Source organism: Halodesulfovibrio sp. (assembly GCF_015482765.1).
Lineage (GTDB): Bacteria > Desulfobacterota > Desulfovibrionia > Desulfovibrionales > Desulfovibrionaceae > Halodesulfovibrio.
Genome location: NZ_JADMLB010000017.1, coordinates 57672 through 115342, shown reverse-complemented (window position 1 = coordinate 115342; position 57671 = coordinate 57672). Strand labels below are relative to the sequence as shown.

The following is a 57671-nucleotide window of genomic DNA, read 5'->3' as shown; positions in this document are numbered from 1 at the left end:
TCGCGAAAAGACCCTTGGTCAGATTCTTGATGAAACAGTTGCAGCGTATCCGGACAATGATGCCGTTGTATACGTAGACCGTGACTACCGTCAGACTTACAAAGAATTTGGCAAGGTGGTTGATGATCTGGCGCAAGGGCTTATGGCTCTTGGTGTCCAGCGGGGCGAAAAAGTTGCCGTATGGGCAACAAACGTTCCTTATTGGGTTGCACTACAGTTTGCCACAGCAAAAATTGGTGCCATCCTTCTAACTGTGAATACCAACTACCGTAAAAGCGAACTAGAATACCTGCTATCTCAGTCTGAATGCGAAAACCTGTTCATTATGGACGGCTACCGCGACCACGACTTTGTTCAGACTATTTACGATATGATTCCGGAATTACGCACACAGTCCCGCGGCAAGCTCAATGTAGACAAGCTTCCGTCCCTGAAGCGTGTCATGTTCCTTGGTGTGGAAAAACACCGCGGTATGTACTCTATTCCGGAAATCATGGCGATGAAAGCAATGGTATCTGATGAAGAGTATAAAGAACGGCAGGACACCCTATCTCCATACGATGTTGTGAACATGCAGTACACTTCCGGTACTACAGGGTTCCCTAAAGGGGTTATGCTTACTCACGTCGGTATCGGGCTTAACGGATACTGGATCGGTAAAAACCAGAACTTTACAAACAAAGACAGATTATGTCTGCCTGTACCGCTGTTCCACTGCTTTGGTTGCGTACTCGGCGTCCTTGCCGCCGTAAACCATGGTGCAGCACTTGTTATTCTGGAAAACTTCTCTCCTGTTCATATCATGGCTTCAGTGGATCAGGAGCGTTGTACAGCGTTGTACGGCGTACCGACTATGTTCCTTGCTGTGCTTGAGCATAAAATGTTCAGCAAATTTGACTACTCTTCATTACGCACCGGCATCATGGCTGGTTCCATTTGTCCGGAGCCACTTATGAAACGTGTTATTGAAGATATGAACATGACTGAAGTTACAATCTGCTACGGCCTCACCGAAGGCTCTCCGGTAATGACTCAGACATTGCCGCACGACAGTTTCGAACGTCGCACGCAGAGTGTCGGCAAAAAAATGCCGGGTATTGAAGTACGTATTCTTGATCCTGAAACCGGCGAAGAATGCCCGCGTGGCACTCAGGGTGAAGTTGTCTGCCGTGGCTACAACGTCATGAAAGGCTACTACGCAATGCCGGAAGCTACCGCAGCTGCCATTGATGAAGAAAAATGGCTGCACTCCGGTGACCTTGGTGTCATGGATGAAGACGGCTATGTTGTCATCACCGGCCGCATCAAAGATATGATCATCCGCGGTGGTGAGAACATTTACCCGCGTGAAATTGAAGAATTCCTGTACGGAATGGACGGCGTTCATGATGTACAGGTTGTGGGTGTTCCAAGCCGCAAATACGGTGAAGAAGTTGCTGCCTTTATTATCAATAAAGAAGGATACGACCTTGCACCGGAAGATGTACGTGACTACTGCCGCGGTAAAATTGCATGGCACAAAGTTCCACGTTACATCGCCTTTGTAGAAGAATATCCAATGACAGCCTCTGGTAAAATCCAGAAATTCAAACTTCGTGACGATTACGAAAAGTACTTCGAAGTTCGCTAAGACTACATAAGAAAAGGGAGGAGCAAATGCTCCTCCCTTTTTATTTATTTTCAGAAATCATTACCCACCAAGTCGGCGGCAGCAAACACTTTAGCTTTCGTCAGCAGCGACAGCATCGCGAGTACGGCATACACCGCAAATACCAGCTGATGTCGGGTACCCACACCGTTCACAAGGAACAGGTTTTGTTCCTTCAGCTTGTTCAAACTGACGGAAAGGTTCACGCCCATGTGCCAGAAATGCTGTATAGAATGCGAGCTTACGACCAGGCATTTCTTCTTCCAGCTGGTTCCACAACTTTTTGTACGCGGTGGAAGTAGCTCCCGGAGAATACGGACACGGTGCGTAATGGTATTCCAGCCCGTTCAAAAATGCGTAGTTCGCATTTTCAAATTCTGTAAGACGATACAGTGGACGGACTTTGCGTGAAAAGCCGTTATCAGCTTCAAGAAGCGGTCCCTGATCACTCAGGTGAGGGATATCCCAACGCAATGTATTTGAAAAAAGACGTGCAATTTCGTCATCAAGGTTGTGCCCTGTTGCAAGCGCAGTAAACCCTTCATCCATTGCAACTTTGTTGAAGAAGTAGCGCTTAATACGACCACATGCGGAACATACGGAACGGGAAAGCACTTTCTTTACGCGCGGAATCTGAAGTCCCTCTTCTTCCATCTCTTTCACAATCAACGGAATATCGTGGGCAGCACAAAAGCGTTCAACAACACCGCGTGCAGCGGCTGAACTTTCTGGAATTGCTAAATCGATATGCAAACCGTGCACTTTGTAGCCAAGCTTTTTAAGTACAAGCGCACAGGCCAGAGAATCCTTGCCACCTGAAAGTGCAACAAGAATCTTATCTTCAAATGTAAACAGCTTTTGACGACGAATACTGCGCTCAACAGAACGCTCATAAAATGCCATGAAACAGTCAGAGCAAAAGCCGGTATTATGACTTGGGAGTGAGACAACGGCAGTTGCCTTACATACTTTACATTTCATTCTGAGTTTTCCTTATCGATAGATGCGGCGCCTTGGATAGTCGACACCGGAGCATAACATCAAAAAATCCGGTACAAAGGTACCGATGAGACTCGTTAACCGCTTGAAACAACAGTGCGAACGATAATTTCATCGCCATGCGATAATTTTCTGTCTGAGGTAAGTAATTCGTTGTTACGAATCACGAGCACTGTTGTCGGGCTTGCTTTGACAATGTTCAAAAGCTGACGCACTGAGCGAGCCTTTACTGTACGAGTTTCATTTTGCGGCTGGAGCGTAACAGTAACTCCGTACGGTCTCGTATAAACAACCTTTTCTTCTGGCATTTTGTATATCCAACTCTATAAATTATTGAAAAGCTACTGTCTCTTTTGAGCCGAGGCAGTAGTTTGCATCATACCTACGGGGGTCGTGCAACCGTCACCGTAATCGCTACAGTTGTGCAACACAGTTACTCGACAGCCCGTGCATACTTTACTCATTTTTTACAGCATGACAAGAAACAGAAAAGTAAATGGTCGCTAATCTATAGGTGCAAGACCACAAACAATACATACTCTATAATATCGGGTAATTAATCGGTAAACAGTGATCACATCTATTTTCAGCAAAAAACATGCGTTATTGCCAAGCTTGTACATTCTAATGAAGGGGTTACGAATGTCGTTGCATTTGTTTTCAGTGTATGCCAAGTATACGCGGTATTATTTGAAGGAACGCTTTTTCATTTTCAACATCTGTATATAACCAACCCCGCAATGTTTTAATCATTGCGCAATCAGCCTCTACGCGAGATTACCTTGTAGAGAATTGTTCTTTTTTTCCGTTTTGGGGGAGAATGATATGGCTGATAAAAAAGTACTGATTGTGGATGATGAAGAGAATATCCGGCTGTTATATAAAGACGCGTTCGAAGAGGACGGGTACGCCGTGGCACTTTCTGACGGGACTGAACCTATTCTGGAAGTTCTCAGTAAAGAGAAACCTGATGTGGTAATACTCGATATCCGGCTGAATCAAAAACTGACCGGTTTGGATCTGCTACAAGATATCCGCACCATGAATTCAACGTTACCTGTTATATTAAGTACAGCGTACGACAGCTTTCAACATGATATGAAGTCAATTGCCGCAGACTATTACGTCGTTAAATCGGTGGATTTGACAGAATTGAAAGCGAAGGTTGCAAGTTTTTTCGAATAGCATTATTTTTTCTTTTCGAACTAAAAAGGACACGCCCTAGAGCGTGCCCTTTTTGAGATATTGTCTCTTGAAGGGGGTCATCCTTCAGGGACTTGCTGAAAGAGCTGGTCACTCTTCAGCATCAGGATAATGTGTGTAGCGGCCCTGTTTTTTAAGCGGAATGGGGCCGCCGCATGTCCGGAGTCGAATCCAAACGTATCTCCCTGAGCATATGGATGGCTGATTTTCCCGAGGGGTAGTTTCAGGTTTCTACCAACCCGCCAATATGCTTTCTTTTTTCCTACCACATCGTCGACAGACCTCAAGTCCTTTTAGCGTTATTTCATGAAAAATAATCAATCTAAGCCTATCTAACGCGTTCTAATTACAATATAATTTAATTCTAACATTTTGACTTACTCTAAATAGAGTTCCACTTCACCCTGCATTGCTGTCGTCATTGTTTGTATACCTCTTCGGTGCAACTCATCCATAACAACCGGTGAAGGAAACTTAAATTTATTCAAAAATCCGCACGACGCCACGGCAATTTTCGGCGTAACTGCATCATAAAGTTCCGGAGAAAAACTTGATGCAGATCCATGGTGCGGGAGAATAAGCACATCCGCCTTCAACTCTGCATTTGACCGGAGCAACTCCTCTATCCCCTTCACTTCAATATCGCCTGTAAGAAGTGCCAATCCTTTTCTTTTTTTGCCATCAACGTGAACAAGGCGAAGCACGAGCGATTTGTTGTTTCCAGCAAGTTGAGATTGTTTGGGTGGATGCAGTACCTCCACTTCAAGGGAATCAGAAATAATGAGTACATCTCCGGCAACCAAAATCTGTTTCTCTAATCCGGCTTTTTTCAGTGCGGCAGCAAGCTGTGTTTTATTCCAGCCATGAGGCTCAGCATCTGTTGCAAAATACCCTTTCACGTCCGCATATGCGAGTGGATGAAACAACCCACGAATATGATCGGTATCAGGATGCGTTGCCATAACCCATTGTACAGAAGCGTCATGTTGTCGTGTAAGGCACGGAACAACCAGCGCACGGCCGACATCAAAAGAACGAGATGAAAACCCGCCACCGTCAATAAGCATGCGTTTATCGTCAGGGAACGTAAGTAGCAAAGACTGTCCCTGTCCCACATCCAACACATTCAGCGTAGTTCGCTGCTCCAGGTGGTATGCGTGCAGTGCATCAGGCAAAAACAACAACAAAACAAAACCGGAAAGAGCAAGGCGGGCAGCCCAATGCGCCCAATGCGAAAGACCGCATCGTTTATCACAAGCTGCAAAAGCACTCCCCCCACTCCCTTGTGCTTTTTGAGACTCCATCTCACGCAGCACAACGGATGACGCCGGCTCAGTTTCTCGCTCTATGTCACTCCCTACTAAAGGCAGTCCAACAGCAGTAAACAGCTTATTTTCCCATGTAGGAGCACCTTCACTCAGTGAGGAGTACATCAGCGTTAAAACAGCTTTTCCTTCAATGCTCCACCAAACCAATGCAGACACAATACAACCGTACCATGCGAAAATCTCAACCCAATGCGGGCGCTCCATTATGAGAGGGGTTAAAAAACCTGCCTTATCCATATCGTCCAAAAAAGCGAATAATGCCGCAATAGGTGTAGCGGCTACAGTGAATATAGCTTCTGTAACTGGCAAGAATACTGGGAGTGCCATTGTAAGACATCCTGCAGCTAACCCGCACAACAACAGCGGCATAATAACCATACCGAGCAGCGGAAGCCAGATCACATTCAGAATGTTCCATAAGGATAATTCGTTAAAGTTCCAGACAGTGACTGGATACAAGACAAGCTGAATAGAAATTGAGATAAACAGAATATCAAAAGCTGAACGCTTAATTCTCTGGAAAAAAGTATCCTTCTCAGGCAACAACGCCTCTCTCGCAACGCTAAGCAACGGTAAGGCAACGATCATAGCGACAATGGCCAAAGCAGAAAGCTGAAGGCGCAAATCAAAAACAATAAGCGGGTCAACAACAGTCATGATTGCAAGTGCCCAGAACAAGCCGTCCATAAAGACCCGCGGCCTGTTAAAGAGCATCAGCACACACCAGCACGCAAGCATTATAAAAGCCCGTTCAAGGGAAGGCGAACCACCGCCAATCCAGACATACAGCCCTGCGGCAGGAAGGACTGTCAGCGCAATAAGCTTTGACCGACTCAGGTGTTCAAAAATCCGTCCGTTACGGACGCAGAGCGAACATAAGACTGAGATAAGTAACGAAACAATCGCCAAATGCATGCCCGAAAGAGCAAAAGAATGGGACAATGACGCACGAGAAAGCTGTCCATAGCGCTTGCTTGAAAAGCTATATTTATCCCCGAAAACTAACGCAGGAATAACCCTGAAGGCATCGCTTGTGGCTTTTTTTCCAAAAACAGCGGCAAGAGAATGAAACACCTCTGAGTGCGCTAACTCGTCCACCTGCTGCGAAACAGAAAAACGGATCTTCTCACGCCACAGTGTCCAAAAGGCTACATCCCCTGAACGCGAAGGAATTGCTTTATCCCCCCATGTGTACATTCGCCAAAAGACACCTCTGTTTTGCCAGTAATCGCCGCTGTTCCATAAACTTTTATTACGAAAACCCACAATCGGCACCAGCTTGGCTCGAAGAGTAATGGTTTCTCCGACCATTGGGCGCAGACGTGAAATATTCGAAACCGAAGGCTCCTCAGAATTCAGCCCTCCCGTTTCATCTTCAGAAGCACGTTTCTGCTGCTTTTTCCATGCATCCTTCCTGTTAGCCCAAGTCCAGACAACATCGCCTGAAACAGGTGTTTTCACTCCATCATACGTGTAGCTTGCATCTGAAAGAATAAACTTAATCCGCCTGTCCGGTGAAGTCTGCACTTCACGTATGGTACCGGTGACCTGTGTGTACTCTTTTTCCAACACAAATTGCGGTAAGGTTTCAGACTTTGTTATATCAAACGGACGATCAGAGAGTGCTGTTGACCCGACCTGTAATCCGAGCACAAAGACAGCAAAAACAACACAAAGTCTCACAACACCCTGTGTTGCTGAAATGATTGGTGAAGAGACCCCTTCTTCTGGAATTTGACGGGCAAGAAGACGTGTAAGTACGTAGAAAAAGACAATTGCCCCGAGAGCAGCAAGAGAGGGAAGGAAATAACGTGCTCCCCATAATCCGGCAGCCCAGGCAATAAAATACCAATGCCATACGAGTAAGGAGGGATATGAGACTGAGTCGTGTGGTGCAGTACCTTCCATTTTCCGAAAATCCCCCATCAAGAGCAGCTCTGAAGATTAATTACAAAATTGTGATTAACGGTAATTCAAATAAACGTACTTTACAACAGACTGTTCTTGTCCACATACAATTGAAGATAGTACAGAAAAGAAAAAACAACGTGCGGCCTTCTCAGCATAGAGTTTTGCCACAGTATATCACAATAAAAAAAGACTGCCCCCAAAGGGACAGCCTCTTATTTTTATCAAAAGGACAGAACAGTTCGCCAAGCTTCAACAAACTCAGCTGTCATACTCGTATCCTACTTGCTCTGAAGACCTAATTTACCGGCGATAGTCTTAGCTGCTGCTTCTGTGAAAGCTTCAGGAGCCAACTCTGCTTTTGCAGATTCTTCGATAACCAGCTCAGGAGCATTAGCAAGAGAAGTATCCGGATTAACTCCGAACTCCGCAGGGAAGCTGTTACTGAAGTACATATCCTGAAAACCGGAGAACTTCAGTGCGTGTGCTGTTGCATCAAGGATTGCAAATTCATCGTCAGCAATAAGTCCGAGTTCTTTTGCACGCTTGAGACCTGCGTAACACTCACCGCCCTGAGTACAAGCGATGTGTCCGTTCATGTTTGCTTCAATCATAGAATCCATGATGGACTGTTCTGTTACCTGAAGCACCTGGAAAGCACCCTTGCCGCCAATTGCTTCGAACTGCTCTGCAAAGTGCTTAACACGTGGGAACGACACCGGGTTACCAATCATTGCAGCCTGTGCAACAGACGGTGTTACCGCAACCGGCTTGTATTCACGTTTAGCAGGATCTTCCACGCTGTAGTACTGGTACACAGGGTCTGCATGATGAGACTGCACACCGAACACGCGAGGAAGTTCGTTGATAATGCCAAGACGATGCAACTTAAGGAAACCACCCATAACAGCAGTAATGTTGCCCGCGTTACCGACAGGTACGAAGACACATTTGCCCTTGAGATCCCAGTCACACCACTGCGCAATTTCAAATGCGTAGGATTCCTGACCAAGAATACGCCAGCTGTTTTTAGAGTTCAGCAACGCAACACGGTAGTTTTCTGCAAGGTTTTCTACAACCTTCATGCAGTCATCAAAAACGCCCGGAATTTCCATTACAGTCGCACCGGAGCCCAAAGGCTGTGACAACTGCTGCGGAGTTACTTTGCCATGCGGCAACAACACCACAGACTTAAGTGGAGAACCGATATGGGAGGCGTACAAAGCTGCTGCCGCGGATGTGTCACCCGTGGAAGCACAGACAGTCAGTACTTCATCCCAACCATGTTTACGTACGAGCGCTTTAAGATAGGCAAACGCACATGCCATGCCGCGGTCTTTAAAAGACGCACTCGGGTTCTGACCGTCGTTTTTGAACGCAAAACGAATGCCTGTCTTTTCAGCAAGGTGATCGTTCGCTTCAACAATCGGGGTATTACCTTCGCCAAGGTAAACAATATCTTCTTCTTCAAGAACAGGAGCCATCAACTCGTAAAAACGGAAGATGCCGCGAAGCGCGGTGTTCTTGGAAGCAGCACGGGTGTCGAACAGTTCACGCCATTCTTCACCGGTACGTTCGGAAAGTTTGTCGAAATCAAGGTTGTCGAGCAGGAATACGCCGCCACACTCAGGGCAAGTGTACAGCAGTTCTTCAATGCCGAATCGTTTTCCACAACCAAGACAGTAGTATTCCATCTCTCCCCGATATTCGGGGAACACTGATGCGTTTTTCATTATGCTTGTTCCTCGTGCTTCTTCTTAAGCCACGATTTTTCTTCACCGCGTGCAAGGCGGCCGATGTTTTCTCTATGAGTCCAGAATACGAGTGCAAGCACTACGAGAGCCAGAGGAATAAATGACCAATGGCCGGACAGGAACAGGAATATAGGCAGGGTTACCACAAGTGTGAGTGACCCCATAGACACATAACCGGAGCGCCAGATAACAAACGCACTGGCGATGCAGCTAAAAAGCATAGGGAAAAATGCCAGCGGTACGAATACGCCAACGGTTGTTGCAACAGCTTTGCCGCCCTCAAAACCGAGGAAACAGGAACGGACGTGTCCCATAAGCGCAGCAAGTGCAACCAGACTTAAAAATAACCAGTTGTGGCTGATGGTAAACGCAATTGCTACCGGAATAGCGCCTTTAAGAAGGTCACATGCCAATGTTGCAACGCCGTATTTAAAGCCACACAGACGCGCTACGTTGGTTGCACCAACGTTTTTACTGCCGTCGAGACGTGGATCAATTCCGCAGGTAGCTTTAGCGATAAGCAGACCAAACGGAACGGAACCCATAACATACGCCATACCAAGCCAGAGAAGTTTTGCCAGCATGTTCACTCTCCTTGCGATAGCTCATCAAAACCCGCTTGCGGTATCTACAGTTGTGCGTAACCGCAAAGCAAGATGTTAACTTTCCATAGCATCCAGAATTTGGATTTCGTTATTCAAAGGGTGAACCTTACCGATGCGAACCATAAAATGTTGCCCCGGATTCACCTTATCGCCAAATGACTTACGTCTGCCACGTACAAAAATTTGCTCATTCGGTAAAGAAACCGTTACGAATGCATCGTTTTCTTCCGTAACAATAGCTTCACGCCAAACTTTGTCCCCCTGCTGCTTAAAGTACAGCAGCTTCCAATAGCGCGGGCGGAAACGCTGAATCTGCCCTACAGAGTCAAGACGGGCGTTAAGCAAAGGAAGCATTGTCGTTACTTCTTCGCTGGACCACTGCGCCTCACCTGTAGCAGTATAGTGTATTACTTGAGCTACGTTGACAAGGTCAGGGTATCGTCTGAGCGGTGAAGTAATCGGACTGTATGCATCCACCCCGATACCTCTATGCGGGCGCGGGGTGATCTCCAGAATAGCAGAAGACAGCGCTTTAACAACACGTGCAATGTCATGCGGAGCGCTCCAAATCCCTACATACTCTTTAGGTACAGCCACATCCTGCGTTCTATGAAGCAGTGTTACGCCATGTTCTTTAGCCCACAACGCGATACCTGAGTTCGCAAGAATCATCATCTCGCTCACAAGTTTCATAGCCTTTGGTGTATCTTCTGCAGGATGAATCTCTACCTTGGTATCGCTTCCTTCTCCGGAAAGTTTAACCTTTGGATCATTCCGCTCGATTATGACAGCACCATTGGCAATACGCTGTTCTTGAAGTTTGTCACTTAATTCTGCACCAAGGGTAATCTGCTCTGCAAATGCAGCAGCAGGAGTTCCCTCTCCGCCGCCATTAATCACGGCTTCTGAGTCGATATAAGTCAAGTTCGCTGCAAGGTTTACCCATACAGGAACAGGCGTGCAGCGTTCCAATTCGCCGGTGCTGCTGCATTCCATATCAAGAATAAGTGACGGGCGGTCTTCATTTGCATGAAGACTGAAGAAATCTGTTCCCAATGCCGTCGGCATCATGTGGCAGTCACCTTCCGGCAAGTAGACACTGGTAGCGCGACGTAATACATGCTTATCGAAACGACTGCCGAACGGCCATGCGACCGCCGGACATGCAAGGGAAATACGTAAACGATACCCGCCATCACCACGACGCTCTATGTTAAAGGCATCATCAATATCTTTGGTAGTAGCGGAATCAATAGAAATATAGGTTCGGTCTTCCGGTTCCTGACGTACAGACAAGCATTTGTCTTTAATATCCTGCACGTCGCCGGCAAATTCATCTGCCCAGCTATTTGAGCAATCATAATCTGCGCGGTCTAACCAGAAGTTATGATGAGGCGGCACAAGTCCCCATGCCTGAGCAAGGTGCAATGCCATATGCTGATCTTCAGGAAGCCCTTTTGCAAGCTGCTTCCACACCTGCTCAATCTCATGGCTGTCAGGATCACTCATCCGTCCGAGAATGATATGTTTAAGCTGCTCAGCAACTCCTTCATCAGGCTCTTTACCCAATGCCCGCCCTTTGGAGTGCTTCTCCCAAAGGCTGCGGAAAAAGCCGACACCCTGTGTAACAAGCGCTTCACGTTCTAAACGCTTTCTGTCCTCTTCAAGGCGCTTTTCCACTTTTTCTGCCGGATAAATTTCAAACTCTGGTGGCTGAAATTTAAAATGCGTTTTGCAGGCAAGCATTGCGCTGCCAAGAGCAGCAAGCTGGTCAATAGTCGGTTCTTCCCACAACAGTTCTGCAAACCACTGAATGGTCTCTTTATCCACCTCACCCTGCGCAAAATCCCACAGTTCGAGCGCGTCAATTTCCGCACTCATGGCATCACGCTTTGCACGGTGTTCTTCTAACAATACACCGATTTCCTGACGTGAACGTTCGCCGCTGTAAGAAGGACCAGCCCAAGGAAGAACGCGTGAAGAAGCAAGCTTCATCTCGCGTTTATTGATAGTAAGAAGCCGTAGTTTTCCACCCTGTTCGTCAAGTACCCAGCCCTGCTGAGCCTTGTTACCGTGCATGAACTCTACAACACAGCCCGGTCCGGGATACCGAACCAGAGAAGAAGCACTCATATTACCTGCTTTATTTGGAACCGGCTTATGCCGATATTCATTCGTATCAATGCGGTGTGTCTCTCACCGTGTATTTTTCAGAAGCGTTTCCAATTACTGGAAAGCAAAATTTTCTTGTAACCATACAGGAACTTCCCGCAGGTGTATTTCCACCTGCGGGAAGTATCTTTTTTAATGCTTAAAGGAACGCTGTGCGGTGAAGACCATAGCTACCTGCGGTGACGCCTCGTTCACTGCTTCAATAACTTCATGGTCACGAATAGAGCCGCCCGGCTGTGCAATCGCACCAACGCCATGCGCAAGTGCAGCATCAACACCATCGCGGAACGGGAAGAATCCATCAGAAACCATTGCGGTTCCCATGAGTCCACCTTTTTCTGCGCGGGTACGGGCTTCAATGTCGTCCAGAATCGCCTGTGATTCTTTGTCTTTGAGCGCTTTCAATTTCAGCTCGTACAAAGAAATACCATGTTCCTTAAATGCCAGCATATCAGCAAATTTTGTGTATGCCTTATGGATAGTCAGCTCTACACAGCCAACTCTGTCCTGCTCGCCGGTACCGATAGATACGGTGGCACCATTACGTGCAAAGATAATAGAGTTGGAGGTAACACCTGCTTCAACAGCCCATGCGAAGAGAAGGTCGTCCGCTTCCTGTGCTGTCGGCTTACGTGCTGCCACTTCCACACCGTCTTTTTCCGCTGTAGCAGGGATAAAGTCGTCTGCTGTGAGGATACGGTTGCGGAAAGACTGCTGCATAACAATACCGCCGTCAATAAGGCTCTTGAAGTCAAGCATAGGTACGTTAACCAGCTCTTCAAGATGCGCCATACCCGGAATTTCGAGGATGCGCAGGTTCTTACGCTTTTTCAGCTCTTCAACAACACCGTCTTCAAATGCTGGTGCTGCCACAACCTCAAAGTACGCACTGTTAATAACCTTAGCGCACTCCATATCCATAGGACGGTTTACCACTACCGCGCCACCGAAGGCTGCGATGCGGTCACTCCAGAAGGCTTTATCAAGCGCATCTGCAACACCCTTGTCAGACCATGCGGCACCGCAAGGGTTGTTGTGTTTTAAGATGAGGGCAGCCGGTTTTGCAGTAAGGTACTGCAAAATGTTAATGGCGTTATCAACATCTGTCAGGTTGGTTTTACCAGGATGCTTGCCTGCCTGAATCATGTTTTCTTCAGTCAATGCAGAAACAAGTCCTTTGCCCGGTCCACGAAACTCCACACCACCAAGAGTAAGGGAGCCTTCAGCCAGCTCGTATACAGCTGCAGGCTGGTCAGGGTTCTCGCCGTAGCGCAGCCCTTTTTCTTCCCCGTCAATTTCCCACGTGCGCTTGCGATACACAAGCTCTTGATCGCCCAACTGAACTTTCATCTCGGAAGGAAATGGGTCTCCGAGAATGGTTTTGTACATATTCTTCAAGTCGCTCATGAGGTTTTGACTCCGCTTGTTATGTTAGTAGCCCAAATAAAACACAAACATGTGGTGCATCGCCGAGTTTGGTTGCCATCCCCCGGCAACAACACCCCTAGAGGCGCAAGAAAGTATCATACAGTAGCACGGGGGGCAATTTTCATTTGAAGCCTGTGGCAGATTGCAGTAGAGATTCGGTACCATCATTATTCACATGTAGAAAGGAGCAATTTACTGCTATGGAACGCGCCCTTCGAAAATTAGCTGCACAGCTAAATGGATACGACGAAGCATCCCTCATGGATTTGTGGGAAAAGTACGCAACAAAGACAGAATCTTTTGAACCGAGCAGGGAATGGGAAGAATCTGCGTTGATTTTTTCACTGATTCAGGCTGTACGCTGGAAAAACCAGCTCTTCAACCATCACTGGGCAGAATCAGAGCAGGGTCATGTTCGCAATCTGCCGCCGCAGGCAGCCTTTGACATGGTGAAACGCGAAGCAGAAAACGACGCACCATCAAGCGTCGGGGGTAGCAACACCAACGCTGCTCCTAAGCTTGCCAAGGTGCTCGCCTTCAGGCCGAGAAAGAACGACTAGCCCGTTAATCAGGTAGTAGTAATACCGGATATTTTCCACATAGGTTACGGCTTCATAGCCGCGACAGTAGCCGTGTCTGGTCTGAGAAAAATACCGCTTCCAGGCCAGCAACGGCAGAATTTCTTTCAACTCCTGCCATGTTTTGCCCGTGCCGCCTCGTTTCTGAGAAAGCTTGATAGCGTCGGTAACATGTCCATACCCCTGATTATATGCAGCAAGGGTAAAGAACCACCTATCCCATTTCTTCAAATTAAGATCTTCAAACCGATCCCATAATTTTCGCAGATACATTGCTCCCCCCATAATGGACTGGTGAGGGTCAAGCCTATTGATTCCAAGCTCTTTGGCAGTAGTCTGTGTAATCTGCATCAACCCGCGAACGCCGGTTCGACTACGGGCATTGTTGTTGAAATGAGATTCCTGAAAAATAACAGCAGCAAGCAATAACGGATCAACATCGTACTTCTTGCTCGCTTTTTCCATTGTCTTAATATATTTCGGCATCTTACGTCGTAATGCTTTTTTCAGCTTACCGACGACATAGTAATTCAAATCTTCAGGGAAGAACCCATAGTGCTTTTCTTTAAGCACCGCGACAATGTTCTGAGCGTTAACTTCATCCCAGAACTCAGCAAGGTCCTTTTGCAACCCAACTCCAGCAAAAAATTTGTTTCGCCAGAACCAGCGATAAGAGTCGCCGTCGTGCACCTGAGACTTTGGAACGACATCAAGGAAGAAAGGTTGCAGCATGGTAAAGTTACGCACATCAATTTGTGCCGTTCCACCTTCGCTGCTGTCGAATGACATGAGATGATACATGTGGAAGCGGTCAAAATCCACACAGTCGACGTTTTCAAGAGCATCCTGCTGCACTTCTGCTACTGTGGCGGGCGGCGTTCTACGCTCTTTTTTATCTTCATCAAGGGCTGGAGTTGTTGCTCCGAGCGTCTCTTTTGCATACGGTGTTTGACCTGAAGGCTCACTGCCTTCACGAGGAGAGACAACTTCCGGCAATGCCTCGGCAAGCGAAGAAAGGAAGTTAGCATTTTCCCGATACACCTCTTCATCTACGCCCTCAGGAACTGTATCCAGAAGACTGCTGCAAAGAGCCTGTAATTCTTCGTTATCTGCCTGCTTAGTATCTTTGATTATGACAGATTGGTAATCATCATACGCAGGACCGGCAGTAATTTTCTTTGCAAAGTCCTCCGGCACTTCGCCGCCGAACCCTACAAGCAAGTCAGCTTTATCTTTTGAGATAAGCTCCCATGCCTCTTCATCGCTTTTTACGCGAATAATGCTGATTGTGTAGCCTTTTTCTTTAGCAAAACTACTCAGCAATTCCCCGTCAACGCCCAGTCCGTATGGTGAAACAAGGGAGGAGAACTGAGAAACGTTGGGCACAACAACGCGAACCGGAGGAATGCGGTAAAGGTAGGTTACAATTTCTTGCCCTACCATAAGCGCTGCCTGCGCTGTTATCAGCAGGAGTAGTAAAACTACTTCCCACGAGGTGAAAAAACGTCTCTTCATAGAATCTCCGAAGCAGGTAACAAACTGTACCTGTAACTTTTTTCATCGTAGCGGCATTATAACAGGAATCTAATACGCCGCTAGTGAATTTTTCTCCTTGAATCAATTGACGGGTACGCAAAGAGTGTATTAAGAGAAGATGCATTTTTTGCGTTCCTTGGATAGCCAAGGTTGCGAAAAAGCAGTTTCATTCCAGAAGGAGAGGCTAATGTCAAACGTAATCGTGATGGGCGCTCAGTGGGGAGACGAAGGCAAAGGTAAAATTGTTGACCTCCTTACCCGCGACATCGACGTAATCGTCCGCTTTCAGGGCGGAAATAACGCCGGTCATACTGTAATCGTAGGTGACAAGGAATACATCCTTCATCTCATCCCTTCCGGCATCCTGCACGAGGGCAAAAAGTGTCTCATTGGCAACGGTGTAGTGCTTGACCCGGGCGTATTTTGGAAAGAGATTGAAGGCCTTCGCGCAAAAGGACTTGATGTAAGTCCTGAACGCCTGAAAATCAGCAAAAAGACTCACCTCATCATGCCGTACCATTGTGCGCTTGATGGTGCTCGTGAGGATCACAAATCAGACGATAACAAGATCGGTACTACCGGTCGCGGTATCGGTCCATGCTACGAAGATAAAGCAGCCCGTATCGGCATCCGTGCCGGCGATCTTGCTGACCACGATCTGCTTCGCACTAAAATCGAAGCCGCTCTGGTTGAAAAGAACGCTCTGTTCACTGCTCTTTATGGTCGTGAAGCTGTTTCCGTTGACGCAGTATTCGAAGAAGTTGTGGCAGCAGGTGACTGTCTTGTGCCATATCTTGCCGATGTTACTGGTGAAATCTGGGAAGCATTCGACTCTGGTAAGAACGTGATGTTTGAAGGTGCTCAGGGTATCCACCTTGACATCGACCACGGCACTTACCCGTTCGTAACCTCTTCCAATACTGTTGCAGGTAACGCATCTGCCGGTGCCGGCATTCCGGCTACCCGCCTTGATCGTATCATTGCAATCGTTAAAGCGTACACAACCCGCGTAGGCGCAGGTCCGTTCCCGACTGAACTCTTCGACGAAGACGGTAGCTACCTGCAGGAAAAAGGCCACGAATTCGGTGCAACCACCGGTCGTCGTCGTCGCTGCGGTTGGCTCGACCTCGTAGTGCTCAGCGAGACTGCACGTCTCAACGGTCCTACTGACATTGCCCTTACTAAGCTTGACGTTCTCAGCGGTATGAAAGAAATTAAAATCTGCACCGCATACGAGTACAAAGGCGAACGTGTTACTGTCATCCCTCAGGAGCAGGGCGCTCTTGGCGAATGCACCCCGTTGTATGAATCCATGCCGGGCTGGGATGAAGACATCACCAAGGCAACCAAATGGGAAGATCTCCCAGAAAATTGTCAGAAGTACATTGAACGCATTGAAGACCTCACCGGCGTACGCGTAAGCATCATCTCCGTAGGTCCTGAACGCGATCAGACCATCATGCGCTAATTTTACCCGGAGGTAACGGTTTGGGTACGTCAAAAGACCAATCAACCCAGTCCGCTCTGGAGCCTCATGATATTATAGCCCCGTCTCTGGATGCTCGTCATGCCAGAGTGCGGGGCTTTATTGAGCAGCTCGCAGAAGACCCGCCACAAGTAATCCTGTTCGAAGGTGGAACCACCGATGAACGTGAAGCCGTGGCGCTCTATTGGGCTGCGCGCATAAACTGCCTCAACTCTCCAGCTCCCTGTCTGGAGTGCAGTGCCTGCAAACAGATGATTACCAAATCATCACGCGATCTCTTCTTTCTTGACGGACGCGCCGGATCTATTGGATTTGATGGAGAACCGAACAACACGGGAACCATCAAAATTGAGTGGATACGTGAACTGCGTTCCATCCTCGGCGAACCGCCACGTTCTGAAAAAAAACGTGTTGTCGTTCTTTTTGAAGCACAGTCTTTGAGCATCGCGTCAGCCAACGCACTCCTCAAATCTCTTGAGGAACCCCGCCCGAACACAAGCTTCCTTCTCCTTGCTCCGCAGCGCGAACGATTACTCCCTACACTGGTCTCCAGAAGTTGGGTTGTAACCCTTGCGTGGCCTACAGGCGAAGAGACTTCCGCCCATTCTGATGATGTTCGTGAATGGTCTGAACTGCTTGCGACATTCATGGTTGAAGGCACAGGGCTGCTTACCAAAACCGGAACTCGCGGTGCGCTTGACGCAACACTGGCTGCCCACCTGGTCGTACACTGCCAACATGAACTGGCTAAAGCGATCACCGGCAGAAAAGGCGGCGAGCTGGCAAGACTCTTTGCCCAACTTGATATGGGACGCCAACGCAAGCTCGACGAAGTTCTCAGCGAATGTCAGGACTCTCTCAATGCACTTGTAGCTCCTGCACTCGTTATCGACTGGCTCGGCACAAAGTTGTACCTGCTTGCTAAATTTGCCGCTAAAACCAGCGGCAGAACTATCCGCTAACCCTTACTGATCGACAGATACATACAGCGGGCACAGCTCAGCTGACTCTTTACACACGCCCTCAGCCTGACAACAAAGAGACCTCACTCTCTTTAAAGGTCATTCCTACCCTCTGCTTAAGTCACTTTTCCGTTAGCTTACGCACAAAAAAAGAGCTCCCCTGAAACAGAGAAGCTCTCATTCTATTCTACTAAGAGATCAAGGAGAGTCTACACTCTCTCAACCTACCAGCTCATACGCATTTTTGCACCCATGGCAGCCATCTGGCGTTTCAGCTCAGGGATGGTGTATTCGCCATAATGGACAATAGAAGCAATGAGCGCTGCTGTTGCACGACCTTCGGTCACGGCATCATACATATGCTGAGGGTTTCCCGCACCGCCGGAAGCGATGATCGGAATATTTACGGCATTAGCAATGGTGCTTGTAAGATTCAATTCATAGCCGTCTTTAGTACCGTCTGCATCAATAGAGTTAACGCAAATTTCACCGGCACCAAGCGCTTCAGCAGTTTTTGCCCATTCAATTGCATCCATATTCATATGCTTTCTGCCACCATGGATAACAATTTCATAGCCGGACGGAATCTCGGAAGTAACAGGAACCTGTTTAACATCCATACCGAGAACAATCGCCTGATTACCGAAGCGGGCAGCGCCTTCACTGATAATATCAGGATTCTTAACAGCACCGGAGTTCACGGAAACCTTTTCTGCACCGGCATTCAAGGCATCTCGCATATCCTGTACGGAATTAATACCGCCGCCGACAGAAAACGGAATGAAGATTGTTGAAGCTACTTTCTCAACAACATCAAGGAAAATCCCGCGACCTTCGTGCGATGCTGTAATATCGTAGAAAACAATCTCGTCAGCACCTTCATCGTAATATTTCTTGGCAGTTTCTACCGGATCACCGATATCCACGTTACCTTTAAATTTTACACCCTTGGTCAATCTTCCATCACGTACGTCAAGGCACGGAATAATACGTTTACTTAGCATTAGCGGCCTCCTCGCAGTAGTTGTAGAAGTTTTTGATCAAGCGAAGTCCTGCGCGTCCGCTCTTTTCCGGATGGAACTGAACAGCCCACAAACCGGGACCTCCATGAATGGAGCAGAATTCATAGCCGTACTGCGTTGTTGCAATAACATATTCAGGATCAGGCTCAGGGAAGTATGAATGAACAAAATAAAATTCATCGTCATCACTGATGCCTTTTAACAATTCACACGGCTTACGCTGTGTAATTTTGTTCCAGCCCATATGTGGAACACGAATCGGATCACCGTTCATGTCCTTCCATTCGTCATTAAAAAGATTACACTGTCCCGGAATAATACCAAGAGTCTTAGTGTTACCTTCCTGACTGTAATCGAGCATAATCTGACAACCAACACAAATACCGAGCAGCGGTTTCCCCTGTTCAATAGCATCACGAAGCACTGCTTCAAGACCGGAGGCGACTAATTCATCCATAGCCTGACCTGCGGCACCGACACCAGGGAAAATAATTCCATGAGCCGCCAACACTTCATCTGGGTTTGCTGTAATTTTATTTGGGATACCAAGGTGATCAAGCGCACGTTTCACGCTTGTCTGGTTCCCCGCTTTGTACTCAAGAATCGCGAGCATGTGAGCGGCCTCCTTATGTAGTGTTCTGTTCTACGCTGATCACTTTGTTGGATACAGCAGTAGTTTATAAAGATTCAGTTTGGGGAGTAACAGGCAGAATCGAGAAGAGCAAGTATTTAGGACGCCACTTGCATTACATTGCACGGCAGGATATATTTTGCCCAGTTTTCATTTTTTTGTTTGCTTTTTGATTTCCGCTAGCGTAAGACACGGAGATTTCTGGCGAGGGCTCGAGGTACAATCCGCTCCTTGTCTTACAGGTTGACGGTAATCTCGGATTCTTACGTCATTAATCTTGCGGGGAATTCTTTCCCGCTATTTTTGTGCCCGACAGTATTTTCTGTCTTCACCGAGAAGGTGCAACCTTTACAACCAGAGATTTTTGCCACCATGCCAAAAAGGACAGATTTAAAGCGCATCATGGTTATTGGCTCCGGACCAATTGTAATTGGTCAGGCTTGTGAGTTTGATTACTCCGGAACTCAGGCTGTTAAAGCCTTGAAAGAAGAAGGGTACGAAGTTGTGTTGGTGAACTCCAACCCAGCTACGATTATGACAGACCCTGAACTTGCCGACCGGACGTATATTGAGCCAATTGAACCTGCAACGGTTGCTGAAATTATTCGAAAAGAGCGACCTTGTGCTCTTCTGCCCACACTTGGCGGTCAGACCGGTCTGAACACTGCCCTTGCAGTTGCAGAATCCGGCGTGCTTGAAGAGTGTGGCGTTGAACTTATCGGGGCAACCAAGTCAGTTATTGAAAAAGCGGAAAGCCGTGAGCTTTTCCGTGAAGCAATGGCGAACATCGGCCTCAGCGTTCCAGCTTCTGACATTGCAAGAAGTATGGACGACGTACGTCGTATCGGCGAAGAAATGAGCTTCCCGATCATCATCCGTCCTGCATTTACCATGGGTGGTAAAGGCGGCGGTATTGCTTACAACATGGAAGACCTTGAAGCGATTGCTTCACAGGGTCTTGCCGCGTCTATTCAGTCAGAGTTGCTGCTTGAACAGTCCATCATCGGCTGGAAAGAGTACGAAATGGAAGTTATGCGTGATAAAGCGGATAACTGCGTTATCATTTGTTCCATTGAAAACTTTGACCCGATGGGCGTGCACACCGGCGACTCCATTACTGTAGCACCTGCACAGACTCTCACCGACCTTGAATACCAGAAAATGCGTGATGCCTCTATCGCTATCATGCGTGAAATCGGCGTTGAAACCGGTGGTTCCAACGTTCAGTTCGGTGTGAACCCTAAAAACGGCGACCTCGTGGTTATTGAAATGAACCCGCGTGTTTCCCGTTCCTCTGCCCTTGCTTCTAAAGCAACCGGCTTCCCTATTGCTAAAATTGCGGCAAAGCTTGCTGTGGGATACACTCTTGATGAAATCCCTAACGACATTACCCGTGAGACAATGGCTTCTTTTGAACCGACCATTGACTACTGCGTAACCAAGCTTCCTCGCTTTACATTTGAAAAATTTCCGGGCGCTCAGGACGAACTCAACACTGCTATGAAGAGTGTTGGTGAAGCTATGTCTATCGGACGTACCTTCAAAGAATCCTTCCAGAAAGGCATGCGCTCTCTTGAAGTTGGTGTTGCCGGCTTCGGTAATGACTACCGTGGTAAACTTCCTGAACTGGAAGACATCATGGGTCTGCTCCGCACACCGAACTCCAAACGAGTTTTTGCTCTGCGCCATGCGTTCCTCCTTGGCATGACCATCGAAGAACTGCACGAAATCACTTTCATTGACCCGTGGTTCCTCCACCAGCTTAAAGACATCATCTCCATGGAAGAAGAGATTAAAGACTTTGGTCTTGCAAACTCTCTTGCTCCTGAGAACGAAGAACTCCATGCACTCATGAAACGTGCGAAAGAGTACGGCTTCTCTGATCGTCAGCTTGCTGAAATGTGGAAGCAACCGGAAACAGCAATCCGCCAGCTGCGTAAAGAACTCGGTCTTGAGCCAGTATACTACCTTGTAGATACTTGCGCCTCTGAATTTGAAGCATACACTCCGTACTACTACTCCACCTATGAAACAGGCAGCGAGATTGAAGTTGCGGATAAGAAAAAAGTAATCATCCTCGGCGGCGGTCCTAACCGTATCGGTCAGGGCATCGAGTTTGACTACTGCTGCTGTCATGCATCCTTTGCACTGCGCGACATGGACGTACAGTCCATCATGGTTAACTCCAACCCTGAAACTGTTTCTACTGACTACGATACATCTGACCGTCTCTACTTTGAGCCGCTCACTTTTGAAGATGTTATGAACATCGTAGAAATGGAAAAACCGGACGGAGTAATCATCCAGTTCGGCGGTCAGACTCCGCTGAACCTTGCTGTACCGTTGTTGCGTGCCGGTGTACCAATCCTCGGCACACATCCGGACTCCATTGACCGCGCTGAAGACCGCGAACGCTTCCAGGCTCTTATCAACAAGCTTGATTTGATGCAGCCTGCTAACGCGACCGTTATGTCTTTTGAAGAAGCACGCAAGGCTGCAAAAACTATCACCTACCCTCTGGTTGTTCGTCCTTCCTACGTACTTGGCGGACGCGCAATGGAAATCGTTTTCGATGAAGAGCAGCTTGCTACTTACTTCGATAAATATGTTCCAGCGAACCTTGAGCACCCTATCCTTCTGGATAAATTCCTTGAGAACGCAACAGAAGTTGATGTTGATGCTATCAGTGACGGCGACGAAGTATACGTTGCAGGCATCATGGAGCACATTGAAGAAGCTGGTATCCACTCCGGTGACTCCGCATGTGTTCTGCCTCCGCATACACTCCCTGCTGAAATCGTAGGTGAAATTCGCAGACAGACCATCGAACTCGCTAAAGAAATTCGTGTTGTCGGCCTTATGAACATCCAGTTTGCGGTTAAAGACAAGCAGATTTACGTTCTTGAAGTTAACCCTCGTGCGTCCCGAACCGCACCGTTTGTTTCCAAAGCAACCGGCGTACCGTTACCGCGTCTGGCAACACAGGTTATGCTCGGCGAAAAGCTTGCAGACCTCGACCCTTGGTCCATGCGTAAACACGGCTACGTTTCTGTTAAAGAATCCGTCTTCCCATTCTCCCGCTTCCCGGGTGTTGATATCCTGCTTGGACCTGAAATGCGTTCAACCGGTGAAGTAATGGGTATTGCTAAGACAGTAGAAGAAGCATTCTTGAAAGGACAGGTTGCATCTGGACAGGTACTGCCTCAGGAAGGAAAAGTCTTCATTTCAGTAAATGATCGTGACAAACCATACATTCTGGATGTTGCGAAGCGTTTTGTTGATCTTGGATTTGAAGTACTCGCAACTTCCGGTTCCGCTAAACTGTTCATAGAAAACGGAATTCCGGCAACCAGAGTTGCAAAAGTGTACGAAGGTCGACCAAACATAGTTGACTTTATTAAGAATGGTGAAGTAGCTCTCCTCTTGAACACGGCTTCAGGTAAACGCACCGTGCAGGACTCCAAGTCTATCCGTCAGGAAGCACTGGTGTACGGAGTACCTTACTCCACAACAGTTTCCGGAGCTCGTGCTATATCTATGGCTATAGCAGAACAGAGAAACTGCGGACTTACAGTTCGAAGTCTGCAGGAATATTACGCTGGAGAATAATTCTCCATAAAAGGCTGGAAGGGATGCCATGAAACGTGAATATTGTGGTGTGTTCGGGATCTATAATCACGAAGAGGCAGCCCGCCTTACGTACTTTGGTCTATATGCTCAGCAGCATAGAGGACAGGAAAGTGCCGGTATTGTAACATGGGACGGCACAAAGCTTCGTGAAGAACGTGGCATGGGACTTGTTCCCGACGTGTTCAATGAAGAGCATTTAAGCAGGGAGCTGAAAGGCGACATCAGTATGGGTCATATCCGGTACTCAACCACCGGTGGTTCCCGTCTGAGAAACGCTCAACCATTTATGGTTCAGTACAAAGACCTGCAGCTTGCCATTGCGCATAACGGAAACCTTGTAAACACAATGGAACTGCGCGCTGAACTTGAAGCAAGCGGCTCTATTTTTCAGACCACAATTGACAGTGAAGTCATTGTGCATCTGATTGTTAAACATTTGCGCACAAAACCGCTTGAAGAAGCGGTACTTGCTGCTTGCAAAGAAGCCAAGGGTTCATACTCGCTGCTGCTTATGGCTAATAATAAGCTCATCGCAGTTCGTGACCCGCTTGGCATTCGCCCGTTAGTACTCGGACGTCTCGGAGATTCACATGTGATCGCATCTGAGACATGTGCATTTGATCTGCTTGAAGCAGACCTTGTGCGTAATGTTGAGCCGGGAGAAATGATAGTTATGGATGGCAACTCTATTGAGTCCTACAGAATGGACGTGAAAGTAGAGAAAAAACGCCATTGTATTTTCGAACTTATCTACTTCTCCCGCCCAGACTCACTTGTCTTTGGCGAAAACGTGTATACCTGTCGAAAAGAAATGGGACATCAGCTTGCGCTGGAGTCTCATGTGGATGCTGACTTTGTTATGCCGTTCCCCGATTCCGGAATTTACTGTGCTGTTGGCTACGCACAGGAATCCGGGTTACCGTACGAGCATGCAATGATTCGAAACCATTACGTGGGTCGAACATTTATTCAGCCGTCTCAGAACATGCGCGATTTTAGCACCCGTGTTAAAATCAACCCTGTTAAGAGCCTTATTAAAGATAAGCGTATTGTTATTGTGGATGACTCAGTTGTTCGCGGTACCACAATCCGCTCCCGTGTTAAGAAGCTACGGGAACTGGGCGCTAAGGAAATTCACTTCCGTGTGAGTTGCCCGCCTATCAAGTTCCCGTGTTACTACGGCATCAACTTCTCCTCTAAAGGGGAACTCATTGCTGCCAATAATTCCGTTAAGGAGATCGAAAAATTCATCGGTCTGGACAGCCTTCATTATCTTTCCATCGAAGGCCTGCTCAAATCGGTGTCATCTCCTGATGATTACTGTCTTGCTTGCTTTAACGGGGATTATGCAATCCCTTGTCCGGGCAGCAATTGCGGGTCCTGTAACTGCTAGTTACAGACACGCTGGAGCTTAGTGAATAATGAATAAGTGTACCTGTACACCGGCTGGTGACTGGCTGGCTAAAGGCCGTCAAGCACTCCAGATTGAAATTGAAGGTCTGGAGACTGTTAAAACAAATCTTGATGACTCCTTTGTCAAAGCCGTTGACCTGCTTGCAGAATGTAAGGGCCGAGTAATTATTACCGGTCTTGGCAAATCCGGCCTCGTCGGACGCAAGCTTGCAGCTACCCTGTCTTCCACAGGGACTGCGTCTTTTTACCTGCATCCTGTTGAAGGCGCTCATGGCGACTTGGGCATGATCAGAAAAGAAGACGTTGTGGTGTCTATATCCAACTCCGGAGAAACCGACGAACTCAACGCAGTCCTTCCGGCTATGCGCTCACTGGGAGCATCTGTAATCTCCCTGACTGGCGGCGTTGATTCAACTATGGCGCGTCTTTCCGACATCGTCATTAATACGGGTGTTCCAAAAGAAGCCTGTCCGCTCGACCTTGCTCCGACAAGCTCTACAACGGCAACAATCGCTGTTGGCGATGCCCTTGCGGCCTGCTTGATCGAAGCAAAAGCATTCACAGCGGCAGACTTTAAACGCTACCACCCCGGTGGTGCTCTTGGTCAACGCCTTACCATGTCCATTGATGCACTGATTCTTCGCGACTCAGACCCTGTTGTTACAGAAGAGACACCTCTTGCTGAAGCACTTGCAGTTATGGATAAAGGGCATCTCGGAGTTGTTGTGTTTACTGATGAAAAAGGCTGCCTTACAGGTATCCTTACAGATGGCGACCTGCGTCGACTCATCTGCAAAGGTACACTCGACATGGAACAACCTTCTTCCCGCATCATGATCAGCGACCCATACAGAGCTCAAAAAGGTTCTTCTGTGGCTCAGCTTCTTGATTTTATGGAAGAAAAAGAAATTACGGTTCTGCCTGTTGTTGAAAACGACGGTAAACTTTGCGGCATTGTGCATATGCATGATCTGCTTGGTAAGGGACGCGTAAAGTTCAGTCGATAAGCTTCACAGTCTATATGCTATAAAAAAGGGCTGCTCGTTACCGAGCAGCCCTTTTCTTCTTCTTAATGGCAAATTGGTTGCCAAAGGCGTTCAGCCCTCCATACGGAAAACTGATGGCAAAAAGCTACACAACAAAATCGATAGCTTTTCGACCGGAAATAACTTTTTTAATAAAATCAACACAGGCAACGTGAAGAGGGTCATTTGCGTAATCAGCAAGACCGGCTTCATCATCATGGGTGGAAAGAAGAATTACCTGTGCATCTTCAGTGGTGGTTGCCGCAAATTCCATAGACACATCCAAAGTCTTCAGGGATGGAATTTTTCCTTCAAGATCACGGAGCATTGCCACAGCTTTTGCTGCATTTTCTGCTGCTGTTGCGCCTTCTGCTTCCTCTTTAAGAGTAAACCATACGATATGTTTAATCATGAGATTATCCTTTCTGCAAAATAATGTTGTACTCTTTTTCTTATGCTCAAAGAGCCAAAAAGGTCAATTGCCGCGGGTACAGGAACAGCTGAAAAGCCCCGAGGAGCATTGCAGAGTTCGCAATCTTCGCGTACAGACAATTCGTTTAGCAGTGAACAGTATTCATTGTTGTTAACGGATGATTTTTTACGGAGCGCCCATGTACCCACTTACGACACATACGCTTACAGCAGTGCTGGAACGCAGTGCTGACCTGTTCCCAGATCAACCGGCACTTTCACGAGTCGGCGGAGCACCAATCACCTACAAAGAGTTTGCCAGAGCCGTTCAGGGGCTTCAGGGACTTCTTGCAGAACATGGTATCTCTGCCGGAGATAAAGTTGCCATCTTAAGTGAAAGCACTCCGAACTGGGGGATCGCATACTTTGCCATCACCGCCATGGGAGCAGTTGCAGTTCCTATTCTGCCAGACTTCCATCCTGACGCCGTTCACCACATCATCCGACACTCAGAAGCGTCTGCCGTTATTGTCTCACAAAAACTCTTCAGCAAAGTTGAAGACGGACAATACGATACTCCGCCAGAACTGTTTCTTATGGAAACATTTACCGCTGTTGCGTTTGACGAAGAACCGCAGAAGCTCAAGGAACTTAAAAAAGCCGGTTTGCGCGAATTTCGCTCCATCATGGATAAAGCGCGAGACCTTACTCAAAAATTTATTGAACGCGAGCATGCAGAAAAGATTAAAGGCAGTGTCAGCCTCTTTTCTGGAGGACACTCTATTGCCCCTGATGATGTAGCTGCTATTATCTACACTTCAGGCACCACAGGACATTCCAAAGGCGTTGTGCTCACACATGAAAACATTGTTGCGAATGCCTACGCTGTCCGCTCCATTGTAGAGGTCGGTCCCGGCGACAGACTGCTATCCATTCTGCCGCTTTCTCACACCTACGAGTGTACTCTGGGACTTATCCTCCCGCTTATGAACGGTGCGCATATCAACTACATGGATAAACCGCCTACAGCCCGTGCACTGCTTCCTGCAATGGCTCAAGTAAAGCCGACGGTTATGCTCTCTGTACCGCTCGTTATTGAAAAAATATTTAAGGCAGCCATTCTACCTAAACTCACCAGCAGCTGGGCAAAACGTATGCTGTACAAAGTTGCCCGACCTAAGCTGCATGCTCTTGCTGGTAAAAAGCTTTTGGCTACCTTTGGAGGCAGCCTTCGCGTCTTCTGTATCGGCGGTGCAGCCATTGCACCGGAAGTTGAACGATTCTTAAAAGAAGCCCGTTTTCCATATGCCATCGGATATGGGTTAACAGAAACAAGTCCGCTTCTTGCCGGAACAGGTCCCGCCCAAACCCGTCTGACTTCTACAGGCTATAAGCTCAGCGGCGTTGAGCTTAAAATCGACAACCCGCATCCGGAAACCGGTGAAGGTGAAATCCTTGCAAAAGGCCCTAGTATCATGCGTGAATACTATAAGGCTCCGGAAATTACGAAATCTGTATTCACAGAAGATGGCTGGTTCCGTACAGGCGACTTAGGGAAATTTGACCGCGACGAGTTCCTTTACATCAGAGGACGACTCAAAAACGTTATTGTCGGCCCAAGTGGAGAAAATATTTATCCTGAAGAACTTGAAGGAATGATTATGCAATCTCCTTGGGTTCTGGAAACCATTGTTTATGAACAGGATAGAAAGCTTGTTGCCCGTATCCACCTCGACAGAGCCAAAATTGATGAAGAGTACGGCTCGTTGCATGCTGCCAAAGTTGAAGAAAAGATTCTTAAATTACTTGAAGAAATTCGTACCGCAGTTAACAGCAAGGTGGCAGGCTTCTCACGTATTGCTAAAGTAATTGAGCAAACTGAGCCGTTTGAGAAAACCCCTACTCAGAAAATTAAACGCTACCTATACGTAGATTAGGTCAATTGCTGTTGTACCGAACCAAACCGGTTCAAATTTTTTGTACAGAGCGCCTGATAATAGCGGAAGCTTTTTCCCAAGTATAAAATCCTTTACGCACGCGTGTATTTGAAGAAATACTCACCATACCGCTATGCGTTGATTTTTCAGGACTTTTAAAAAATACCAAAAATAAAAAGAAGTTGGCACACTCGTTGCTACAGTTACAGTACCTTCTTTCTTTCACAGGTATTTCATGGCGAGGGGTGGCTCCCCAAACCCATATTTCTTAAGCGGAGTGCTAGGCTGGCACTCCGCTTTTTTGTCTTCTTCATTCCCCTCATACTGTACGTTCATATTTTTCTTGGCTACACTCCAAGGCACACAGTAAACGCAATGCACAACTTGTTGCCCAAGAAGGATGAACAATGCCAGCACATAAGAAACTCTACGGAATTATTGGCCACCCACTCGGTCACACAATGAGTCCTGCTCTGCACAATAGCGGGTTCAATAAATTTTCCCTCGATGCTGTTTATATGGCATTCCCTACCCCTCCGGAAAAACTTAGCGAGTTTATGGACAACTTTCGCAAGCTGCCAATGTACGGCGCCAGTGTTACTATTCCGCACAAAGAAACTGTCATGGATTATCTGGACAGTATTACTCCGAGAGCACAGAAAGTCGGTGCCGTTAATACGCTCTATTGGGAAAATGACCTACTTGTGGGCGACAATACAGACGTACTCGGTTTCATGCAGCCATTAACAACACGCGAAAACAAAGGCTCTAAAGCCCTCGTGCTTGGTGCCGGTGGCGCCGCAAAAGCTGTTCTTGCCGGATTACAGGAGCTCGGTGTTGAAGATATCACAATCTGCAACCGCTCCCCAGAACGTGCAGAAAAGCTGGCTGAACAATTCTCGGTCAAAACTGTTGATTGGGAATCTCGCGGTACTGTAGACACTGATTTGATCATTAACACCACTCCAATGGGAATGGCTGGCGAACACGTTGAAAAAACACCGTATGAAGCTGACATGTTCAGCGAAACAGGCGTTGCGTATGATCTGGTATACAATCCACTAGAAACAGCCTTTCTCCGCACGGCAGCTGCTGCCGGATGGGAAACTATAGACGGGTTACACATGTTTGCTGCTCAAGGCGCAGAACAGTTCCGTTTATGGACAGATAAAACACTTCCTCTAGATCACATCAGAAAACTGGTCTCCAACCTGCTGCACCTTTAGCACACTCTTTTTCATGCATAAGAAAAGGGTAGAGTCTGGGAACTCTACCCTTATTTTTTCAATCAATTTCTTGCCGATCAGGCGCAGCGTATACGCTTGCTTTCTCTTTTCTACTAAAGCTCCTCGCCGGTTCTAATTCGTCGGACACCATGAATATTTTGGAAATAAATGATGCCGTCGCCTTCTGTTTCAGTTCGGGCGCCTGTTTCTATGGCTGAAATAGCGTCATTAAGTCGTTCTTCCTGAACAACAAGTTCAATCCGCAGCTTTTTAAGAAGGTTCACTTCTTTGGTGACACCACGGTAGGTTTCAGTAAATCCCTTCTGCTGCCCGCTTCCAAGAATGTTGGTAACTGACAGGCCAAAAAGTTCTTTTGCGAACAACTCCTGCTTAACCTGCGGGAGACGTTCCGGTCTGATAAAAGCAACGACGTTTTTCATTGTTTTTCTCCAATCAGGTTATTCGACACTAAAAATCTGGAATCCGTTGTAGGCTTCAGAGCCATGCTCGGTAATATCCAGTCCCTTAATTTCTTCAACACGGCTTACACGAAGCCCTACAAGACTATCTACAACCTTAAAACATACTATGCCGGCTCCAAATGCCCATGCAAAAAAGACGACCACTCCGAGCAACTGAACGCCGAACTGGGTTAAATCTCCGTTATAGAAAAAACCCGTAATAGAACCGTATTCCGGTGATGCAAACAGGCCGACACCAAGGGTTCCCAGCGCACCGCAGACACCATGAACAGATATAGCACCTACAGGGTCATCTACACACAACACAGTATCAATGAACTCTATGGCGACGACAACTGCGACCCCGCAAATGGCACCGATCATGATCGCTCCGAAAGGAGAAAGCTCACTGCAACCGGCAGTTACACCGACCAAGCCAGCAAGTACGCCGTTCATTGTCATAGATGCTTCAGGCTTGCCGAAGCGCACCCAGACAGTAATCATGGCAGCAATCATGCCTGCACACCCTGACAGACTGGTATTTAGAGCAATATACCCGATGCTGCCGTCTGCCATTGTTGTTGAACCGGCATTAAAACCGAACCAGCCAAACCAAAGGATAAAGACACCAAGTCCAGCCATAGGCATGTTGTGCCCAAGAATCGCACGAGGTTTTTTGTCCGGCATGTACTTACCGATGCGGGGGCCGACAGCCATAGCACCAGCCAGAGCAACCCATCCACCTAAAGAATGGACAACTGTTGAACCTGCAAAGTCTGCAAAGCCAAGAGACTCCAACCATCCGGCATTGCCGGTAAGACCACCCCACGCCCAATGTCCTGCTATCGGGTAAATTAAACCGGTAACAAGCACACTGATCACAATATACGCTTGAAATTTAGTTCGTTCGGCAACACTGCCTGAAACGATAGTTGCTGCGGTTGCAGCAAATACAGACTGGAAAAACCAGAATGTAATATCAAAATCCCGAGAAGGGGACGGGCTGCCAATGAAAGAAAGGAAAAATCCATCCGTTCCAATCATGCCCATAATGTCTTTACCGAACATCAATCCGTACCCGATCATAAGAAAGAGCATTGTTCCAACGCCAAAATCCAACATATTCTTCATCAGAATATTACCGGCGTTCTTTGAACGGGTCAGTCCACATTCTACCAACGTAAATCCGGCCTGCATAAACATCACAAGCATGGCAGCGAGCAGAGTCCATACTATGTTCGCGTTTGTTTGGGTCAGATATACCGCCTCTTCTTCCGCATGGACGAGCGTTGCGCTTGCGCCAAGCGCCAAAACTGTCATTACCGCAACTAATCCTGTTCGGGATAACGTGCTTTTGCACACAGACATAGTAACCTCCTACTTTAACGATTTTGGTTTTACTAAAGCAGGGTCTGTGCCAAAAACATAACTACTTGGTTTTACTCAATTCATACTTTTTCTGACTTTTTGTTTTTTACAATTTTGTCAAATTTGACAATTTTAAATTGGTATTTTTGGTCAAAATATACAATTTTGTCAAAATTGGCATTTTCGCTGTTTTCTCATTTTCGAATAAAAAAGCACCTGCAACTATAGCCTCTCTTTCTAGTGCATAAAAAAAGGGTGGCCTCCAGCGAGACCACCCTTTCAATGTTGTATTGTACGATACGATTACAACAGGCTTCCCACCAGTTCACCAAATTCTTTACAGCCGACAGTCGTCGCACTTTCCATCTGGCTTGCTAGATCGCAAGTAACTGTTTTTCCTGTAATGGCTTTGCTTACCGCTGTGTGAATAGATTCAGCAGCCTCTGTCCAGCCAATGTGCTCAAGCATCATGGCACCGGACAGAATAACACTGCCAGGGTTTGCCATGTCTTTACCGGCAATTGTAGGCGCAGTTCCGTGTGTGGCTTCAAAGAAGGCAAGTTTGTCAGACATGTTCACACCCGGAGCCAAACCAAGACCGCCAACCTGTGCTGCAAGCGCATCAGAAAGATAGTCACCGTTCAAGTTTGTTGTAGCGAGCACAGAGTACTGCTCCGGACGAATAAGGGCTTCCTGGAACATTGCATCTGCAATGCGGTCTTTAACAACCATTTTACCCTCTGCCGGTGCATCTTCTGTTGTGGTCTGCGCAGCAAATTCTTCAGAAGCAACATCGTACCCCCACTGGCGGAAACCGCCTTCGGTGTACTTCATGATGTTCCCTTTATGAACAAGGGTCACACTTGGCTTGCCCTGTGCCACTGCAAATTCCAACGCTTTTCGCACAAGGCGTTTAGAACCGTTCGGTGTAATCGGCTTAAGACCGACACCGGCAGTGTTATCTACAGAAATGCCAAGCTCATCACGGAAAAATGCAATAAGGCGCTTTGCTTCAGAGCTGCCGGATTCAAATTCAATGCCGGCGTAGACGTCTTCGGTGTTTTCGCGGAACACAACCATATCCACAAGATCAGGACGCTTTACCGGCGAAATAATGCCGTCATAGTAGCGGATAGGACGAATACAGGCGTATAAGTCGAGCGTCTGTCTCATGGTAACGTTAAGGCTTCTGAACCCTTTCCCTACAGGAGTCATAAGCGGGCCTTTAATGGCAAGTTCCGCTCCCTGCAATGCAGTCAATGTTTCCTGCGGCAGGTATTCGCCTGTCTCGTTAAATGCTTTTTCTCCGGCGAGAAGCTCCTTAAATTCCAAGGAACGTTCTTTGCCGTACGCTTTTTCAATCGCAGCAGTAAGAACCGGACGTGCAGCTGCCCACACCTCTTTGCCGATCCCGTCGCCTTCGATAAAATACACTGTTTTCTGCACGGATGAACTCTCCCTGTACATGCTAAAAATATAATTCGAAACGGGACGATAGCCTGAACAAGAACAACAATGCAAGCGCTCTCACCCTACTATTTCACTGTTTTTGCTTAAAATCGTAAATTTGTTACAAATTTGTAATTGCTCTTTTTCTATAAAAAAAGCCTCTGCATAGTTATGCAGAGGCTTTTCATTTCACGTACAAGCCGTACTAAAAGGTATAAACAATGTTTACTTATTGTTCTCGTAATCAAGCGCAATTTCAACGGCTTCAGAATACAAATCCAAAGGCAATGCACCGCGAATAAGAATATTGTTCACGAGAAAATACGGGGTGCCTTCAAGTTCAAGAGCTTTTGCATCCGCCATATCTTCATCAATAATGGCATTTACAGACTCTGCACGGGCTTCTTTTGCCAATTTTTCAGGATCGAGCCCGACTTTTTTGGCAAGCTTCTGCATAAATGGTTCGCCCTGAGCGATCAATGCCTCTCTGTTGGCAAAGAACTCGTCATACAGCTTCCATGCCTTCTCAGAATCAAAATTGTTTGCGGCAACAAAGTACTGTGACGCTAAGCGTGCATTCTCATGTGAGGCTAACGGGTAGTTCTTAAAAATAAACCGCACTGTCTTGCCGTAATGGGACATAAGGCTGTTCAACGTAAATGCTGCTCGCTCGCAGTAAGGACAAGTGAAGTCAGAAAATGCCACAATAGTTACAGGAGCATCCTCACTTCCTCTAATCGCACGATCCTTGAGAGCAACAGTTTTAGAAACAGCAACATCCTGCTTCCACTGTGCTTTCATCGCAGCAATTTTAGCTTTGGAATTACCTTCACGCAACGCAATGAGCACCTGTTCGCTGTGTTCACGAATAATGCTGAGTAAAATGTCCGGATTCTCTCGCAGTATTGATTCTACTTGAGCTTTCAATTCAGGGGTACTAGCAGCAGAAACATTCTGCGGAATAAGGAGCAGCAGTGCAAACACTGCCATAAAAATTCTTTGAACCATGCGTCCTCCGGACCGGTCTTTCAGAAGGTTAGGGTGCATAAAAAGAATCGTCGTGACAGGCGAGTCCGTATGAAAATAATTATGCATTTCATACCAACATTTTTTGTACTGTTTGCCTTAAGCAGTTGCAAGTAAGCAAGCTCTTTCTTTCCAAATTGCTGCTGAAATATACAGTACATAAGGTTATTTCCAACTCAACGCCATTGAGTTGCATTGTTTTTTTCAACAAAAGACGTAACGCAGCTTTTTATCATTATTTCAAACAGTCAGACATAAACCCATCTTCATAATAGCAAGTAATATCAAATTGCAGTGGACTTGCAAGTCAGTTATAGAGCTTCAATACCAAGTAAATAACAGTGCCGACTACGGCATTGTATACCGCTACACGACTGTAAGGAGACAGGGAATGCGTAGAACCCCCATTGTTGATGCATTGCAGGCAGAAGAGGCTACTAAAGAAATTAAAATTTGCGGCTGGGTACGAACCAGACGTGACGCCAAGGGCTTTTCATTTCTTGAAATGAACGACGGCTCTTGCCTTAAAAACCTGCAAGCCATTGTCGACGAATCTGTACCGACCTATGAGATCATTAAAGATGTAACCACCGGCGCTGCTGTCGAAGTGCTTGGTGAACTTGTCCCTTCTCCGGGTAAAGGTCAGAAATGGGAAGTTCGCGCTACAGAACTTAAATTACTCGGCACTGCTGATGCAGATGATTTCCCGCTCCAGAAAAAGCGTCATTCTGACGAATTCCTTCGCCAGATTGCTCACCTTCGTCCCCGCACCAACAAATACGGCGCAACATTCAGAATTCGTTCTGAAGCATCCTTCGCTATTCACAATTTCTATCGTGACAAAGGGTTCTTTAATGTTCACACACCAATCCTGACCGGTTCAGACTGCGAAGGTGCTGGTGAAATGTTCCGTGTTTCCACACTGCCTGCGACAGGCGTTGAAGCACCAAAAGAAGGCTCCGTATTTGATAATGACTTTTTCGGTCGTGAAGCCAACTTAACTGTATCCGGCCAGCTCGAAGCAGAACTCCTCGCAATGGGGCTTGGCAAAGTTTACACCTTCGGCCCAACATTCCGCGCGGAAAACTCCAACACTCCACGTCACGCTGCTGAATTCTGGATGATCGAACCAGAAGTTGCTTTTGCCGACAATGAAGACAACATGGATCTCGCTGAAGAGATGACCAAATACGTTGTTAAGCACATTCTTGATAATTGCGCTGATGACATCGAACTTTTTGCAAAATTTGTTGATAAAGAACTCATGGGACGTCTTGAGAACATCATCAACGAACCATTTGCACGTGTAAGCTACACAGAAGCTGTTGAACTGCTTTCTGCTGCAAAAAAGAAATGGGAATTCCCTGTTGAATGGGGCATTGACCTTCAGACAGAACACGAACGTTACCTTGCTGAAGAACATTTCAAAAAGCCTGTTATCGTATATGACTACCCTAAAGATATTAAAGCATTCTACATGCGAATGAACGATGACGGCAAAACTGTAGCGGCGATGGACGTTCTCGTTCCACGCATCGGTGAACTGATCGGCGGCTCTCAGCGTGAAGAACGTATGGACGTTCTTCTTGAACGCATTAATGAAATGGGTCAGAACCCTGAAGACTACTGGTGGTACACAGACCTTCGCCGCTTCGGCTCAGTTCCTCATGCCGGATTCGGAATGGGCTTTGAACGCCTTCTTATGCTTGTGACCGGTATTTCAAACATTCGTGACGTTATTCCGTTCCCACGTACCCCTCAGCACATTGAATTTTAGATTCAATACGACGCTGCCTAAAAGATATAAAAAAGGGCTGTCCAATACGGACAGCCCTTTTTACTTGCTTATATCCTAACTACTAAAATTTGTAGCCGACAGTGATACCTACGAGATGAGCATCGCCGTCTTTAAACTCACAGTCCTGAGTGTATGGAATACCGTTAGCGTCAGTAACTTCTACGTGACCAGAACGATCTGAGATAAACAAGTAGTTGTAACTCGCATCTACAGACCAATTTGCATTGTGCCAGCCTACACCGACACCAATGATCTGACGATCATTCGCAGGAACCATGTAGCTTAAACTGTCGCTGTTAAGCGGAGATTCATCGTACACATAGCTTGCACGCAAATCCCAGTTCTCTGTAAGGTTGTATTCAGCACCGATATTAAAGCGCCAAGTATCGTTGTAATTACTATGCTTCAAAAATGGAGAATATCGAGAATTGTAATCAACCTTAAGCTCTTTATAGCTACTCCAGCCAATCCAAGTTGCACCAACTTCAATGCTCAATTTATCCATTGGCTTAACATTAATACCAAAACCGATCTGCTGAGGAAGAGTGATTTTACCGGAAGCATCGCTATCAAGGATAGATGCTCCAGCAAATTTCATTTTTATATCACCCTCAACCTTCTGAGTTACCTCAGAACGGTAGCTCGCACCAAAAGAAAGCCAATCGTTCCACTGGTAACGAGCGCCAAGAGAGAAGCCTGCTCCCCAGCTATCGCCACCCATTTCAGTATCAAGGTATCCCGGATATCTTCGGTGGCCAGTCTTTTTCTTAAGGTCAAAATCGAACCACATAATTTCAGGGCCGATAGCAATAGAAAAATTCTTCGTTACATTGTACCCGACAATCGGGTTGATGGAGACGGTTTTGATGCCCACTTTGTATACATCAGACGCACCAGGCCAAGAACTTTTAAACTCTGTACCAAGACCGAAGCGAGAATATACACCGACACCAAAAGAAATTTGTTCGTTTAATGCGTGTGTCACATACAAGTGCGGCATAGTCCAAAGACTGCTTTCACCATCATACGAGCCGGCATCAGATGCTGGAGAATCTATCTCTACAGTCGCCTGCGGGTAAATTCCGGTTGCACCGATAGCAATCTGTGTACCTTCGAGCTGTGTCAGCTGTGCAGGGTTAACAGCTATAGAAGAAGGGTCTGCTTTACCAGCCATCACAGAGTTACCCAATGCGTTAGCACGGGCACTGTACTCATAAATCCCAAAACCAGCTGCCTGAACTGAAACAGCAGCTAACACCATAGAACAGATAACAATAAGTTGGATTACACGACGAGTCACATTCTCTCCTAATGTGAGTTAAGGATGCAGCAACCATTCCCCTTGGCTACCTTACAAAATCGTGTGTCCCTCGTTCAATTCAGTCGTTATTATCAAATTGAAGTAGCACTCTCCTAATCGTTAGAACGGTTATTTGCAAGAAAAATCAGGATATTAGCAATCAGTAAACACTGTTAACGACAGCTGCATACACTCGTCAGAGTGTTACTCACATCCCCCTTATTGAGAGTTTTTAGTTTATAAAAAATAGCAATACTATTGACTTTCGATGTGCTTACTTTTCATAAAAAAGTGAACAGTGTTCAGCGATTCTAGCAAGATAAAAAAAACGTTTCGGAAAAGCTTGCTTATCAGCCGAGATTTTGATTGTGTGCTAAACACTGGTGCTGAACACAAAAAATTGTTTTCTTCCAAATGTAAAAAATTGTTTAAACCGCAATGTTGGGGTCGAGCGGCAGACAATTCTTCATTTGAGATGGAGATGAGCTGTTATGAAATCCATTCGTGAATTGTACAGAATTGGTGTCGGACCTTCTTCCAGTCATACTATGGGCCCAAAGCGGGCAGCAGAGCTGTTTTTACAGCAGTACACACATGCCCACCGGTATGTGGTACATCTGTATGAAAGCCTTGCTGCTACAGGCAAAGGGCACCTTACAGACCAGGCAGTACTGGAAGTACTTGGCAAGGAATACACAACAATTAAATGGCATCCTGAAAAATGTTTGCCGGAGCATCCAAACGCTATGACATTTGAAGCGTTTGATGAACAAGGAGAGCTGTTAGGTTCTCGTACCTTTTTCAGTGTGGGTGGTGGAGCAATCCGCGAACTTGGGCAAGAAGAAAAAGAAAGCGAGGCTGTTTACCCAATCACGACAGTGAAAGAAATTATGGAGTACTGTTCGCAAAAAGGCATCACGTACTGGGAATATGTAGTGGAATGCGAAGGGGAAACTATTTTTGATTTTCTGGATACTGTCTGGGAAACAATGGAAACAGCAGTAAAAAGAGGGCTTGAAAACCAAGGTGTTTTACCGGGTTCTATCGGGCTCAGCAGACAGGCATGGCGCTTCTTACGGAGATGCCGGAGTGCCTCTGAAGAAATGCAGCAAACAGGGCTTATTACAGCGTATGCACTTGCTGTATCAGAAGAAAACGCAGGGGGCGGCATTATCGTCACCTCACCGACGTGCGGTGCAAGCGGCGTTGTTCCGGCAGTATTATACTACCTTCAAGAACAGCAGCAACTGACTCGTCGTGACATTCTGCGTGCACTGGCAACCGCAGGCTTATTCGGTAATGTCATTAAATTTAATGGCTCAATTTCCGGAGCAGAGGTGGGTTGTCAGGGCGAAGTAGGTTCCGCATGTGCTATGGCGGCAGGGGCTGCTGCTGAACTACTGGGCGGAACACTAAGACAAATTGAATACGCTGCGGAAATGGGACTCGAGCACCACCTCGGGCTAACCTGTGATCCCGTTGACGGACTGGTGCAGATTCCTTGCATCGAACGTAACGCATGTGCAGCAACACGTGCACTTTCATGTGCACAAATGGCTATTCTTTCTGACGGCACACACCACATTACCTTTGATGAGGTTGTGCACGTTATGAAGCAGACAGGACACGATCTGCCAAGCCTGTATCGTGAGACTTCCACAGGGGGACTCGCCAAGGCATACGCAGGACGCTGCCGAAAACAATAAAAAAAGGCTGTTCCGCAACCACCGGAACAGCCTTTCCTTTCTTCATACCTGCCAAAACATTACTCAGGCTACACACCTTCCAACCAACTCTTGGCAAGTTCGTATTCTTCGTTGACAAAAACTTTAGCCTTAAACGGCATCAGCGGTAAAAAATATCCCGCGGCCTTATGAACCCAGCTAAGATCTGTTACGATTGCAACTTTATTCCATGAAAAAAGATGTCGCAAACCAAAAACGGCATCAGTTGCCATTGCACCAGCAGAGTACTCTGTGCCCTCTGTAAAATGCATAAAGCAATTCACCTTGTCATGGGTCTGCAAAATTTCTTTTACACGTGGAATAATAACCTCTTCATAATCTTTATGCGTAATCCTGCCTTCTGATTCCACAGCAAGAGTTGCATCATCAAAGCCTTCTATTAGTTTAAGCATACTATCCTCTACTTATGTACGGAAGGATTAGATAACGGAGAAACATTTCCAGACGCAACAGGCTCCCATGCTGCCGCCATAGCATCGGCCTCTAAAATATCTTCATCTGTCATATGCTGAGCAAGAACCTCTGCGTTCCGCTTTGCCTTGCTGCTTCCACTGAACGCTGCAAGTCTAAACCATTTCAGGGCTTCAATTGAATTCTGCTCAACACCCTCACCATTACCGTACATTACGCCTAAATTTGTCTGCGCTGCAGCATGGCCTTGATTAGCAGCCATGCTGTACCACTTAGCAGCGGCGACCAAATCTTTATCAACACCAAATCCGGCTTCATACGCTGCACCAATACCGAATTGAGCATTCGGGTGACCGTTCTCTGCGGCACGCGTGAGCCAGTAGATGGTTTTCGACGTGTCTTTTTCTACGCCCTGTCCCAAATGATACAGGACAGCCAAATTGAACTGCGACTGCGGATCACCTTCTGAGGCCATTGATTCAATACATTGATAAGCTTCATCATACTGCGCTGAAAAATAGAATTTATCACAATCCTGCTGCGTATAATCGGCTGAGACATTCGCTGCACCAAGCAAAAACAGACAAGCGACCAGTGCGAAACATTGTACTATCTTAGTCATACCTAGCCCTCCCATGGCCATGAACACGTACCTATTCTGAGTACGCACCATTGTAGCACTCTGCCATACACCGTTCGTTGATAAACAGGATGATGGTTGGGATAACTGAACGGATTCAAGGGAGTATGGGGCTAAAAAAATGACCCGCAATGCAAAAAACGCATTACGGGTCTTATAAAGTCTAGAAAACTCATAGAAACAATATGATACGCATACGTACCATACTTTTCATTACATTCGCTCTGCTCCGTCTTCAGTAATAAGAACCATATGTTCCCAGCGAATTCCACCCCATTCCGGATAATACAATCCAGGCTCAGCAGTAACAACCATGCCCGGCTGTAACACAGCATCAGAACGGGAATTTACGGAAGGAGCTTCGTGGGTTTCAAGCCCCACACCATGCCCAAGTGAATGCGTGAAATACTCTGCCACACCTGCATCTGCAAAGACATTCGCAGCCACAGCATGCGCTTCTTTAGCAGGTATACCGGGTCCCATTGCAGCAATAGAAGCGTCCTGTGCAGTCCGCACAAATTCCATGGTACGTTTAAACTCATCTGTAGGATTTGAGCCGACCCAAATAGTTCTGGTCTGGTCAGAACAATAATCGTCTAAACGACAGCCCACATCGATGAGAACAGGACATTCTTCTGTAATAACAGTATCGCCCGGAATAGCATGAGGAAGCGCTGCATTTTTGCCTACAGCTACGATAGAGGCAAAGGCTAATTCGCTGGCACCGTTGTCACGAAAGAATTTTTCAATATCCCAAGCTACAGCACGTTCTGTCCGTCCCGGACGACAAACAGACGGAACCCACTGCATAAGTTTATGGTTCAATGCACATGCTTTTTTAAGGCACGCTATTTCATGTGCATCTTTAATCATTCTCAATTGTTCAACAAGGCCGTCACCTTCCACGCAGGTAAGTCCATCTGCGAAAACTTTGTGGAACGCGTATGGAATCGTACGGGCTTCAAAGCCCACACGCTTATATCCAAGCTGCTTGATATGCTCATTAATAGATGCAGCGGCACTTGCTCGGTAAATAAAAATTCGAGATTCTTCCCACAATCGCTTTGCTGCATCCCAGTAACGGGAATCAGTAAACAACCAGTCTTTCCCGTCCTTGGTAATAAGCAGATAGCCGGCATATTCGTTTTTCTGCCCATCATGTAATTCAAAGCCGGATAAATAGTAACGGTTTGCCTCATGACTGATAAAAAGGGCATCAATCCCTTTTTCATCCATCAGTGCGCGAAGTTTTTCGCGCCTTGCTTCGCATACTTGAATCATACTCTACCCATTTCCTTCATAGAAGCATTGTATACAGGAAAAACAGACCATTTCAGAAACCAATTATGTCTATAAAACCAAACCATTCTGGAACTTCTGTTTTATGTGTCGGTTAAACTGACAGCATATACCTGCCTGTCACAACAGGCAATGAAATCAAATTAGGAACAATTCCTAATTGACGGCAAAAACCCTCTACGTTACGTTCGATGAGCAAATTCACCAGCTCGAGGAATATCACTATGAAACTGACTTCTTGGAATGTAAACGGCTTTCGCGCCGTACGTAAAAAGCCCGAATGGCAATGGTTTGAAGAAAATGAAGCAGATGTAATCGGCATTCAGGAAACAAAGGCGATGCCGGAACAGATTGCTGAAGAAGATAGACATCCCGAAGGGATTTACAGCTACTGGCTTGGTTCTACCGTAAAAAAAGGCTACTCAGGAACCGCTGTCTTCTCTAAGCTCAAACCACTCAGCGTAAGCTATGATTTGCCTAACAGTGAATACCAAGGTGAAGGGCGTGTCATTCATCTGGAATTTGAAGCATTCCATTACTTCAATATTTACTTTCCAAACGGACAGGCCGGTGAAGAGCGACTGGAATACAAGCTCGGATTTTACGATGCCTTCCTCGAGCACGCAGAAGAGCTTAGAAAATCGAAACCTATCGTGGTCTGCGGCGACTTCAACACGGCTCACAAGCCCGTAGATCTTGCACGCCCAAAACCTAACGAAGGCACTTCGGGTTTTCTTCCAATCGAAAGAGCATGGCTCGATAAGCTGGTTGAAGCAGGTTACGTTGACACCTTCCGCCATGTTAATCCAGACGCTAAAGACAAATATTCATGGTGGTCTTACCGCTTTAATGCCCGTAAAAACAATACTGGATGGCGTATTGACTACTTCTTTGTCTCCGAAGAATTAAAAGATTCCATCAAAGATGCATGGATTGAAGACTCACAGTTCGGCTCAGACCACTGTCCTGTCTGGCTTGAGCTCGATATTTAATACCATTTAGAACTACGTAACAAAAAAGCCGAAGCGCAATTGCGCTCCGGCTTTATTTATAGACTGTCCAAAAGGAAGCTTAGTCGCTGAGACCAAAGTGAGCTGCCATGAATGGACCGAAGAAGATACCATCATCATCGAGGTCTTCTTCAATGCGAAGGAGCTGGTTGTATTTTGCAAGACGGTCGGAGCGGGAGAGAGAACCGGTTTTGATCTGACCGGAGTTAACTGCCACTGCGAGGTCTGCAATAAAGCTATCTTCTGTTTCACCTGAGCGGTGGGAGATAACAGTTGAGTATGCAGCACCTTTAGCCATTTCGATGGTATCAAGAGTTTCGGTAAGAGTACCAATCTGGTTCAGTTTGATCAGAATGGAGTTACCGCAACCTTCTTCGATACCTTCAGCAAGGATTTCAGGGTTGGTTACAAAGATGTCGTCACCAACGATCTGGGTGGTAGGAAGTTTCTCGGTAAGGAGTTTCCAGCCGTCCCAATCCTGCTCAGCAAGACCGTCTTCGATGGAGATAAGCGGGTATTTTTCAGTAAATTCAGCAAGCCAAGCAACCATTTCTTCAGAAGAAAGAGTTTTGTTTTCGCCGGAAAGAACGTACTTGCCGTCTTTGTAGAACTCAGAAGCTGCTGCGTCGATAGCAAGAGCAATCTCTTTGCCTGGAACGTAGCCGGCAGCTTCAATAGCTTTCATGATGTAATCGAATGCTTCAGCATGGCTGTTCAGGTTTGGAGCAAAGCCGCCTTCATCACCAACGGAAGTAACGTGACCGTCGTTGGAAAGCAGTTTTTTCAGAGCATGGAAAACTTCTGCGCCCATGCGGAGTGCTTCTGCAAATGTAGGAGCACCGATAGGCATGATCATGAATTCCTGAATATCAAGGTTGTTCGGAGCATGCTCGCCACCGTTGATGATGTTCATCATTGGAACTGGAAGCACTTTAGCGTTGATGCCGCCAAGGTACTGGTACAGAGGCTGGCCAAGGAAGCTTGCAGCTGCACGTGCAACAGCGAGGGAAACACCCAGCATTGCGTTAGCGCCGAGACGCTCTTTGTTTTCAGTGCCGTCGAGTTCGATAAGAATGTTATCGATGTTAACCTGACGAGTAGCGTCAAGACCGATAATGCCTTCGGCAATTTCGCCCATAACGTTGTTAACAGCAGTCTCAACACCTTTACCGAGGTAACGGTTTTTATCGCCGTCACGCAGTTCGAGTGCTTCACGGGTACCGGTGGATGCGCCGGATGGAACAGCAGCACGGCCGGAGTGACCGGATTCCAGGGAAACTTCAACTTCAACGGTTGGATTGCCACGGGAATCCAAAATCTCTCTTGCCCATACAGAAACAATAGTACTCATTCTATAACTCCTTGTAGTCCGACCGGTTGGCCGTTCTTTTCTAACAAAAGGGTACAAAAACCACAGTAGCTACGGCGTGTTACCGAATGCCACTTTCCAAATATAATAACCGCAGACCTTCCATGAGAAGATCTGAACGGACATGATCAAAACAAGATGCCACGCGGGCAATATCTTTTGCAAAACCGCCGGTTGCAACAACTTCCATAGGCCCTTCAAGGGTGCTTGAGAGGCGTTTGCACAGCCCTTCTGTCATGGAAGCAAAACCGAAAATAAACCCGTGATTAATACTGGTTGATGTGCTGCGCCCGAAAACCGGCATATCACTATGTACTTCCAGACTGATTTGAGGAAGTTTAGCAGTATTACTGGCAAGTGCAGACGCCGCAGACTTAACCCCCGGACAAATCAGTCCGCCAAGGTAGGCGTTGTCTTGTACACAGTCAAAGGTTGTTGCGGTGCCGAAATCTACAGAAACGATGGAGCGGGCTTCAGGACACAGCTTGCGAGCTGCATATGCACCCACAAGACGGTCAGCGCCAACCTGTTCCGGTCGGGTGTAACGATTCTCCAAAGGAATAGGAATGTCTTCGGGAGCGAGAAGCAGTCGCTGGTTAAGATAGCGCTTTACTGCTTTGCGGATGATAGGGTTCATATCCGGCACAACAGAGCTGCCGATACATGCCCTGACGTCATCAGGGGAAATAGACATATGCGAGAGAATGTCTCCTATGCGGAACCCAATAGAATCCGAGGTCTGGTGCGGGTCTGTGGGCAAGACATATGTTGTGGCGAGATCTTCTCTTTGTGTAATACCAATTTTAATATTAGTATTCCCAATATCGAATAATAAAACTGTGTTAGCCATATTTCCTCTGGTTGAATCTCAACACCTGAGCATGCACTCTACGATTTGTACATATTATAACAACAAATCATCAGGAACTTTAAGTAGGTATAACATGCTCACTACCGGCATTCTGTATCTGGATTTCATCCGAATACAGACAATACATAGTAGTATACAGTGCGGTATCTACATATTATTAGAAATCGTTCGAAATACGCATTCAAAATAAAAAGAAATGCGTTGTTTCGGTAGCAAGAGTGCTGTGCGGGTTTCAGTCCACCGCATATATGATTATAAACGGCTTTGCCCTGCACACTACTGCGCCAACGACTCGTGCTGTAGCGGCACGTACCCTCTTTGATAGAATAAAACAAGAGAACAAAAAAGAGAAAAAACAAATAAAGCTGCATGAAACAGTTTACAATGTTCCTGTAGCGCATTTTTCTAAGGAGATTTAATGCAAGCTGCTGCTCTTATTCCTGCTCCAGATGCGATTCCGGTTGCAGCCGGTTGGTTGGAAGCACTTTTAATACTGACTTTCGCTTTGCACATTCTTCTCGTTAATGCTGTCCTCGGAGGATCACTCGTGTGCTCCGTACGCAGCATTGTGAACAGAAAAAGCATTCTCATAAAAAAAATGGCCAAGGTTCTGCCGTCTATTTTTGCCCTTGCGGTAAACTTCGGGGTTGCTCCTTTGCTGTTTATTCAAATGCTCTATGGACAATACCTGTACACAAGTTCCATTTTGATGGCAGTGTACTGGTTAAGTGTAGTTTTTCTTGCAATCATTGCATACTACGCGCTCTATATCTTCGCAGGTAGATACGGAACACATGCCAAATTTCCGTTAGCAATATTCGCAAGCAGTGCAGCCATGTTGTGTATTGGCCTAATTCTTTCAAACAACATGACGCTGATGCTCAGGCCGGACGTCTGGTCAGAGTACTTCTCTTCCCCCGGCGGAACATTATTGAATTTTGGAGACCAGACCGTATGGCTCCGCTATCTTCATGTAGTTGTTGCTTCTGTCGCCGTGGGTGGGCTGGTGCTTGCTCTTATTGCACGACACAGCCTTGCCAAAGATGATCCGGAAACTGCAAAAAAAGAGGAACAACTTGGTTTAAATATCTTCCTCTTCAGTTCCCTTGTACAAATCCTCATCGGCGTAACCTTGTTTTTTGCCATACCGGAACACGTACGCACACTGTTCTCCGGCGGCTCCGAATTTTACACAGGCACACTGCTTATTGCGTTAACCTTTGTTGCGATGCTTCTCTTTCAGGCTGCTAGCCGCAATCTGTACGGAACCATTATAACACTGGTGTTTACAGTCCTCATAATGTCTGGAATCAGGGCACTGCTCCGTAAAGCCATGCTTGACCCGTTCGGAGGCATTGCAGCGCTTCCTGTTCAGGCAGAATACTCACCATTCATCATGTTTATCGTTTCTCTTGCACTGGGACTTGTTGCCATTGCGTACATGATCAAACTTGCAATGCGCAGCAACAAGGAGGCGTAACATGGAATATCCAGTATGGTGGCTCCCTTCTTTTTCCGGCGGTTTACTCATTGCCTGTATGGCAATCTTCCATGTTTTCATTGCTCACTTTGCAGTTGGCGGCGGCTTCTTTCTCGTTCTCACTGAAAGAAAAGGGTACGCGGAAAACAATCCGCTAATTGTTGACTACGTAAAACGGCACACCAAATTTTTCCTTCTGCTTACTATGGTGGCAGGCGGAATGACCGGTGTAGGCATATGGTTCACCATTGGCCTGCTTTCCCCGGCGGCTACATCTGTTCTGGTTCACCGTTTCGGTTTTGGGTGGGCAACAGAATGGGTCTTCTTCCTCTGTGAAATTGTAGCTCTTCTTATCTACCATTACCGGTTCGGCAAAATGTCCCGCCGCGATCATCAAATCGTCGGCTGGTTCTACGCGCTGTTTGCGTTTCTTTCCCTCTTCGTTATCAACGGCATCATCACAATGATGCTCACACCGGGAAATTGGCTTCAGACTCAGTCCTTCTGGGACGGCTTCTGGAACCCTACTTTCTGGCCATCGCTGTTTTTACGTTTCGCAATCTGTCTTATGCTTGCCGGCCTTTTTGCTCTGGTAACTGCTTACCGTATTGAAGATAAGAAAACTCGTGAACAAATGATCCGCTATGCAGTGCAATTCGTAGCGTTACCGTTCGGGCTGCTCGTTCTCAGCTCTATCTGGTACATCTACGCATTGCCTGAAGCGCAATTTACGATGATCCTGACAAAGTCAGCGCAGACCCCGCAGCTTGTAAAAATATTCCTACCGCTTTCAGCCTTACTGTTGGCAGGTGTTCTGGCATTTGCCTATTTCACTCCTCAAGTGGTTCGTCCTGCGCTTCTGGCAGTTCTTCTTGTTATAGGAATAGGACAAATCGGTACATTTGAATGGATTCGAGAAGCAGGTCGACGCCCATACATCATTCACGGATACATGTGGTCGAACTCTATTCTTGTTGAACAGACTGAAGCTATCCGCGAAAACGGCATGCTTGCCTATGCTAAGTGGATAAAAACCAAAGAAATTACAGATAACAATCTTCTCACCGCCGGTGAAGAGCTCTACAGAGTCCAATGTATGAGCTGTCACAGCATCAACGGCCCGATGCTTGCGGCAGAACGAGAAGCGGCAGGCCTTACCCGTGAAGGCTTAATGGCTCAATTCAACGGACAGGGGAAATTACGTGAATTCATGCCGCCGTTCCTTGGTAATGATGAAGAACGTAAGGCTGTTTCAGCCTACCTCGCGCATGTAATGAATAAACCACTCGAAGCGGCACCGGCCAAGCAGCCGAAAGAAGAAAATGTTGTTCTGCCATCCTTTGATCCTGAAGAAGCAGAATACGTTCTTCTGGCATGGGCAACAGAAGGTATGAACACAATTTCTGATAACTACGCAAAGTTCACCATGCAGCTCCCCGGCTCAACAATTCGTGCACAACTGTTCCTGCGCGATGATGTTCCCGAAATCATCACAGAGGACGTAACGCTGACGTATAAAATCGACAAAGCATTCTCCACACCTTCTGAGCACGTCGATTTTTGGAAATACGCAAAACAACTTACAGGTAAAAATCTGCCTGTAGACACAGGAACTTGCGACACAAACCTGATAGGTACGTTCAAACTTGATGATGAAAACGGCTTCTTTGAGGCATGTTCACTACCTGTTTTCCCGTATTCAAATGATGGTTCGGTAAATCCTTATCCGTTGGTGACTGTCGAAGCCCGTACAGCTGACGGCAAGCTTCTCGCCACAACAAAAGTTGCTGTTCCTGTTTCAACAGAATGGGGTTGCCGTAACTGTCATGATGGCGAATGGAGAGTTGCTGGCACTGCCGGTATTTCTGACAAGACAGCAGATAATATCTTGGCTGCACATGACAAAATCAACGGAACCAGCCTTGCTGAAAAAGCAGAAAAAGGCACACCGCCACGCTGTCAGTCTTGCCATGAATCACCGCGAACAGGTGATGCTGGCAAAAAACAGATACTCAATTTCTCTGCTGCCGTTCATGGTTGGCATGCAAACTATCTGGCAGGACGCGACGACATTACATGTGAAAGCTGCCATCCGGCAGGACACGATACTGACACACAAGCCATGCGAGGCTTGCATGTTGATCGTGACATCACCTGCACAAACTGCCACGGCACCATCGAAGACCATGCCCTTGGTTTATTGAAAGCAGAAGATGAAAAAGGCAAACCACGAGCAAAACTTTTGATGAAAAACCTTATTCCACGAGTGTCTGCAACGCTCGATGAGGTGGCACCGCGTGAAGCATGGGTAAATCAGCCGGACTGCGGCGCATGCCATACCTTCTTTGAGACACCGGATAGTGACGCTTCTGCTGCAAACCAGTGGACAGAAAGCAAACAAGAACTTTTCAAGAATAGAAAAGATGACCTTGAAGCTGTTATGTGTCAGGCATGTCATGGCACTGCGCACGCCTTGTACCCTGCGGAAAATGACTACGGCGAAACACGAAACAACATTGCTCCGATGCAATATCAAAAATTCGCTGCCCCTCTGGGATCTGATGGCGGCTGTGTCTGCCACACAATGGAGATGAGCGTATACGAATCAGCTCACCACCCTATCATAGAGAAATAACAAAAAAACGCTGACCTGAAGTATCAGGTCAGCGTTTCTTTTTTCCTATCAGTCGCCAGTAATAGCTACTCATTACCACGCAATGGGAATACGAACTTTCTGCTTAGCCTTGTTCGTAAAGAGCAGGTAGCCGTGTTCCTTACCATACAGATAAATATCGCGGGTAATGCGAACGTCAGCCTCACAATACGTTGCTATCTCATCAACCTTGCCCTCTTTCCACCACTTCAACGCTTGTAGGCCATCAGCAGATTTAGGTGCATTGAGCGTAGCTGACCCAAGGTTGTCCAGTGACACTCGATAATTTAATCGCTTGCGGATTTCATCCAGCAAATCAAGGGTAGGTAATGCTTTCAAGTTATAGTCGGCGTATGCAGAAAGTACCTTGTAATCAAAACGGATAATATTAAACCCGATGATACAATCATATCCTTTCAGCCGTTCCAGCAACTCCGGCATATCTTCTTCCATATACCTGATAAAAACATCTTCTTGTGAATCATAGAGTACCGCTACTGATACACGCATTTTATCTGCACGATGCCAGCCGCCAACCTCTTGAGCAGACCGTTGTGTCTCAATATCAAGCACAGCATACCGTTGCGGCAATTCCGTAGAGCTATCTCCCGTTATGATCTCAGCCGGTCTGGAAGGCATTTCAAACTTCCCTGAATCAACTCGGACTATGTCCGGACTGACTCGTGGTGGTGAGTCCGGTAACGTTGGTAAGAGTTCCACTTCAAAAACGTCATCGGGCGAAGGTGCGAATTCACCTTTCATCATTTCCTGTAGCAGATAAATACTGCCCGCTTTATCGATTGGACGGTTGCCGGACCCGCATTTCGGGGAATGTACACAGCTCGGACAGCCAAGCTCACACCCACAGTCACGAACAGCGGCTAACGTTCGCTCAAAAATATCCTTTGCAAGAGTAAATGCATGCCGAGTCAATCCGGCACCGCCTTCCATTCCATCATAAACAAAGACAGCAGGTTTTCCGACCTGAGCATGCATAGGCGTTGAAATGCCACCAAGGTCATTACGATCAGTTAACACGAGGATAGGTAAAATGCCGATCATTGCATGCTCAAGCGCATGGATCGATCCCATAAAATGCAGAAACTCATCTTCAACTTTTCGCTGTATCCCCAACGGAACTTCAAACCAGATGCCTTCCGTTTCAAAAACAAGCGGAGGAAGATCCAACGGAGTAATGCCTAGTAATTTACCACCCTGCACACTGCGCTTCTCAAACCCACTGATGATCTCTGTTACTCGCAGCTTGCCAAAACAAAGCCTTGTACCACAAACGATGGTCTGATCGAGCACTTCTAAAATCTCCGTACTCTTATTACAGCGGGTACGGGTGTAATAATTAACACGCCCCTTCTTTGCCTTGGCTGTTCGCGTACCGAAATCAAGCTCGGTAATCGACCACGTTTGTCCTTTATGAAGATAAACGGCTCCCGGATGGGTCTCTTTAAAGGCTTTTACCCCGTCAACACTGCCAATAACGGTGCCGTCTTCTGATTCTATGTGAAAATTGTTCCCTGCTCCGCGAAGATCAACATGACGATGCGGACGTTTTTTCGCAGCAAAAATCGCTGTCCCTTCAGCATCCCGTAATAAAAGGCCGCACTGTTCAAGCTCATGAACTGCTGCTGTAACATCTTTATTCTGCAACCAGTCTTCAGAACTTCTTAACGTCAGCTCAGCCGCTGCACACTCAAGATGGCGTTTCAAAATGACAGGATTATGCGGATTCAACACCGCTGATTCAGGCGGGCGTAAGAAGAACTCTTTAGGGTGCCGCATAAAATATTGATCCAGCGCATCCTCACCAGCTACAAGGACAACTGCAGATTCTTGCTTTTTACGCCCTACACGACCACCACGCTGCATTGTAGACATAATTGAACCGGGATATCCAACGAGAATGCACAAATCGAGTGCGCCGATATCAATCCCCAGCTCCAACGCACTGGTAGAAATTACAGCCAACAATTCCCCGCTGGTCATTTTCTGCTCAATCTCGCGACGCTCCTCCGGTAAAAAACCGGCGCGGTATGCGGAGATTCTGTCCTTAAATGCTCCGGACTTCTGCCCCGCCCACATGCTTATTAACTCAGTCATCTTACGAGACTGTGTGTAGACAATCGTACGCATATTGCGCATCAACGCAGATTTTAACAATGAAATAGCCGCGGATGACGGGCTCTGATGCGGATCCATGAAGACAAAATGACGCTTACCTTGCGGTGCTCCGCTTTCAGTAATCACCGTAGGAGCAATTCCAGTCAGGTTTTCGCAAAGTTCAGCCGGATTACCTACAGTTGCTGAGCAAAAAATAAACGTCGGAGTAATGCCGTATTGCTTGCAGACTCGAAGCAATCTGCGGAACAACTGCGCCATATGCGACCCCATAACTCCACGGTACGTATGCACCTCATCCACAACAATAAACTGAAGCGAAGCTAAAAACTCTATCCATTGCTCATGATGGGGCAAAATAGACAAATGCAGCATTTCAGGGTTCGTCATAAGGACTGTAGGCGGCTTTGTACGGATCTTTTTACGAAAATGAGGCGTGGTATCACCATCATAAATGGCGGCCTCCGGTCGTGCTTCTTTAGGCCAGTGCGCGGTAAGAGACTGGAAGGTTTTTAACTGATCCTGAGCCAGCGCTTTTAATGGAAAAAGGTACAGACCACGTGCATCAGGGTCCTGTAAAAAACGCTCAATGACCGGAAGATTGTATACAAGGCTTTTGCCGCTTGCAGTAGGCGTTGCCACAACAACATGTCTTCCGGCACGGATATGGTCTGTTGCCAACGTTTGATGTGCATAAAGCTGACGTATGCCCTGCATTGCCAGCATATCTTTAATTGCCTGTGCCCACGGGCGGCGGTTCTCTGCAAATTGCGCATCCACATCAGGCAAAACCTTATGATACACAACTTGATCGCCAAGTCGTTCTGACTGACGCAACGCCTCCACGTATTCCGCTACTATGTCCTTATCCTCATGCATGTCATGAACATGCTGCGCACGCACTCGAAAGTCAATCTGCAAACGATGGAAGAACAGTGTTTAACAATGACGTAAATATACTGACATGAGCAACACCTGAAGAGCACCTTACTATTTCAATTTGCTGCCTATTTTCTCTATTTTCAAACAAAAAAGACAATGCTTGCAATGCAGGGGTATTTCTTTTAGGAACTACGCAAAAGAGAGCAATCATCGGGAGAGAGTGATTATGAGACTTAGACATTTATTGCTGCTGCTTTCCGCAGTAGGAATTCTTTTTATTTCTGCACCTGCATTTGCTGCTGACTCAAGCAAAGGTGCTGCAAACTCACAAATTTTCGGATTCTGGACACTGGTTCCGCCGCTGGTAGCGATTATCCTCGCATTTATCAGCCGTAACGTTGTCCTGTCCTTATTCCTTGGTGTATTTTCCGGCGCTATGATGCTGGAAACCACCGGTTTTGATTTTTACCACGGCCTGCTCGGTTCCTTCCAGCGTGTTTCAAACGAAATTCTTGGTTCCTTGGCTGACCCTTGGAACGCCGGTATTGTATTGCAGTGTCTTGCAATCGGCGGTCTTATCGCAGTTGTTTCCAAAATGGGCGGCACACTGGCAGTTGCAGAAGCACTGGCGCGCAAGGCAAAAGGCCCTCGAAGCGCACAGTTCTTCACATGGCTGATGGGTCTGGTTATCTTCTTTGATGACTATGCAAACTCATTGACCGTAGGCCCTATCATGCGTCCGGTTACAGACCGCATGCGTGTTTCCCGCGAAAAACTTGCATTCATTATTGATGCTACCGCAGCACCGATTGCAGGCATCGCACTTATTTCCACTTGGGTTGCATACGAAGTAGGTCTTATCAAAGACGGCTTTGAACAGATCGGCATTCAGATGAACGCCTATGGTGCTTTTGTAGAAACCATTCCATACCGCTTCTACAACATCTTCATTCTGTTCTTCGTTCTTGCTGGCATTATGATGCTGCGTGAATTCGGCCCTATGCTTAAAGCTGAAAAACGCGCGCGTGAACACGGTAAAGTTCTTGCCGACAATGCAAACCCAATGGCTTCTGAAGAAACAACGCAGCTTGAGCCCGGCTCTCATGTTGTTCCTTCTATCTGGAATGCAATTATCCCTATCGGTACCCTCATTGTTGCAGCCTTCCTCGGCTTCTACTTCAACGGTCTGAGCGCTATCGATAATCCGGAACTGCTGGCTAAAATTCATGAAGCTCCTTACAGCTTCTTCGCAATCCGCGAATGCTTCGGTGCTTCCGACGCTTCTGTTGTTCTGTTTCAGGCAGCATTACTCGCTGGTATCGTTGCAATCGTAATGGGCATCAGCAAAAAAATCTTCAGCATTGAAGAAGCAATTACCACTTGGGTTCTTGGTATTAAATCCATGAACATCACTGCTGTTATCCTGCTTCTCGCATGGTCACTTTCCGGCATCATTAAGGAACTCGGAACTGCAATGTGGCTCGTAAGTGTTCTTTCAGACGCGTTACCTGCCTTCCTGCTTCCGTCCATCATCTTTGTGCTTGGATCTGTCATTTCATTTGCGACAGGTACTTCCTACGGCACAATGGGTATCCTCATGCCGCTGGCAATTCCGTTAGCATGGGCAATCAATCCGGATCAGGCGTACCTCCTTCTTAACGTAGGCGCAGTTCTTACGGGTGCTATCTTCGGTGACCATTGCTCACCTATCTCCGATACCACCATCCTGTCATCCATGGGTTCTGCTTGTGACCACATTGACCACGTTCGCACCCAGCTGACTTATGCAGTTGCCGTTGGTAGTGTTTCTATCCTCTTCGGCTTCCTGCCAGCCGGTCTCGGTCTCTCCCCGATGATCACACTGCCTGTAGGTCTTGTAGCAATTCTCGGCTTGCTGTTCCTCTTCGGTAAGCGTTTGCCGGATGCAAACTAGAATCTACTGCATCATATAAATAAGAAAAGCCCTCAGCACATGCTGAGGGCTTTTTTTATTGCTTTGGTAAGGAAATCCTTCTCTACTGCACAACCAGCAGCTGAGCATACCTTTCTGCTACTTTTCACCAGCTTCAAATGATTCCAGAAGCTGCACGGCTTCGTCATCACCGAGATAACGCTTCAGCGTACGAAGCGGGGTTTCTGAAAGGTCAATCATAAGAAAAGCATCAAGGCTGCCGAACGCACTATCCACATGGAACGCTCCGATCTTACCGGCAAGCCGCAAATAATGCTTAAACAGAATAGGCATTGTTCTGCCATCTTCCATGTCTCTGACTAAACCATTCAACCCTGTAAAACTTAAATCAGCAATATTGAAGGCGGACGGAACACCTTTCGGCAATTTCAGCTTTGGAGCTTTTTTGCCGGAAACAAGTGTCGCCAATTCCTTATCAATATGATGCTCTTTAAGATAGTTTACCGCCGTTACAAGCGTGAACGGATTAAACTCAAGCGGCAGACTACACGGGCCAAACAAGTAACGAGTACCAGGACGACGCAGAATGTACTGGCCTATGCCTTTCCAGAGCAGCATCAACGGACTGTAATCTTTCTGATAGTCAGGGTGAACAATGGCTCGCCCTAATTCTACAGCATGTTCAAACCGTGTAAAAAATTCCGGCTTAAACTTAAACAATGTGCTGCAGTACATTCCCTTAACACCGCTTCTAGGAACAATGTCGTCTGTACAACCAAGACGGTATGCACCGGCAATCGCTTCTTTCTTATCATCCCAAAGAATCAGATGATCGTATTCATAGTCGTAGGTATCCAAATCCAAATCTAAACCGGTGCCTTCACCGACAGGACGGAAAGTAAGCTCGCGCAGTCGCCCGAGGTCGTGCAGCATATTAGGAATCTGAAACGCTTGCGCCTCAAACACTGTAAAGCCGTTTTCCTTGGCAAGAATCTGCTCTTCAGGAAGGTTGTCAATCTCTCTTAAAATGGAATCATGCGGGCGAGCCTCTGCAATCTCCATCTGATCTTTTTCTTTTTTGAAAGGAAGAACAAATTTTTTCGATGAAGGACGTTTTGCCAAAGAATAGCTGCGAACGCGCAGATAGTTCATTACGTCATCTTCTGTGGCAAACGTTTTAAGCATATTTGAAGGAATAATATTCCCGACACTGTAGGTAATTTTCTTATTTCGTTTGTTATAAAGCTGTGCCGGTAAAAGTGCTGTGCGTGCTAGTGGATGCACCATGCCCATCATATTAAAGAACAGGCTATTGCGTCCGTGGAAATACAGGGGAAGAACATCCGCATTGGTTTTACGGATAATACGCGCGACGTTTCGGCTCCAGACAGGATCAACAATGCCGCCCATTTTCGGCTGAAGGTGGGAAACTTCTCCAGCTGGGAAAACGACAAGGCTACCGCCTTCAGAAACGTGGGAAATGGCGTTGCGAAGCCCGCGAATGTTTGCTCGGCGTGCTTCTTTAGATTCAAATGGATTTACTTCAATCATACACGGACGCAACTCCGGCATAATTCCAAGAAGATAGTTCGCCAGAAACTTACATTCAGGACGTAATGGCAAAACTTCCGCCATCAGTGCTATCCCTTCAATACCGCCGAATGGATGGTTAGAAACGATAACAAGTGGCTTATCGAGAGGCATATCTCTCAAACCTCTTCCCAAAGCCTCTACTTTTACGTTCAGAATTTCTAATGCATCCTGACAAAACTCTAGTGGGTTTTCGCGTCTTGAAATGCTGTCGTATACATTAAACAACCCGTCTACACGAGTCATATGCATCAATGGCTTTTTGATCGGTGCGAGTACCTTCTTAACCTTAGGCGGAATAAAATCTAGATTGATATTTCTCTCTTCAATACTCCGTCTCATCATGGCCAACCTCTCAAGGCTAAATTCACTTACTGTATTTAATGATTAATGAATGTGTCTTTATGGTAAACTATATTTGTGAGTAATATAGTACTTTAATTACGTCAGTGTTTCAGTCAAGTATCGGCTTTTGCGTTAAAAATCGATAGAAAAACTATGATCTTCAACTATTACAACTTTGGTAATAAATTTAGCATTGTGATATTTCAGTTACAGTAGCATAGTGCTCCGCGCGCTATATGGTAGGCACCCACTTACAAAAGAATTGGCTGTTTTACAAAATTGTAATTTGCTTTTTGGCATATTTTCCTTTTTTGGTAGCTGAATTTACAATTTTGTCAAAAGACACCCTTTCCATGTTGCCTATTTTACAAATTTGTCATAATTAGAACTCATCAAAATCAGCCATTTTTTGTAACACACTGATTTTACAGAGTTGGCACTGAATGTGCTTTATATTTTGCATAAGAAGAATGCAGATGCCTTTTATGGCGTGTACGATTTATATTGCGAGAATTAGTTTAAAGGAGAGTTTTTCATGAGTGGATCGTTAGCAAGACTTAAAGCCATTTCGGCAGTAAATAACATAGCATCAACAACCAAGCCTTTAAACTTTATGGAAGAAAAGCCAACTGAACTTTTCGGCTGCAACGTTTTTAATGACAAAGTCATGAAAGAGCACCTTCCGAAGGCTGTATATAAATCCCTTAAGCGTACCATCGAAAATGGTGAACAGATGGATCCATCCATTGCAGACTCCGTTGCTTCTGCAATGAAAGAATGGGCTCTTTCCCGTGGTGCGACTCACTACACACACGTATTTTACCCGCTTACCGGTTTGACCGCTGAGAAGCATGACAGCTTCCTTGAGCCTGACGGACAGGGCGGCGCTATTGCGCAGTTCTCCGGCTCTACTCTTATTCAGGGCGAACCGGATGCATCCAGCTTCCCTAACGGTGGCTTGCGTACCACTTTTGAAGCTCGTGGTTACACAGCTTGGGATCTTACAAACCCTGCGTACCTCCTTGAAAACGACAATGGCGTTTTCTTATGTATCCCGACTGCGTTTGTCTCTTGGACAGGTGAAGCGCTTGACAAAAAGACTCCGCTTCTGCGTTCCAACCAGGCTATCCACACTCAGACCAGCCGTCTGCTCAAAATTCTCGGCCATGAAAATTTCAATCGCATCCAGAACTACGCTGGCGTTGAACAGGAATACTTCCTTGTAGACCGCAATTTCTACTTCGCACGTCCAGACCTCTACCTTTCCGGCCGCAGTCTTTTCGGCGCAAAGCCAGCAAAAGGTCAGGAGCAGGACGACCACTACTTCGGTACTATTCCTAAACGTGTTCTCGCGTTCATGATTGAAGCAGAGCGTGAACTCTACAAACTTGGTGTACCAGTAAAAACCCGTCACAACGAAGTTGCACCGGGCCAGTACGAAATCGCACCGATGTTTGAAGACTCCAACCTCGCAAACGATCACAACCAGATGATCATGAGCGTACTGAAAAGCGTTGCTAAACGTTACGGTATGGCGTGCCTCATGCACGAAAAACCATTCGCTGGCATCAATGGTTCCGGTAAACACCTGAACTACTCTATTGGTAACAGTCAGTTCGGCAGCCTTTTTGATCCGGGCGAAACTCCGCATGAAAACGCACAGTTCCTGCTCTTCTGTGCAGCTATGATCCGCGCGGTTCACAAACACGGCTCATTACTCCGTTCCAGTGTAGCATGCGCAAGTAACGATCACCGCCTCGGTGCTAACGAAGCACCTCCGGCAATTATGTCCATCTTCCTCGGTGAGCAGCTTGCTGAAATCTTTGAGCACATCAAGAAAGGTGACGAAGTTACCTCAAAAGCAAAAGGCGTACTGCGTGTTGGTGTAGATACTCTGCCTCCACTGCCTATGGACGCCGGTGACCGTAACCGTACAAGTCCGTTTGCTTTTACAGGCAACCGCTTTGAGTTCCGCGCTGTTGGCTCCAGCCAGTCCATCGCAGGCGCTCAGCTTGTTCTCAACACCATCCTTGCTGACTCTCTGGATTACATTTCCAACCGTCTTGAAAACCTCATGTACGGTGAAAACTGGGAAGTTAACGATGCAGTAACCAAAGTTATTCGCGAAATCGTTCAGGAACACGATGCAGTTGTGTTCAACGGCGACGGCTACTCTGAAGAGTGGGCAGAAGAAGCAAAAGCTCGTGGTCTTGCGAACCTCCGCACGACTCCAGAAGCGCTTCCTGCACTCAATAGCGAGTCTAGCGTAACCTTGTTCGAAAGCTTCGGTGTTCTTTCAGAACGCGAATTGAACAGCCGTACATCAATCTTCTTTGAACAGTACGTCAACACTATTCAGACTGAAGTTGAACTGGCAATCAAGATTTCCCGTACAACAATCCTTCCGGCAGCTGTGCGCTACCAGACAGAGCTTGCACGTAACTGCATCAACATGAAGGAACTCGGTCTCGGTTGTGTTCAGGGTCCTCTGAACAAACTCACTGAAAACCTGAATGGTCTTGAATCTGCTGCTAATGAGCTTGAAAGCATGATTGCCAAAGCTCACGGCGATGAGCAGGAACATGCAGTATTCCTCTGCAACGACGTGCTTCCAGTAATGGTTGAGCTTCGTGAGTACGCAGATAAGCTCGAAGAAATCGTTGCTGACGATCTCTGGCCTCTGCCTACTTACCAGGAAATGCTGTTCATTAAATAACAGTTACTGAAAAAATCCTGCCTCCACTTGGCAAAGTTACTCCCCTGTTTCATCTGAAGCAGGGGAGTTTTTTTATACGAATAAAATAAAGTATAGAAAAAAAACTCATTATGTGACAATTTTGTAAAGAAGGATGCTTTTATCTTCTTGCTATTCACTTCGATGCTGTTTAATGATGCGCCCGTGAATAACAGGGATGAGCCTTAAAAAACGCAATCACTTTTAAGACAACTCAATGTATCCCTTGGAAATATAGGATTTTTAGGAAACGGGGCAACCATTCCTGTCATCCATAACAACAGGCTTGCCTT

At 46.7% G+C, this 57671-nt stretch carries 40 protein-coding genes (1 of these 40 only partly in view); 17 read left to right on the top strand and 23 right to left on the bottom strand.

Annotated features, from left to right (window positions below):
• On the top strand, positions 1–1630 hold the 3' portion of the coding sequence (locus QZY95_RS03035; protein WP_290919200.1) for an AMP-binding protein. Its footprint begins 17 nt before the window's first position; the window shows 1630 of its 1647 coding nt (coding positions 18–1647); its start codon lies off the left edge, out of view; its stop codon occupies positions 1628–1630.
• A gap of 90 nt (positions 1631–1720) precedes the next feature.
• Here QZY95_RS03035 and QZY95_RS03030 read toward each other — a convergent pair whose 3' ends face one another.
• Together QZY95_RS03030 and QZY95_RS03025 are read right to left on the bottom strand one after the other, a co-directional pair.
• Positions 1721–2629, bottom strand: coding sequence for an ATP-binding protein (locus QZY95_RS03030; protein ID WP_290919198.1), 909 nt, complete (start codon positions 2627–2629; stop codon positions 1721–1723).
• A 95-nt stretch (positions 2630–2724) separates the two neighbouring features.
• Positions 2725–2955, bottom strand: a complete 231-nt coding sequence (locus QZY95_RS03025; RefSeq protein WP_290919196.1) for a hypothetical protein — start codon at positions 2953–2955, stop codon at positions 2725–2727.
• 517 nt (positions 2956–3472) lie between these two features.
• Between QZY95_RS03025 and QZY95_RS03020 the strand changes: the two genes are divergently transcribed.
• A complete protein-coding gene (locus QZY95_RS03020; RefSeq protein WP_290919194.1) occupies positions 3473–3832 on the top strand; it encodes a response regulator in 360 nt (119 codons plus the stop codon).
• A gap of 395 nt (positions 3833–4227) precedes the next feature.
• Here the strand turns inward: QZY95_RS03020 and QZY95_RS03015 are convergent, their stop codons facing one another.
• From QZY95_RS03015 to QZY95_RS02995, 5 genes are all read right to left on the bottom strand, one after another.
• A complete protein-coding gene (locus QZY95_RS03015) occupies positions 4228–7086 on the bottom strand; it encodes a ComEC/Rec2 family competence protein (protein WP_290919192.1) in 2859 nt (952 codons plus the stop codon).
• 281 nt (positions 7087–7367) lie between these two features.
• Positions 7368–8819 carry a threonine synthase gene (gene thrC / locus QZY95_RS03010; protein ID WP_290919190.1) on the bottom strand — a complete coding sequence of 484 codons (1452 nt, stop codon included), beginning with the start codon at positions 8817–8819 and terminating at the stop codon, positions 7368–7370.
• Positions 8819–9424, bottom strand: coding sequence for a glycerol-3-phosphate 1-O-acyltransferase PlsY (plsY, locus tag QZY95_RS03005; protein WP_290919187.1), 606 nt, complete (start codon positions 9422–9424; stop codon positions 8819–8821). Before plsY ends, thrC begins: the two co-directional genes overlap by 1 nt.
• 75 nt (positions 9425–9499) lie before the next feature.
• Entirely contained in the window at positions 9500–11578 is a 2079-nt protein-coding gene (locus QZY95_RS03000; RefSeq protein ID WP_290919185.1) for a ribonuclease catalytic domain-containing protein, read from the bottom strand.
• Positions 11579–11749: 171 nt separating this feature from the next.
• Entirely contained in the window at positions 11750–13024 is a 1275-nt protein-coding gene (locus QZY95_RS02995; RefSeq protein WP_290919183.1) for an IMP cyclohydrolase, read from the bottom strand.
• A 221-nt stretch (positions 13025–13245) separates the two neighbouring features.
• Between QZY95_RS02995 and QZY95_RS02990 the strand changes: the two genes are divergently transcribed.
• Positions 13246–13605: a hypothetical protein gene (locus QZY95_RS02990; protein WP_290919181.1), complete on the top strand. Its 360-nt coding sequence runs from the start codon at positions 13246–13248 to the stop codon at positions 13603–13605.
• Here QZY95_RS02990 and QZY95_RS02985 read toward each other — a convergent pair.
• Positions 13525–15138, bottom strand: a complete 1614-nt coding sequence (locus QZY95_RS02985; RefSeq protein ID WP_290919179.1) for a transglycosylase SLT domain-containing protein — start codon at positions 15136–15138, stop codon at positions 13525–13527. The genes QZY95_RS02990 and QZY95_RS02985 overlap by 81 nt on opposite strands.
• Before the next feature lie 208 nt (positions 15139–15346).
• Here QZY95_RS02985 and QZY95_RS02980 point away from each other — a divergent pair, with 208 nt between their 5' ends.
• Both QZY95_RS02980 and QZY95_RS02975 read left to right on the top strand, forming a co-directional pair.
• The gene (locus QZY95_RS02980; RefSeq protein WP_290919177.1) at positions 15347–16627 is read left to right on the top strand and encodes an adenylosuccinate synthase; all 1281 of its coding nucleotides are present in this window, start codon (positions 15347–15349) and stop codon (positions 16625–16627) included.
• 20 nt (positions 16628–16647) lie between these two features.
• Positions 16648–17607, top strand: coding sequence for a DNA polymerase III subunit delta' (locus QZY95_RS02975; RefSeq protein WP_290919175.1), 960 nt, complete (start codon positions 16648–16650; stop codon positions 17605–17607).
• 224 nt (positions 17608–17831) lie between these two features.
• On the opposite strand, the gene hisF is transcribed toward QZY95_RS02975, so the two are convergent.
• The gene (gene hisF, locus QZY95_RS02970) at positions 17832–18611 is read right to left on the bottom strand and encodes an imidazole glycerol phosphate synthase subunit HisF (RefSeq protein ID WP_290919174.1); all 780 of its coding nucleotides are present in this window, start codon (positions 18609–18611) and stop codon (positions 17832–17834) included.
• Entirely contained in the window at positions 18601–19242 is a 642-nt protein-coding gene (gene hisH / locus QZY95_RS02965) for an imidazole glycerol phosphate synthase subunit HisH (RefSeq protein WP_290919171.1), read from the bottom strand. Before hisH ends, hisF begins: the two co-directional genes overlap by 11 nt.
• Before the next feature lie 390 nt (positions 19243–19632).
• Here hisH and carB point away from each other — a divergent pair, with 390 nt between their 5' ends.
• The 3 genes from carB to QZY95_RS02950 are packed head-to-tail and all read left to right on the top strand — an operon-like array spanning position 19633 to position 25310.
• Positions 19633–22869 carry a carbamoyl-phosphate synthase large subunit gene (gene carB, locus QZY95_RS02960; RefSeq protein ID WP_290919169.1) on the top strand — a complete coding sequence of 1079 codons (3237 nt, stop codon included), beginning with the start codon at positions 19633–19635 and terminating at the stop codon, positions 22867–22869.
• A gap of 28 nt (positions 22870–22897) precedes the next feature.
• Positions 22898–24283: an amidophosphoribosyltransferase gene (gene purF / locus QZY95_RS02955; RefSeq protein ID WP_290919167.1), complete on the top strand. Its 1386-nt coding sequence runs from the start codon at positions 22898–22900 to the stop codon at positions 24281–24283.
• 28 nt (positions 24284–24311) lie between these two features.
• Complete coding sequence (locus QZY95_RS02950; protein WP_290919165.1) at positions 24312–25310, top strand: KpsF/GutQ family sugar-phosphate isomerase; 999 nt, start codon at positions 24312–24314, stop codon at positions 25308–25310.
• A 124-nt stretch (positions 25311–25434) separates the two neighbouring features.
• Here QZY95_RS02950 and QZY95_RS02945 read toward each other — a convergent pair whose 3' ends face one another.
• Positions 25435–25740, bottom strand: a complete 306-nt coding sequence (locus QZY95_RS02945; RefSeq protein WP_290919163.1) for a Dabb family protein — start codon at positions 25738–25740, stop codon at positions 25435–25437.
• Positions 25741–25939: 199 nt separating this feature from the next.
• Between QZY95_RS02945 and QZY95_RS02940 the strand changes: the two genes are divergently transcribed.
• Complete coding sequence (locus tag QZY95_RS02940; protein ID WP_290919161.1) at positions 25940–27676, top strand: AMP-binding protein; 1737 nt, start codon at positions 25940–25942, stop codon at positions 27674–27676.
• Positions 27677–28083: 407 nt separating this feature from the next.
• Complete coding sequence (aroE, locus tag QZY95_RS02935) at positions 28084–28902, top strand: shikimate dehydrogenase (protein ID WP_290919159.1); 819 nt, start codon at positions 28084–28086, stop codon at positions 28900–28902.
• Positions 28903–29015: 113 nt separating this feature from the next.
• On the opposite strand, the gene QZY95_RS02930 is transcribed toward aroE, so the two are convergent.
• The 4 genes from QZY95_RS02930 to QZY95_RS02915 all read right to left on the bottom strand — a co-directional run bounded on the left by QZY95_RS02930 (position 29016) and on the right by QZY95_RS02915 (position 33188).
• Entirely contained in the window at positions 29016–29342 is a 327-nt protein-coding gene (locus QZY95_RS02930) for a P-II family nitrogen regulator (RefSeq protein WP_290919157.1), read from the bottom strand.
• 18 nt (positions 29343–29360) lie between these two features.
• Positions 29361–30731: an ammonium transporter gene (locus tag QZY95_RS02925; RefSeq protein WP_290919155.1), complete on the bottom strand. Its 1371-nt coding sequence runs from the start codon at positions 30729–30731 to the stop codon at positions 29361–29363.
• 303 nt (positions 30732–31034) lie between these two features.
• Entirely contained in the window at positions 31035–32177 is a 1143-nt protein-coding gene (icd, locus tag QZY95_RS02920) for an NADP-dependent isocitrate dehydrogenase (protein ID WP_290919153.1), read from the bottom strand.
• A gap of 228 nt (positions 32178–32405) precedes the next feature.
• On the bottom strand, positions 32406–33188 hold the full coding sequence (locus QZY95_RS02915; protein WP_290919151.1) for a thioredoxin domain-containing protein: 783 nt from the start codon (positions 33186–33188) through the stop codon (positions 32406–32408).
• A gap of 409 nt (positions 33189–33597) precedes the next feature.
• On the opposite strand from QZY95_RS02915, the gene asnS reads away from it, so the two are divergent.
• Positions 33598–34983 carry an asparagine--tRNA ligase gene (gene asnS / locus QZY95_RS02910; RefSeq protein WP_290919150.1) on the top strand — a complete coding sequence of 462 codons (1386 nt, stop codon included), beginning with the start codon at positions 33598–33600 and terminating at the stop codon, positions 34981–34983.
• A gap of 82 nt (positions 34984–35065) precedes the next feature.
• On the opposite strand, the gene QZY95_RS02905 is transcribed toward asnS, so the two are convergent.
• On the bottom strand, positions 35066–36304 hold the full coding sequence (locus tag QZY95_RS02905; protein ID WP_290919148.1) for an OmpP1/FadL family transporter: 1239 nt from the start codon (positions 36302–36304) through the stop codon (positions 35066–35068).
• A gap of 491 nt (positions 36305–36795) precedes the next feature.
• Between QZY95_RS02905 and QZY95_RS02900 the strand changes: the two genes are divergently transcribed.
• A complete protein-coding gene (locus QZY95_RS02900; protein WP_290919146.1) occupies positions 36796–38010 on the top strand; it encodes an L-serine ammonia-lyase in 1215 nt (404 codons plus the stop codon).
• Between the two features lie 68 nt (positions 38011–38078).
• Here the strand turns inward: QZY95_RS02900 and QZY95_RS02895 are convergent, their stop codons facing one another.
• From QZY95_RS02895 to QZY95_RS02885, 3 genes are all read right to left on the bottom strand, one after another.
• Positions 38079–38441: an STAS/SEC14 domain-containing protein gene (locus tag QZY95_RS02895; protein WP_290919143.1), complete on the bottom strand. Its 363-nt coding sequence runs from the start codon at positions 38439–38441 to the stop codon at positions 38079–38081.
• 8 nt (positions 38442–38449) lie between these two features.
• On the bottom strand, positions 38450–39082 hold the full coding sequence (locus tag QZY95_RS02890) for a tetratricopeptide repeat protein (RefSeq protein WP_290919141.1): 633 nt from the start codon (positions 39080–39082) through the stop codon (positions 38450–38452).
• A gap of 231 nt (positions 39083–39313) precedes the next feature.
• Positions 39314–40381: an aminopeptidase P family protein gene (locus QZY95_RS02885; RefSeq protein WP_290919139.1), complete on the bottom strand. Its 1068-nt coding sequence runs from the start codon at positions 40379–40381 to the stop codon at positions 39314–39316.
• Between the two features lie 242 nt (positions 40382–40623).
• On the opposite strand from QZY95_RS02885, the gene QZY95_RS02880 reads away from it, so the two are divergent.
• Positions 40624–41391, top strand: a complete 768-nt coding sequence (locus tag QZY95_RS02880; protein ID WP_290919137.1) for an exodeoxyribonuclease III — start codon at positions 40624–40626, stop codon at positions 41389–41391.
• A 79-nt stretch (positions 41392–41470) separates the two neighbouring features.
• On the opposite strand, the gene eno is transcribed toward QZY95_RS02880, so the two are convergent.
• Together eno and QZY95_RS02870 are read right to left on the bottom strand one after the other, a co-directional pair.
• On the bottom strand, positions 41471–42760 hold the full coding sequence (eno, locus tag QZY95_RS02875) for a phosphopyruvate hydratase (protein ID WP_290919135.1): 1290 nt from the start codon (positions 42758–42760) through the stop codon (positions 41471–41473).
• 79 nt (positions 42761–42839) lie between these two features.
• On the bottom strand, positions 42840–43628 hold the full coding sequence (locus tag QZY95_RS02870) for a type III pantothenate kinase (RefSeq protein WP_290919133.1): 789 nt from the start codon (positions 43626–43628) through the stop codon (positions 42840–42842).
• Positions 43629–44067: 439 nt separating this feature from the next.
• Here QZY95_RS02870 and QZY95_RS02865 point away from each other — a divergent pair, with 439 nt between their 5' ends.
• Together QZY95_RS02865 and QZY95_RS02860 are read left to right on the top strand one after the other, a co-directional pair.
• Positions 44068–45129 (top strand): hypothetical protein, encoded by a 1062-nt coding sequence (locus QZY95_RS02865; RefSeq protein WP_290919131.1) that lies wholly within the window; start codon positions 44068–44070, stop codon positions 45127–45129.
• A gap of 1 nt (position 45130) precedes the next feature.
• Entirely contained in the window at positions 45131–47764 is a 2634-nt protein-coding gene (locus QZY95_RS02860; RefSeq protein ID WP_290919128.1) for a cytochrome ubiquinol oxidase subunit I, read from the top strand.
• A 72-nt stretch (positions 47765–47836) separates the two neighbouring features.
• On the opposite strand, the gene QZY95_RS02855 is transcribed toward QZY95_RS02860, so the two are convergent.
• Positions 47837–50794 carry a DEAD/DEAH box helicase gene (locus QZY95_RS02855; RefSeq protein WP_290919126.1) on the bottom strand — a complete coding sequence of 986 codons (2958 nt, stop codon included), beginning with the start codon at positions 50792–50794 and terminating at the stop codon, positions 47837–47839.
• A 229-nt stretch (positions 50795–51023) separates the two neighbouring features.
• Between QZY95_RS02855 and QZY95_RS02850 the strand changes: the two genes are divergently transcribed.
• Positions 51024–52730 (top strand): Na+/H+ antiporter NhaC family protein, encoded by a 1707-nt coding sequence (locus QZY95_RS02850; RefSeq protein ID WP_290919124.1) that lies wholly within the window; start codon positions 51024–51026, stop codon positions 52728–52730.
• Positions 52731–52847: 117 nt separating this feature from the next.
• Here QZY95_RS02850 and QZY95_RS02845 read toward each other — a convergent pair whose 3' ends face one another.
• Entirely contained in the window at positions 52848–54644 is a 1797-nt protein-coding gene (locus QZY95_RS02845) for a GNAT family N-acyltransferase (protein WP_290919122.1), read from the bottom strand.
• Positions 54645–55179: 535 nt separating this feature from the next.
• Between QZY95_RS02845 and QZY95_RS02840 the strand changes: the two genes are divergently transcribed.
• Positions 55180–57360 carry a glutamine synthetase III gene (locus QZY95_RS02840; RefSeq protein ID WP_290919120.1) on the top strand — a complete coding sequence of 727 codons (2181 nt, stop codon included), beginning with the start codon at positions 55180–55182 and terminating at the stop codon, positions 57358–57360.
• Positions 57361–57671: the final 311 nt, after the last annotated feature.

Excerpts from the sequence above, each read along its gene's own strand:
- QZY95_RS03030 (WP_290919198.1), bottom strand. The coding sequence starts at position 2,629 with ATGAAATGTAAAGTATGTAAGGCAACTGCCGTTGTCTCACTCCCAAGT.
- QZY95_RS03025 (WP_290919196.1), bottom strand. The coding sequence starts at position 2,955 with ATGCCAGAAGAAAAGGTTGTTTATACGAGACCGTACGGAGTTACTGTT.
- QZY95_RS03020 (WP_290919194.1), top strand. The coding sequence starts at position 3,473 with ATGGCTGATAAAAAAGTACTGATTGTGGATGATGAAGAGAATATCCGG.
- QZY95_RS03015 (WP_290919192.1), bottom strand. The coding sequence starts at position 7,086 with ATGGAAGGTACTGCACCACACGACTCAGTCTCATATCCCTCCTTACTC.
- thrC (WP_290919190.1), bottom strand. The coding sequence starts at position 8,819 with ATGAAAAACGCATCAGTGTTCCCCGAATATCGGGGAGAGATGGAATAC.
- plsY (WP_290919187.1), bottom strand. The coding sequence starts at position 9,424 with ATGCTGGCAAAACTTCTCTGGCTTGGTATGGCGTATGTTATGGGTTCC.
- QZY95_RS03000 (WP_290919185.1), bottom strand. The coding sequence starts at position 11,578 with ATGAGTGCTTCTTCTCTGGTTCGGTATCCCGGACCGGGCTGTGTTGTA.
- QZY95_RS02995 (WP_290919183.1), bottom strand. The coding sequence starts at position 13,024 with ATGAGCGACTTGAAGAATATGTACAAAACCATTCTCGGAGACCCATTT.
- QZY95_RS02990 (WP_290919181.1), top strand. The coding sequence starts at position 13,246 with ATGGAACGCGCCCTTCGAAAATTAGCTGCACAGCTAAATGGATACGAC.
- QZY95_RS02985 (WP_290919179.1), bottom strand. The coding sequence starts at position 15,138 with ATGAAGAGACGTTTTTTCACCTCGTGGGAAGTAGTTTTACTACTCCTG.
- QZY95_RS02980 (WP_290919177.1), top strand. The coding sequence starts at position 15,347 with ATGTCAAACGTAATCGTGATGGGCGCTCAGTGGGGAGACGAAGGCAAA.
- hisF (WP_290919174.1), bottom strand. The coding sequence starts at position 18,611 with ATGCTAAGTAAACGTATTATTCCGTGCCTTGACGTACGTGATGGAAGA.
- hisH (WP_290919171.1), bottom strand. The coding sequence starts at position 19,242 with ATGCTCGCGATTCTTGAGTACAAAGCGGGGAACCAGACAAGCGTGAAA.
- carB (WP_290919169.1), top strand. The coding sequence starts at position 19,633 with ATGCCAAAAAGGACAGATTTAAAGCGCATCATGGTTATTGGCTCCGGA.
- purF (WP_290919167.1), top strand. The coding sequence starts at position 22,898 with ATGAAACGTGAATATTGTGGTGTGTTCGGGATCTATAATCACGAAGAG.
- QZY95_RS02950 (WP_290919165.1), top strand. The coding sequence starts at position 24,312 with ATGAATAAGTGTACCTGTACACCGGCTGGTGACTGGCTGGCTAAAGGC.
- QZY95_RS02945 (WP_290919163.1), bottom strand. The coding sequence starts at position 25,740 with ATGATTAAACATATCGTATGGTTTACTCTTAAAGAGGAAGCAGAAGGC.
- QZY95_RS02940 (WP_290919161.1), top strand. The coding sequence starts at position 25,940 with ATGTACCCACTTACGACACATACGCTTACAGCAGTGCTGGAACGCAGT.
- aroE (WP_290919159.1), top strand. The coding sequence starts at position 28,084 with ATGCCAGCACATAAGAAACTCTACGGAATTATTGGCCACCCACTCGGT.
- QZY95_RS02930 (WP_290919157.1), bottom strand. The coding sequence starts at position 29,342 with ATGAAAAACGTCGTTGCTTTTATCAGACCGGAACGTCTCCCGCAGGTT.
- QZY95_RS02925 (WP_290919155.1), bottom strand. The coding sequence starts at position 30,731 with ATGTCTGTGTGCAAAAGCACGTTATCCCGAACAGGATTAGTTGCGGTA.
- QZY95_RS02915 (WP_290919151.1), bottom strand. The coding sequence starts at position 33,188 with ATGGTTCAAAGAATTTTTATGGCAGTGTTTGCACTGCTGCTCCTTATT.
- asnS (WP_290919150.1), top strand. The coding sequence starts at position 33,598 with ATGCGTAGAACCCCCATTGTTGATGCATTGCAGGCAGAAGAGGCTACT.
- QZY95_RS02900 (WP_290919146.1), top strand. The coding sequence starts at position 36,796 with ATGAAATCCATTCGTGAATTGTACAGAATTGGTGTCGGACCTTCTTCC.
- QZY95_RS02895 (WP_290919143.1), bottom strand. The coding sequence starts at position 38,441 with ATGCTTAAACTAATAGAAGGCTTTGATGATGCAACTCTTGCTGTGGAA.
- QZY95_RS02890 (WP_290919141.1), bottom strand. The coding sequence starts at position 39,082 with ATGACTAAGATAGTACAATGTTTCGCACTGGTCGCTTGTCTGTTTTTG.
- QZY95_RS02885 (WP_290919139.1), bottom strand. The coding sequence starts at position 40,381 with ATGATTCAAGTATGCGAAGCAAGGCGCGAAAAACTTCGCGCACTGATG.
- QZY95_RS02880 (WP_290919137.1), top strand. The coding sequence starts at position 40,624 with ATGAAACTGACTTCTTGGAATGTAAACGGCTTTCGCGCCGTACGTAAA.
- eno (WP_290919135.1), bottom strand. The coding sequence starts at position 42,760 with ATGAGTACTATTGTTTCTGTATGGGCAAGAGAGATTTTGGATTCCCGT.
- QZY95_RS02870 (WP_290919133.1), bottom strand. The coding sequence starts at position 43,628 with ATGGCTAACACAGTTTTATTATTCGATATTGGGAATACTAATATTAAA.
- QZY95_RS02865 (WP_290919131.1), top strand. The coding sequence starts at position 44,068 with ATGCAAGCTGCTGCTCTTATTCCTGCTCCAGATGCGATTCCGGTTGCA.
- QZY95_RS02860 (WP_290919128.1), top strand. The coding sequence starts at position 45,131 with ATGGAATATCCAGTATGGTGGCTCCCTTCTTTTTCCGGCGGTTTACTC.
- QZY95_RS02855 (WP_290919126.1), bottom strand. The coding sequence starts at position 50,794 with ATGCATGAGGATAAGGACATAGTAGCGGAATACGTGGAGGCGTTGCGT.
- QZY95_RS02850 (WP_290919124.1), top strand. The coding sequence starts at position 51,024 with ATGAGACTTAGACATTTATTGCTGCTGCTTTCCGCAGTAGGAATTCTT.
- QZY95_RS02845 (WP_290919122.1), bottom strand. The coding sequence starts at position 54,644 with ATGATGAGACGGAGTATTGAAGAGAGAAATATCAATCTAGATTTTATT.
- QZY95_RS02840 (WP_290919120.1), top strand. The coding sequence starts at position 55,180 with ATGAGTGGATCGTTAGCAAGACTTAAAGCCATTTCGGCAGTAAATAAC.